Raw genomic sequence first — 57,671 nt, forward strand, 5'->3', positions numbered from 1 at the left:
AAATCACCCATCTTGATGACGAAATGATGGATAAGGTAAATGAAGCCTTACAAGTCAGTTTAGGTCTTATAGAATTTTAGAAAACGCTCAAAAAAGTTGGGGCGTTTTTTTATATGCTTCCTAATCTTAAACAAGTCCATTTATTGTAATGATAGGACTTATTAATATATGTAATACACTTATTGAAACGGGCTTAAACTTTAAATCCCCCAATTTTATATTTGAGATATTATTCTGAACAAAAAGAAATAAAAGGAATTTAATGTTTTAGGTTTGATAATAAGCAAAAAAGGGTACACACTTAATTTGGATATATTGTTAAAGACGTTTCAAATAGAAAGCGTTATAATATAAGGCAATAGATGTAGATTTTTGCTGGATTTTTTACAATCATGTAGATTTTTTTACAATCAATGATAATAAGGAAAAACTAACCAATAGATGTGCTAGTATAGGAGGTAAGGGAAGACAAATGACTTTGAAATATATTCAACACAATAAAGAAGATATTTTTAAAGAATGGTTGAACCGATTAAAAGAGGATTCTGACGAAACAATTACCAATGTCATCCTAGATCAAAACTTCGAGACATATGGAAGAGAGTTAGTGGAGCTCGCTATCTTGAAAATTTCTGGCAAAAAGGACGAGTATGAGCGTCAATCAGAGAATTTTTCAGATAGAATTGTCAGTTTAGGCTGGCCTCTACGTTTTGTCGTAAATGCTCTAGATGTACTGGGCGATGTTGTATTTGATGAAATGGTCAAAGATAAGTATATTCGTCCAGAGAATGAAGCGAAAGTGATGCATGATTTGAATCATTGGTTAAAAGCGATGAATAGTGAAATAATTAATGATTACACTGTTTCTTGGGAAAGAACGATCGCTAATCAAAAGATTGCATTGCAAGAACTATCGGCACCTTTAATTCCTGTATTTGAAGGCATTACAGTTATGCCATTAATTGGGATGATCGATACAGAACGAGCGAAGCAAATTATGGAAAACCTTCTTCAAGGTGTGGTAAAACATCGTTCAGAAGTTGTCTTGATTGATATTACAGGTGTCCCTGTTGTTGATACAATGGTTGCTCACCATATTATCCAAGCAGCAGATGCAGTCCACTTAGTAGGCGCAAAATGCATGCTTGTAGGTATTCGGTCGGAAATTGCGCAAACGATTGTGAGCCTTGGTATCGACTTAAACCGAATTATTACGAAAAATACAATGAAATCTGGCGTAGAAGCAGCATTGGAAATGACTAAACGTAAAATTGTGCCATTGGAGGGGTGACGTTTTGAGAATTCCGATTTTAAAACTACATGATTGTTTACTTGTTTCTATTCAATGGGAACTAGATGACCAGACGGCACTTCAATTTCAAGAAGACTTGTTAAAGAAAATACATGATACGAGTGCAAATGGTGTTGTAATCGATTTAACATCAATAGATTTTATTGATTCTTTTATCGCTAAAGTATTAGGTGATGTGATTGAAATGTCCCATTTAATGGGTGCTAAAGTTGTCATTACAGGCATTCAACCAGCAGTAGCAATTACGTTAACTGAATTAGGAATCGGTCTGAATAATGTATTGACCGCCCTAGATTTAGAAAAAGGTTTGGAGAAATTACAACAGGAATTGGGGGAATAGCCGAATGGACAACCAATCCTGCGTTAAAATAATCAATGAATGGGATATCGTTTCAGCGCGTCAGCTTGGTAGAAATGTTGCAAAAGAGCTGGGCTTTGGGACGGTTGACCAAGCAAGAATTACAACAGCAATAAGTGAACTTGCGAGAAACATATTCTTATATGCAGGTCAAGGTCAAATTTGTATAGAGAAGCTCTATGAGAATGGCAAAACGGGACTAAGACTATTATCGATTGATAGTGGTCCAGGTATTAAAGATTTGCGCCAAGTAATGGAGGATGGATATTCGACATCGGGCGGACTAGGAGCAGGTCTCCCAGGGGTAAAAAGACTGATGGATGATTTTCAAATAGATTCAAGCCCGGGTGAAGGTACAGATATAAGGGCGATTAAATGGCTCCGTTAGGGGGAACTTGAGATGGATTTCAGACAGAAATTGGAGTCCAAATATAGAGAGATATTAACGAATTATTTAGCTGACCGCTCAGAGCAGGCATTATATCAAGGACAAAAGTTAAGTAGGAATGCAATTGAACGGAACATTCCTCCAGAGGAAATTGTCAGCATCCATAGAAATATTATGGCTGAGATGTTTCCAGAAAAATTTAACGATAGAATGCAGGAGTCTTTTGATATACTGCTTGAAGTGATGGTGGCATATGGTTTTGCTTACCGCGAACACCAAAATTTAAAGCATATTCAACAGGAATTAAGAACCGAAATGGAAATCGCGGCTAATGTGCAAAAAACATTGCTTGGGACAGAGATTCCATGTAAAAAAGACATGGATATTGGAGCAATCAGCGTCCCAGCAAAACATATGAATGGTGATTATTTTAATTTTGTTGAGGATGAAAATAATAGTGTGAGCATCGCAATAGCTGATGTTATTGGAAAAGGGCTACCAGCAGCCCTTTGTATGTCTATGATTAAATATGCTATGGACAGTTTACCAGAAAATCGTAAAACGCCTACTCTGGTGTTGGAGAATCTAAATCGTGTTGTGGAACAAAATGTTGATTTAACGATGTTTATTACGATGTTTTATGGCACATATCATATCGATCATCATATCTTTTCCTATGCCTCTGCTGGGCACGAACCAGGCTTGTTTTATCATGCGGAAACACAGACATTTTCTGAGTTGCCTGCAAAGGGTCTATTATTAGGTATTGAAAAGAACACGAAATATAGAAAGTATGAAAAAGAAGTGATGCCTGGGGATATGATTATTTTGATGTCTGATGGCGTAACTGAATCAAGAACAAAAGAAGGCTTTATTGAAAGAGAAGAATTATTAGCCTTAATTGAGAAAAACATACACTTAAAAGCACAAAATATTGTGCAAAACGTATATAAAGAACTTGAAAAATTACAAGATTTCCAATTAAGGGATGATTTTACTTTAATTATATTAAGAAGAAATGTTTAAGCTAAAATTAAAAGGGTAAATGAGGAGTAACCAGCTATTCCTAAAAGGTGGGCAAAATATGAACATTAATATAGATGTAAATCATAATCAAAATATTACTGAGGTAACTGTAGGTGGAGAGATTGATGTATACACTGCACCAGAATTAAAGAAAGAACTTATTCCGCTTTCTGAAAAAGATAATGTGGAGATGATTGTTGATCTTTCGGGTGTATCCTATATGGATAGCACCGGCTTAGGTGTTTTTGTAGGACTTTTCAAAAATGTACGTGCGCACGATGGTCAATTTAAAATCATTGGGCTTTCTAGTCGTTTAAAAAGGCTGTTCGAAATTACTGGTCTTGCTGACATTATTGATATCAGCACCAAAATGGAAGGTGAAAAGAAATGACCGAGTCGTACGACTACATTGAGATGAAAATCCCATCGAAGCCGGAATACGTCGGTATTATTAGATTAACCTTATCTGGTATTGCCAGTAGAATGGGATTTAACTATGACGAAATTGAAGATTTGAAGATTGCAACGAGTGAAGCTTGTACAAATGCAGTTCAGCATGCATACAAAAACAACGAAAATGGTGAAGTGCTTGTAGGATTCGGCCTTTATAAAAATAAATTAGAAGTCATGGTTGCGGATGAAGGTGAGAGCTTGGATTTTCAACAAGCAAGAGACAGTGCAGGTCCTTATCAAGCAAATGATTCTGTTGAATTTTTACGAGAAGGAGGATTAGGCCTTTACCTAATAGAAACATTAATGGATGAAGTGAAAATTCATCATCAAAAAGGTGTAACAGTCTTTATGACTAAGTACCTAGAAGGAGAGCAGGTGGAGAGTGATGCAGAAGCAATCTCAACCTAAACAACGATCAAAAGAAGAGATTAATGATCTCATACAACAATATCAATTACATCAGGACGAATACGCACAGGAACAACTTGTTGAACAGTATTACAAATTGGTTGAATCCATCGCACGAAAATACTCTAAAGGTAGACCTTATCACGAAGATATTGTTCAAGTAGGTGTGATTGGACTACTTGGTGCGATTCGTAGATATGACGCTTCTTTTGGCAAAACGTTTGAAGCATTTGCTATTCCGACAATCATCGGTGAGATTAAACGTTTCTTACGCGACAAAACCTGGAGCGTGCATGTACCGAGACGAATAAAAGAATTAGGGCCAAAGATCAAAGCTACGGCGGAAGAATTAACAACTACTTTGCAACGTTCGCCTAAGGTCGAGGAAATTGCGGATGCTCTAGAAGTAACAGAAGAAGAAGTTTTAGAAGCAATGGAGATGGGCAAAAGTTATCAGGCGTTATCAGTTGACCATTCCATTGAAGCTGATTCCGACGGTGGTACTGTTACGCTCCTGGATATTGTCGGTAATGTGGATGATGGCTATGAAAAAGTCAATCAAATGCTCGTACTTGAAAAAGTGTTGCATGTTTTATCAGATCGAGAGAAACAAGTTATCCAGTTTACATTCCTAGAAAATCTAAGCCAAAAAGAAACAGGGGAAAGACTGGATATTTCTCAAATGCATGTATCAAGGCTGCAAAGAAGAGCAATTAAAAAATTGCAAGAAGCCATCCATGCTGAAAATGAAGGTTCGGAGTATATTCTATGATGAATGATCCACATCAAATGGACGTCATTACCGATCAGCTTGCTAAACGTGGTCAGTCCGTTTGTGGTGATTCTTTTTATTATCACACAACTGATGATTATTTTATTTGTGTATTAGCTGATGGTTTAGGTAGTGGAGAATATGCAAATGAAGCTTCATCTGCTGTTGTCAATACCGTTAGAGAAAATCACGATTTAGATATTTCAACCATTATGGATTTAAGTAATCAGTCACTTTTACATAAAAGAGGCGCTGCGGTAGGTGTGATTAAGATTAATTTTCACACAAAAGAATTAGCCTACTGTTGTACTGGAAATATTCGTTTTTTCTTTTATGGGGATACTGAGAAGCTCATTTACCCACTGCCAACATCGGGTTATTTGTCAGGAAAGCGTCAAGCATTTAAAATTCACCGTTTTGATTATACAAACGGAATTAAATTCTTGATGTTTTCAGATGGATACCCCATTTCTGGTATAAAAAAACTGATGAATAAATATTTACCAATCGAAGCAACTGCGAAGTTAATTAGGGCGCAGAACATGAATCTTATAGACGATGCAACATTTATAATCGGAAGCTTGCAATGATTGTTTCAATCAGCAAGCTTTTTTTTGCTCTTTAAAACACGAATCAAGACGGGGCTATAGCCAAAAATGCTTTACCTTTAAAATTTTGGTAGAATAAAGCAATAGTACAGTTTGCACTCAGGAAGGTGAAGAGACATGGATGATAAGAAAGATATTTTTGGACGAATAGCAAAAGAATTTTCATTATCCACAAAACAAATTGATCGAACCATCGCGTTAATTGAAGAAGGAAATACCGTTCCGTTTATTGCGCGTTATCGAAAAGAAATGACTGGTGCGTTAAATGAAGTACAAATCAAAGATATTGTTGAAAGATGGCAATACATACAAAACGTGAAGCAGAGAAAACAAGAAGTACTTAGGTTAATAGAAGAGCAAGGGAAATTAACCCCGGAATTATCTAATCAAATAGAAAAAGCGGAGAAATTGCAGGAAGTAGAAGATTTATATCGTCCGTACAAACAAAAAAGAAGAACAAAAGCAACCGTAGCGAAAGAAAAAGAGCTAGAACCATTAGCTACTTGGTTATTATCCTATCAAAATGATGATACGCCTGAAGAAAAAGCAACACACTTCCTAAATGAGGAAAAAGGTGTCACAACAGTTGAAGAAGCGCTTCAGGGGGCGCGAGATATTATTGCAGAAATGGTATCTGATGATGCGCAAAGTAGGAAATGGATTCGCGAAAAAACATATAAACAAGGAATTATTGAATCAGCTGTTAAAGATGAAAGCATCGACGAAAAGCATGTGTATGAGATGTATTATGAATATAGTGAAAACGTAGGTAAAATTGTTCCTCACCGTATACTAGCATTAAATCGTGGGGAAAAAGAAGGCGTACTTAAAGTCAGTATTAAGGTGGAACAAGAGCCAATTTTACAGTATTTAAATCGAAAATGGATCACTGTATCAAAACATATCAATGCACCATTTGTGGAAGAAGCGATTGAAGATGGTTATAAACGCTTAATTCAACCATCAATTGAAAGAGAATTAAGGGCTGAACTAACCGAAAAAGGTGAGGAACAGGCGATTAAAATTTTCTCTGAAAATCTTAAGAATCTCCTTTTACAACCACCACTAAAAGGGAAAGTCGTCCTTGCGGTAGATCCAGCTTATCGTACAGGCTGCAAATTAGCGGTCATTGATGAAACAGGTAAGGTATTAAAGATTGATGTTATCTATCCTCATCCGCCTGTTTCTAAATTAGGTGTAGCCAAAGACAAAGTCCTTTCCATGCTCAAAGCATATGAAGTGAAGATGGTGGCTATAGGTAATGGAACGGCATCAAGAGAGACAGAACAGTTTATTGCTGACTTGCTGAAAGAATTGAATGAAGAAATCTATTATTTAATCGTAAATGAAGCGGGGGCAAGTGTCTATTCCGCATCTGATATTGCACGTGAAGAATTCCCTGACTTTCAAGTTGAAGAAAGAAGCGCTGTTTCAATCGGGAGGAGACTACAAGATCCACTTGCTGAACTAGTAAAAATTGACCCTAAATCAGTTGGTGTCGGTCAATACCAACATGATGTCTCTCAAAAAAGGTTAACGGAATCATTAGATTTTGTTGTCGAGACGGCTGTAAACCAAGTTGGAGTGAATGTGAACACAGCCTCTCCGTCACTATTACAACATGTAGCTGGTTTATCGAAGGCTGTCGCAACGAATATTGTTAAGAAAAGAGAAGAAGAAGGCAAATTTACTAATCGGAAACAATTAAAGAAAATTCCTCGCTTAGGCGCGAAGACGTACGAGCAAGCCATTGGATTCTTGCGAATTGTTGATGGAGAGGAAGCATTAGACAGAACATCGATTCACCCTGAAACCTATGGGGAAGTAAGTAAATTGCTTAAAATGTTAAAGATGAATTCTAACCATTTAGGCTCTGCACAATTAATAGAAGCGTTAAGCCAGTTATCTATAAAAGAAACAGCAGAAGAATTAAATATTGGTGAATTAACGCTCAAGGATATAATTGATGCATTAATGAAACCTGGTCGAGACCCTAGGGATGAATTACCTGCTCCGCTATTAAAGAAAGAAGTATTAAAGCTGGATGATTTGAAGGAAGGGATGGAACTTCAAGGGACCGTCCGAAATGTAGTTGATTTCGGAGCTTTTGTAGATATTGGCGTGAAGCAAGATGGTTTAGTCCATATCTCAAAGCTAAGTAATCGGTTTGTGAAACATCCGTTAGATGTCGTATCTGTTGGTGATGTTGTGACTGTATGGGTCGATTCGGTTGATCAACAAAAAGGCAGAGTAGCGTTAACCATGCTCCAACAAGGTCAATAAATAAGCATAAAAAGCCGTGGGATTTTTCCAACGGCTTTTTATGTAAATCATTGTGGGTTTGAGAAGGAGTTTCCTACGTACCAGAACAATGCTTCTTTCTATAAAAGTACCAGCATTGATTCAATAATTTGATTTGATAACGGTCCTTCTCTAAGAAAGCACGTTTCATTTGGTTCTGTAACCAAACAGGCATGGAATAGCCTCCTTTCTCTCACTTTCCACGGTCCTTTATGCTATGCTAATGTATATCAATTGTATGCGCTTATAGGTTGTCACGTGCTAATTTTATCCTTGAAAGGAGTGAAGAAATGAGTGATAAGGAATTACAAAGGTTAGTTGAAGAGGTATCTTTGAGGTGGTTCGATCTTCCTTTTCGTCATACAGCGAAATTCAATAGTAGATTAAGAACAACCGGAGGACGATATATGCTGTCTGATCACCGCATTGAAATTAATCCGACATATTATCAGCATCTAGGAATGGAAGAATTAGTTGGTATTATTAAACATGAACTATGTCATTACCATCTGCATTTGGCTGGGGCAGGCTATCAACATCGAGATAGTGATTTTCGGAGGCTAATGGCTAAAGTAGGTGCACCAAGGCATTGTTCGTCTTTACCTCAGAAAGTTTCTTACATTATGTATAAATGCAACCAGTGCAATCAACTCTATAGAAGGAAACGTCGAATAAACACAAACAAGTATAGATGTGGCCAATGTATGGGCAAATTAGTGTTAATATCTACTGATAAAAATAATTGAAATTCATGCTTGACTTTTTACATGGTGGTAATTATAATTTAAAGAGTCGATAAGGCAGTGCTTGTTGACTACATATTCTCTTTTAACATATTCCGCAGTAGCTCAGTGGTAGAGCATTCGGCTGTTAACCGAACGGTCGTAGGTTCGAATCCTACCTGCGGAGCCATTTTGGAGAAGTACTCAAGTGGCTGAAGAGGCGCCCCTGCTAAGGGTGTAGGTCGGGCAACTGGCGCGAGGGTTCAAATCCCTCCTTCTCCGCCATTCTTATATACATATTTGTTTTTCTTTTTTTATGTTATGGCCCCTTGGTCAAGCGGTTAAGACACCGCCCTTTCACGGCGGTAACACGGGTTCGAATCCCGTAGGGGTCATCTTTTTAAAGGTTAGGTCCGGTAGTTCAGTTGGTTAGAATGCCTGCCTGTCACGCAGGAGGTCGCGGGTTCGAGTCCCGTCCGGACCGCCATATCTTAATAATGGGCTATAGCCAAGCGGTAAGGCAACGGATTTTGATTCCGTCATTCGCAGGTTCGATCCCTGCTAGCCCAGCCATTTTTATGAGCCATTAGCTCAGTTGGTAGAGCATCTGACTTTTAATCAGAGGGTCGAAGGTTCGAGTCCTTCATGGCTCATCTTAAACAATTTATGCGGTCGTGGCGGAATGGCAGACGCGCTAGGTTGAGGGCCTAGTGGGTGAATAACCCGTGGAGGTTCAAGTCCTCTCGGCCGCACCAAAAAGATTTAAAAAAATACTTGACTCATTAAAATTAGTATGATATTATAATAGAGTTGCTTCAAGGCGCCCGTAGCTCAATTGGATAGAGCGTTTGACTACGGATCAAAAGGTTAGGGGTTCGACTCCTCTCGGGCGCGCCATATACTTACGGGAAGTAGCTCAGCTTGGTAGAGCACTTGGTTTGGGACCAAGGGGTCGCAGGTTCGAATCCTGTCTTCCCGACCATGCAAAACCAACAAATTAATTAAATGCGGGTGTAGTTTAGTGGTAAAACCTCAGCCTTCCAAGCTGATGATGAGGGTTCGATTCCCTTCACCCGCTCCATTACCGAAAAGATTGTTCTTTGAAAACTGAACGAACGTAAAACGTCAAGCGTAATTCTAAAAAAAGCTGATTTATCAGCAACAAAGCACCATAGGTGCAAATGAGCTAATCAAACACTTTATTGGAGAGTTTGATCCTGGCTCAGGACGAACGCTGGCGGCGTGCCTAATACATGCAAGTCGAGCGAATCTGAGGGAGCTTGCTCCCAAAGATTAGCGGCGGACGGGTGAGTAACACGTGGGCAACCTGCCTGTAAGACTGGGATAACTCCGGGAAACCGGGGCTAATACCGGATAATATCTATTTATACATATAATTAGATTGAAAGATGGTTCTGCTATCACTTACAGATGGGCCCGCGGCGCATTAGCTAGTTGGTGAGGTAACGGCTCACCAAGGCGACGATGCGTAGCCGACCTGAGAGGGTGATCGGCCACACTGGGACTGAGACACGGCCCAGACTCCTACGGGAGGCAGCAGTAGGGAATCTTCCGCAATGGACGAAAGTCTGACGGAGCAACGCCGCGTGAGTGATGAAGGTTTTCGGATCGTAAAACTCTGTTGTTAGGGAAGAACAAGTACCGGAGTAACTGCCGGTACCTTGACGGTACCTAACCAGAAAGCCACGGCTAACTACGTGCCAGCAGCCGCGGTAATACGTAGGTGGCAAGCGTTGTCCGGAATTATTGGGCGTAAAGCGCGCGCAGGCGGTTCCTTAAGTCTGATGTGAAAGCCCACGGCTCAACCGTGGAGGGTCATTGGAAACTGGGGAACTTGAGTGCAGAAGAGGAAAGTGGAATTCCAAGTGTAGCGGTGAAATGCGTAGAGATTTGGAGGAACACCAGTGGCGAAGGCGACTTTCTGGTCTGTAACTGACGCTGAGGCGCGAAAGCGTGGGGAGCAAACAGGATTAGATACCCTGGTAGTCCACGCCGTAAACGATGAGTGCTAAGTGTTAGAGGGTTTCCGCCCTTTAGTGCTGCAGCAAACGCATTAAGCACTCCGCCTGGGGAGTACGACCGCAAGGTTGAAACTCAAAGGAATTGACGGGGGCCCGCACAAGCGGTGGAGCATGTGGTTTAATTCGAAGCAACGCGAAGAACCTTACCAGGTCTTGACATCCTCTGACAATCCTAGAGATAGGACTTTCCCCTTCGGGGGACAGAGTGACAGGTGGTGCATGGTTGTCGTCAGCTCGTGTCGTGAGATGTTGGGTTAAGTCCCGCAACGAGCGCAACCCTTGATCTTAGTTGCCAGCATTTAGTTGGGCACTCTAAGGTGACTGCCGGTGACAAACCGGAGGAAGGTGGGGATGACGTCAAATCATCATGCCCCTTATGACCTGGGCTACACACGTGCTACAATGGATGGTACAAAGGGCTGCAAGACCGCGAGGTTTAGCCAATCCCATAAAACCATTCTCAGTTCGGATTGTAGGCTGCAACTCGCCTACATGAAGCCGGAATCGCTAGTAATCGCGGATCAGCATGCCGCGGTGAATACGTTCCCGGGCCTTGTACACACCGCCCGTCACACCACGAGAGTTTGTAACACCCGAAGTCGGTGGGGTAACCTTTTGGAGCCAGCCGCCTAAGGTGGGACAGATGATTGGGGTGAAGTCGTAACAAGGTAGCCGTATCGGAAGGTGCGGCTGGATCACCTCCTTTCTAAGGAATATACGGAATTAACTTGATGTTAGACTGTTCGTTCAGTTTTGAGAGTATAATCTCTCATTTCAATCGTTCTTTGAAAACTAGATAATGTAATGAAGAAGATTACCGAGTAATCGCCACCTTAGTTATTTTCTCTCTATATAATAGTAATAGAGTAGAGATACTAAACTTTTTTTAAAAACACACAACCGTGAGGGTTGTGAGAAGCAAGCAGTTCAAGGAAGCGAGCGAGGAAACACCGGAGTGTGCGTCTTGTGCACATGAGGATGTTGACGAGTGAGCTGACGCCGAAATGCGTAGCTTATCGCAAGCCGAACAATGGTTAAGTTAATAAGGGCGCACGGTGAATGCCTTGGCACTAGGAGCCGATGAAGGACGGGACTAACACCGATATGCTTCGGGGAGCTGTAAGTAAGCTTTGATCCGGAGATTTCCGAATGGGGAAACCCCCTATCCGTTATGGGATAGGATCCATACCTGAATACATAGGGTATGGAAGGCAGACCCGGGGAACTGAAACATCTAAGTACCCGGAGGAAGAGAAAGCAAACGCGATTCCCTGAGTAGCGGCGAGCGAAACGGGATTAGCCCAAACCAAGAGGCTTGCCTCTTGGGGTTGTAGGACATTCTATACGGAGTTACAAAGGAACGAGATAGACGAAGAGGTCTGGAAAGGCCCGCCATAGGAGGTAAAAGCCCTGTAGTTGAAACTTCGTTCCCTCCAGAGTGGATCCTGAGTACGGCGGGACACGAGAAATCCCGTCGGAAGCAGGGAGGACCATCTCCCAAGGCTAAATACTCCCTAGTGACCGATAGTGAACCAGTACCGTGAGGGAAAGGTGAAAAGCACCCCGGAAGGGGAGTGAAAGAGATCCTGAAACCGTGTGCCTACAAGTAGTTAGAGCCCGTTAATGGGTGATAGCGTGCCTTTTGTAGAATGAACCGGCGAGTTACGATTACATGCGAGGTTAAGTTGGACAGACGGAGCCGTAGCGAAAGCGAGTCTGAATAGGGCGAATGAGTATGTGGTCGTAGACCCGAAACCAGGTGATCTACCCATGTCCAGGGTGAAGTCCAGGTAACACTGGATGGAGGCCCGAACCCACGTACGTTGAAAAGTGCGGGGATGAGGTGTGGGTAGCGGAGAAATTCCAATCGAACTTGGAGATAGCTGGTTCTCTCCGAAATAGCTTTAGGGCTAGCCTCATGCGTAAGAATCTTGGAGGTAGAGCACTGTTTGGACTAGGGGCCCTCATCGGGTTACCGAATTCAGACAAACTCCGAATGCCAAAGATTTATCCATGGGAGTCAGACTGCGAGTGATAAGATCCGTAGTCAAGAGGGAAACAGCCCAGACCACCAGCTAAGGTCCCAAAGTATACGTTAAGTGGAAAAGGATGTGGAGTTGCTTAGACAACCAGGATGTTGGCTTAGAAGCAGCCACCATTTAAAGAGTGCGTAATAGCTCACTGGTCGAGTGACTCCGCGCCGAAAATGTACCGGGGCTAAACGTATCACCGAAGCTGTGGATTGAACATCGTTGATGTTCAGTGGTAGGAGAGCGTTCTAAGGGCGTTGAAGCTAGACCGTAAGGACTGGTGGAGCGCTTAGAAGTGAGAATGCCGGTATGAGTAGCGAAAGATGGGTGAGAATCCCATCCACCGAATGCCTAAGGTTTCCTGAGGAAGGCTCGTCCGCTCAGGGTTAGTCGGGACCTAAGCCGAGGCTGAAAAGCGTAGGCGATGGACAACAGGTTGATATTCCTGTACCACCGTATTCTGTTTGAGTGATGGGGGGACGCAGGAGGATAGGGTAAGCGCACTATTGGATGTGCGTCTAAGCAGTTAGAGGGACCATGAGGCAAATCCCATGGTCATATACCTTGAGCTGTGATAGCGAGGGAAATTTAGTACCGAAGTTCTTGATTCCACACTGCCAAGAAAAGCCTCTAGCGAGGAATAAGGTGCCCGTACCGCAAACCGACACAGGTAGGCGAGGAGAGAATCCTAAGGTGAGCGAGAGAACTCTCGTTAAGGAACTCGGCAAAATGACCCCGTAACTTCGGGAGAAGGGGTGCTCATTAGGGTGTTAAAGCCTTGATGAGCCGCAGTGAATAGGCCCAGGCGACTGTTTAGCAAAAACACAGGTCTCTGCGAAGCCGCAAGGCGAAGTATAGGGGCTGACGCCTGCCCGGTGCTGGAAGGTTAAGAGGAGAGGTTAGCTCACGCGAAGCTTTGAATCGAAGCCCCAGTAAACGGCGGCCGTAACTATAACGGTCCTAAGGTAGCGAAATTCCTTGTCGGGTAAGTTCCGACCCGCACGAAAGGCGTAACGATCTGGGCACTGTCTCAACGAGAGACTCGGTGAAATTATAGTACCTGTGAAGATGCAGGTTACCCGCGACAGGACGGAAAGACCCCGTGGAGCTTTACTGTAGCCTGATATTGAATTTTGGTACAGCTTGTACAGGATAGGTAGGAGCCTTAGAAGCCGGAGCGCTAGCTTCGGTGGAGGCGTCGGTGGGATACTACCCTGGCTGTATTGAAATTCTAACCCACATCCCTTATCGGGATGGGAGACAGTGTCAGGTGGGCAGTTTGACTGGGGCGGTCGCCTCCTAAAGAGTAACGGAGGCGCCCAAAGGTTCCCTCAGAATGGTTGGAAATCATTCGTAGAGTGTAAAGGCACAAGGGAGCTTGACTGCGAGACCTACAAGTCGAGCAGGGACGAAAGTCGGGCTTAGTGATCCGGTGGTTCCGCATGGAAGGGCCATCGCTCAACGGATAAAAGCTACCCCGGGGATAACAGGCTTATCTCCCCCAAGAGTCCACATCGACGGGGAGGTTTGGCACCTCGATGTCGGCTCATCGCATCCTGGGGCTGTAGTCGGTCCCAAGGGTTGGGCTGTTCGCCCATTAAAGCGGTACGCGAGCTGGGTTCAGAACGTCGTGAGACAGTTCGGTCCCTATCCGTCGTGGGCGCAGGAAATTTGAGAGGAGCTGTCCTTAGTACGAGAGGACCGGGATGGACGCACCGCTGGTGTACCAGTTGTCTTGCCAAAGGCATCGCTGGGTAGCTATGTGCGGAAGGGATAAGTGCTGAAAGCATCTAAGCATGAAGCCCCCCTCGAGATGAGATTTCCCATAGCGCAAGCTAGTAAGATCCCTGAAAGATGATCAGGTTGATAGGTTAGAGGTGGAAGTGTGGCGACACATGTAGCTGACTAATACTAATCGATCGAGGACTTAACCAAACAGGCGATTACTCAATAAATATCTTCTTCAACATTACCTAGTTTTGAGGGAACGATTCCCTTACAATTTCATAGTCCGGTGGCGATAGCGAGAAGGTCACACCCGTTCCCATACCGAACACGGAAGTTAAGCTTCTCAGCGCCGATGGTAGTTAGGGGCTGTCCCCTTGTGAGAGTAGGACGTTGCCGGGCATATGATTTTTATAAAATAATATTATCGCGGGGTGGAGCAGTTCGGTAGCTCGTCGGGCTCATAACCCGAAGGTCGCAGGTTCAAATCCTGCCCCCGCAATCTGGTCCGGTAGTTCAGTTGGTTAGAATGCCTGCCTGTCACGCAGGAGGTCGCGGGTTCGAGTCCCGTCCGGACCGCCAGTTTAATTTTATATGTGAAACGTATCGAAACAGGGAACTTGTTTCGTTTTTTTTTGTGTAGAAAACTTAGGTTCTATAGGTTCAAGTAGAATTGTTTTGTGCCTCGTAAAAAAGTACATCATGACTAATTTGTAAGTCCTTGATAGAGATATAACGCATTATTATTTACAAAAATCCTTACGTTTAATCTATCCCAATAGCTGTAATGATCAGTTTATCCTTCATATTGTATATTACTAGAGAAACTATCACTTTAGCTCGCCATTAGGCGGGTTTTCTTTTTGTCAAAAAACAAATGCAAATTAGGATGCGTAAACCAAAAATATGTTAAGTAACTTCTAAAAATAGCTATTTTTAGTTGCCTCTACGGAAATAACCGTTAAATAGTAGATACAGGCAAAAGATAGTGTTGAAAAGTTTTAGGCGGGAACGTAAGATATGCGAAAAAGAAAAAGAAAAAGAGCCGGGAATTGCGCGCAAAAGGAAGATACGCGCAAAAGAAAAAGAAAGAGAGCAAGGAATTGCGCGTAAAAGGAAGATACGCGCAAAAGAAAAAGAAAAAGAGCCCGGAATTGCGCGCAAAAGGAAGATACGCGCAAAAGAAAGAGAAAAAGAGCCGGGAATTGCGTGTAACAGGAAGATACGCGCAAGAGAAAGAGAAAAAGAGCCGGGAATTGCGCGTAAAAGGAAGATACGCGCAAGAGAAAGAGAAAAAGAGCCCGGAATTGCGCGCAAAAGGAAGATACGCGCAAAAGAAAGAGAAAAAGAGCCGGGAATTGCGTGCATAAGGAAGATACACGCAAGACAAAGAGAAAAAGAGCAAGGAATGCGCGCAAAAGGTTACTGTCCCGACAAATCAAAGTGTTCTTTGATGTCTATGAAAAAATCATGTAAACTACATGTATATGTGTCATTATTATTGTAAATAAATGAAAGACCAAATGTAGGTGATAAAATGGATCAATTCCAGTGGAATACAAAAAATACGGAAGAAACAATGGCATTTGCAAAGAGGTTAGGAGAAAAAGCAGCTGCAGGTGATGTCATTTTATTAGAAGGTGATTTAGGGGCAGGTAAAACAACATTTACGAAAGGGCTTGCGTTAGGCCTTGGTATTGAACGAAATGTGAATAGCCCTACATTCACTATTATAAAGGAATATAATGGTCGTCTACCTTTGTACCATATGGATGTTTACCGGGTGGAGGATGGCGATGAAGATCTTGGGTTTGATGAGTATTTTCATGGGCAAGGTGTGACCGTCGTGGAATGGGCTCATCTAATAGAAGACCAACTGCCAGAAGAAAGGTTAAAAATTGTAATCCATTATACCGGAAATGAAGAACGAAGAATAGCGCTCCATCCAAAAGGAAAACGCTATGTGAAGCTGTGTGAGGAGTTAGTAAAATGAAAATATTAGCTATAGACACGTCAAATTATACACTAGGGATCGCTCTAGTAGATGACGACAAAATTATAGGGGAATATATCACGAATATCAAAAAGAATCACTCAGTTCGTGTAATGCCCGCGATAGAAATGCTTTTAAAGGATTGCGATACGTTGCCACAAGATATAGAAAAGATTGTTGTCGCAGAAGGACCCGGTTCATATACGGGGGTAAGAATTGGTGTAACCATAGCTAAAACATTAGCTTGGACGTTGAATATACCTCTTTCAGGCGTATCGAGTCTAGCTGTTTTGGCAGCAAGTGCAGGTAGTTATTTTAACGGTGTCATTTCACCGTTATTTGATGCGAGAAGAGGTCAGATTTATACTGGTTTATATCAATTTCAAGAGAGTCGGTTATTAGATCTAGCATCGGATCATCTAACGTTGACCGTTAATTGGACGCAACGTTTATTAAATAGAGAAGAACCGGTTTTATTTGTCGGTAATGATTTATCCATACACAAGGAACAAATTAAAGCAGACTTAGGGGATCGGGCATATTTTGCACGTGTAACCGAACAAAATCCTCGTCCTTCTGAATTGGCCATTTTAGGTAGAGATAAGGAAGCTGTTGATATCCATAATTTTGTCCCTAATTATATCCGTCTTGCTGAGGCAGAGGCAAAATGGATTGAAGCTTCGAAAGGGAGCAAGCTCCAATGACCAGTAAATTAACGTTTCGGTTAATGAACGAAGATGATATTGATGAAGTATTAAAAGTAGAACAGGCATCTTTTTCTTCACCTTGGAGTAGAGAGGCCTTTTATAATGAAATGACATTAAACCAATTCTCGGTCTACGTTGTATTAGAAGACGGAGAAGAATTGATAGGATACGGTGGGGCATGGGTGGTTACCGACGAGGCCCATGTAACAAATGTAGCGATACTACCCAGATATAGAGGGAAGAAACTTGGCGAGGCGTTAATGGTCCAGCTGATGGATGTTGTAAAAGAAATGGGTGCCCTTAAAATGACCCTAGAAGTAAGGGTGAGTAACATGATAGCAAGACGGTTGTATAGCAAGCTAGGTTTTCAAGAAGGCGGAATTAGAAAAAATTATTATTCGGATAATCATGAAGATGCTTTAGTAATGTGGGTGAATATAAAATGAAAAAAGATCAATATATATTAGGGATAGAAACAAGCTGTGATGAAACAGCAGTAGCCATCATTAAAAATGGTAGAGAGATCATCGCTAATGTTGTCGCTTCTCAAATTGAAAGTCATAAAAGGTTTGGCGGGGTTGTACCAGAAATCGCTTCAAGGCATCATGTAGAACAAATGACCATTGTGTTAGAAGAAGCGTTAAATAAAGCGAGTATGACGATGAACGATATCGATGCAGTTGCTGTGACAGAAGGTCCAGGGTTAGTGGGTGCCTTACTTGTCGGTGTAAATGCAGCGAAGGCGATTGCCTTTGCTCATCAAAAGCCACTTATTGGGGTGCACCATATAGCAGGGCATATTTATGCCAATCGCTTAATTAAAGAAATGACTTTCCCGGCGCTTGCATTAGTCGTTTCCGGGGGCCATACAGAGCTCGTTTATATGAAAGCACATGGTGATTTTGAAGTTATTGGCGAAACACGTGATGATGCTGCTGGAGAAGCATATGATAAAGTAGCGCGAGTTCTAAATATGCCATATCCAGGTGGGCCACATATTGATCGCCTTGCCCATGAAGGAGAAGCGACAATTAAGCTTCCTCGTGCGTGGCTAGAAGAAGGCTCCTTTGATTTTAGTTTCAGTGGATTGAAGTCTGCCGTTATCAACACAGTGCATAATGCTGAACAACGTGGAGAGACCATCTTACCAGAGGATTTAGCAGCGAGCTTTCAAGAAAGCGTCATTGAGGTATTAGTGACCAAGACCTTAAAAGCAGTAGAGGCATATGATGTGAAACAATTACTATTAGCAGGTGGCGTTGCAGCAAATAAAGGACTTCGTGAAGCATTAACAGAGACCTTTAAGAATAAGGAAGAGATAGACTTAGTCATTCCACCATTACATTTATGCACAGATAATGCAGCGATGATTGCTGCAGTGGGGGCAATTATGTTCGAAAAAGGGATGTTCTCAGATATGAGTATGAATGCAAACCCGGGGTTAGATATACAGTTTCAACAATAATAATGAAGACTAGTGAATCATGATCATCTATTCACTAGTCTTTTATTTTAGTGATGACAGAAAGTTATTCACAATATCAAGTATAGTCTTGGTGGCATATCATATTGTGGATAATATTAAAATTTTCAGAGTTTTTGTTGATAAGTATCATAAAAATTGTGGATAATGTGGAAAAGTGTTGTTTCACCTATTGTTAATCCGTTTGTGCTGTGAATAAAAATGTGGACAATTTACTTGTAGAAAGAAAAGCTGGGGATAATTAAATTATCCCCAGCTACGTTTAATTACATTAAATCTCCCAATTCGCTCCATTCTTCAAGTAACTGCTCGAGTTGTGCTTTTATAGCCTCATTTTTAGTTGTAATCTCGAGGACTTTCTCGTGGTCCTGGAAGATTTCAGGGTCACAGAGTTGTTCATCGTAAGTTTCAATTTGCGCTTCTAACTCTTCGATTAACTGTTCAATTTCTGTCAGCCTTCTTTTTCGTTGTCTTTCTAGTTTCTTCGCTTCTTTATCTTGTTGATAACTTTGCTTTTCTGGTTTAGTGATACTTTCTTGTGGCAGGTCTGCTGATTCAAAAAGCTCTATTTCTTCAATTTCCGCTTTTTTATCCACATAGTAATCATAATCCCCTAAAAATTCCGTTGCTCCACTTGTTGATAACTCAATCACCTTTGTTGCGATCCTATTAATAAAATAGCGGTCATGAGAGACAAAGAGGAGCGTACCTGGAAACTCAATTAGTGCATTTTCAAGAATTTCTTTACTATCAAGGTCTAAATGGTTGGTCGGCTCATCTAGTATGAGGACATTTGCTCTTTGCAACATCAACTTAGCTAGTGCTAATCGTGCTTTTTCTCCACCACTCAATGTAGAGACAATTTTCAGGACATCATCTCCAGAGAAGAGGAAGTTACCTAACACGGTACGGACATCTTTTTCAGGCATGAGGGGGTAATCATCCCAGAGCTCGTTTAATACGGTTTTATTTGAACTCAAATCAGCTTGCTGTTGGTCGTAATAGCCAATGCGGATATTTGAGCCATATTGAAACGTGCCACCTAAAGCAGGTAGCTTGTCTACAAGGGTCTTCAATAAAGTCGACTTTCCTATACCATTGGGACCTACTAAAGCAATGGAATCGCCTCGAGACATGCGAAATGAAATGTGATCACTGATCTTTTCTTCTTGATAGCCAATTGCTAAAGAGTCAGCGGTTAGCACATCATTGCCTGATTGACGATCAATTTGAAAGCCGAATGTCGCTGATTTCTCATCCCCTTGGGGACGATCCATTCGCTCCATCTTCTCAAGCTGCTTGCGCCGGCTTTGTGCACGCTTTGTTGTCGAAGCACGGGCAAGGTTGCGTTGAACAAAGTCTTCTAGTTTCGCAATTTCTTCTTGTTGTTTTTCATACATTTTCAAGTCACGTTCATAATTCGCTGCTTTTTGGTCAAGATATTTGCTGTAGTTACCAACGTATTTTTTAATATGGTTACGTGATAGTTCATATACCTGGTTGACGACTTTATCTAAGAAATAGCGGTCATGTGAGACAATTAAAATAGCACCATCATAACCACTAAGATACTGCTCTAGCCATGACAATGTTTCAATATCTAAATGGTTGGTCGGCTCATCTAAAATCAGTAAATCAGGTTTGGTTAACAATAATTTCGCAAGTGCAAGTCGCGTCCTTTGCCCCCCGCTTAATGCAGAAATTTTTGTATCATAGCTAAACGATTGAAAATTAAGGCCATGTAGTACAGAACGAATGTCTGCCTCGTATTGATAGCCACCTTGTTCTTTAAAGTTGACTTGCATTTGATCATAGGTTTTTAAAATTTTATCGTAAGCTTCACTGTTTTCGATGAGTGTTGCATCGCCCATCTGTGTTTCTAGTAAGCGCAGTTCCTTCTCTTGTTTGCGCAAATAATCAAACACGGTAAGCATTTCGTCCCAAATAGATAGTTCAGATTCTAGTCCTGTATTTTGTGCAAGATAACCGATTTTGGTTTCTTTCGATTGAATAATTTCACCGGAATCATAGGACATATGTCCAGCAATAATTTTTAAAAGAGTTGATTTTCCCGCACCATTACGTCCAACTAATGCAATGCGGTCTCTCGTTTGTACTTCAAGCTTTATATTCATTAATATAGGATCAGCCACAAAACTTTTCGAAAGCTGATTAACCTGTAATAATATCATTATATTTCACCTCTGTTATAGTGATAGTGTACCTTAATCAGGTGAGGTTCGGCAATAAAGTCACTATTTGGATAGAATATATAAAAAACTACATTACACAGATGAATCAAAATAGTGTATCATTTTCATGTGAGGTGTTATGAATGGCTGAATTTACACATTTTAATGAAGAAGGCAGAGCGAAGATGGTGGATGTGAGTGAAAAACCACAAACTGCCCGTACAGCAATTGCTCATAGTAGTATTGAGCTAAATCAAGAAATCTATCAGAAGATTACTGATGGCACGATGAAAAAGGGAGATGTGCTGGCTGTTGCTCAAGTGGCAGGTATTATGGCTGCGAAAAAGACATCTGATATCATCCCGATGTGTCATCCACTCGCCTTAACCGGAATTGATATATCTTTCAATTGGGAAGAGGTAGAGGATCAGTATGTATTACATATTGATTGTACAGTGAAAACAAATGGGCATACCGGAGTAGAAATGGAAGCGTTGACAGCTGCTACAGCTACCGCTTTAACGGTATATGATATGTGCAAAGCAGTAGATAAAGGCATGGTAATAGGACCAACATATTTAGTAGAGAAAACCGGTGGTAAAAACGGTGATTTTAGAAGGGCTTAAGTAAATGGAATGGAGTGGAGCCTATGTCCAATGAATCAACGAAAATCCCTCAAGCAACGGCTAAGCGATTGCCTTTGTATTATCGTTTTTTGAAAAATTTACACGCATCAGGAAAGCAGCGAGTTTCTTCAGCAGAATTAAGTGAAGCGGTGAAAGTAGATTCTGCAACAATTCGACGAGATTTCTCCTATTTCGGTGCTTTAGGGAAAAAAGGTTACGGATATAACGTAAATTACTTATTAGGATTTTTCCGTAAGACACTCGATCAAGATGAAGTGACAAAGGTAGCGTTAATTGGTGTAGGGAATCTAGGTACAGCGTTTTTAAATTATAATTTTTTAAAAAATAATAATACAAAGATTGAAGTGGCATTTGATGTTTCAGAAAGTAGGGTTGGCACGTCTGTAGGAGAGGTACCTGTCCGTCATTTAGATGACCTAGAAAAGTTGATTGATGAGCACCATATTCAAGTTGTCATTTTGACTGTACCGTCTCATGCGGCACAACCAATTACGGATCGAATCGTTAAAAGTCATGTAAAGGGAATCTTGAACTTTACGCCAGCGCGGTTAACGGTTCCTTCCCATATTCGCATCCATCATATTGATTTGGCGGTCGAATTGCAATCATTAGTATACTTCTTAAAACACTATCCATCATAAAAAAGGAGCTGACCCGCATGGAGTCAGCTCTATTTTTTATCCTCTTTCTTTTTCATACGATAATGCATAGCGATTAATTTAATCCCGCCACCAATATCAAAAGTGGCAAAAATCAAAATGAAGATCGTTAAAAATCCCCAACCTCCACCGTTTTGAAGGTTAATAATTGCAAAATAAATAAATACAAATCCAAAAAGAAGGGAGATAATCCCTGTGAACAAAGGTGTTCTCATCTAACATCATCCTAATCTGCTAAAAATCATTTGTACCGTTTCTAATTCTGTCATATATTTTTCTAGCTTATCCATATTCAATTGAATCACAACGACAAAGGTATTCATTGCTACATGAGCAATGATCGGTACGAGAATACGATTGGTTTTTACATATAAAAACGCGAACGTAAAGCCCATCGCTGCATAAAGAAGTAAGTGCTCAATTTCCCCATGCGCGAGAGAGAAAATTAATGAACTAATTAGTGCTGATAAAAAGAAGTTCAATCGTTTATGCAAGGAACCAAAAATGATTTTCCTGAAAATGATCTCTTCTAATATCGGACCAATAATAGAAACGACGAGAATCACAATAGCAGACGTTTCAATTAAAGACATAATTTGCTGTGTATTGTCTGACCCCATCTCAATGCCGAGCATTGATTCAATATTCGCTGCAACGGTTTGAGCAATAAATGCTAGCGGAATACCTGCAATCGCCCACCCGATAGAAGTAGATAATGGTGCTTGATTCCTCATTGGCATCTCTTTGCTTTCTTTCCGTAAAAACCACAAAGTTAAGAGAAGGGTAATTGTAAAACTAATGACAATCCAGAGTGGCGGTGCAATTTTTGCAACCTCATCAAAGCTGTATCCTAACATATTACCTAGAAAAAGAATGGCAGGAACGCCAACGATGGCTGATAATTGCATGGCTATATAAATCATAATGATAAACCAATACTCTTTTTTCAATGGCTAGTCTCCTATTCATAAAGAAGTTACACTAATATTTATTTTACCTGTTAAACACTATTAGTTTCAAATAGTACATCCTTATGAAGTGCATAAAACAAATAGAAGTTGTATAGAATGGAGAGGTTCGCATTTTTTTTTTGCAAAATTGCAAGGTTCTTACTTGCAAAAAAGAGTAGTTTTGATTAATATAATAATTGTGTTAGCACTCAAGACTAACGAGTGCTAATAAAATAATTTTTGAATGAATTGAGGAGGTTGTTTCACTTGTTGAAGCCACTAGGTGATCGAATTATTATCGAGCTTGTTGAAACGGAAGAAAAAACTGCAAGCGGTATCGTACTACCAGATAGCGCGAAAGAAAAGCCTCAAGAAGGTAAAGTCGTAGCAGTTGGTACTGGACGTGTACTAGAAAATGGTGAACGTGTAGCATTAGAAGTTGCAGAAGGCGACCTTATTATCTTCTCAAAATATGCAGGAACAGAAGTGAAATACGAAGGTACAGAATACTTAATTTTACGTGAAAATGACATTCTTGCTGTGATCGGTTAATAAAAAAACAGCTATATACTTATTATAAAGATTTTTAACTATTAGAGGAGGTACTTAATAATGGCTAAAGATATTAAATTTAGTGAAGACGCTCGCCGCGCGATGCTTCGTGGTGTGGATACACTTGCAGATGCAGTAAAAGTAACTCTTGGACCTAAAGGACGTAACGTGGTTCTTGAGAAGAAATTCGGTTCTCCATTAATTACAAATGATGGTGTAACAATTGCTAAAGAAATCGAACTAGAAGATGCATTTGAAAACATGGGTGCGAAACTAGTTGCTGAAGTAGCAAGTAAAACAAACGACGTAGCTGGTGACGGTACAACAACTGCAACGGTTCTAGCGCAAGCAATGATCCGCGAAGGTTTGAAAAACGTAACAGCTGGTGCAAACCCAATGGGTATCCGTAAAGGGATCGAAAAAGCGGTTGCTACAGCAGTTGAAGAGCTACAAGCGATCTCTAAACCAATCGAAGGCAAAGAGTCTATTGCGCAAGTAGCATCCATCTCTGCTGCTGACGAAGAAGTTGGACAATTAATCGCTGAAGCTATGGAGCGTGTAGGTAACGACGGTGTTATTACAATCGAAGAATCTAAAGGATTCACAACAGAAATGGATATCGTTGAAGGTATGCAATTCGACCGTGGATACAGCTCAGCTTACATGGTAACAGATACAGATAAAATGGAAGCAGTATTAGATGATCCTTACATCTTAATCACTGACAAAAAAATCGCAAGCATTCAAGAAGTATTACCAGTACTTGAGCAAGTAGTACAACAAGGTAAACCATTACTTCTTATCGCTGAAGATGTAGAAGGCGAAGCATTATCTACATTAGTAGTGAACAAATTACGTGGAACATTCAATGCAGTAGCTGTTAAAGCGCCTGGATTCGGTGACCGTCGTAAAGCAATGCTTGAAGATATCGCTATCCTAACTGGCGGTGAAGTAATCACTGAAGAGCTAGGTCGTGACCTTAAATCTGCTACAATCGACTCTCTAGGACGCGCTTCTAAAGTCGTTGTAACAAAAGAAAACACAACAATCGTTGAAGGTGCTGGTGCAAGCGACCAAATCGCAGGCCGCGTAAACCAAATCCGTAAACAAATGGACGAAACAACTTCTGAATTCGACCGTGAAAAATTACAAGAACGCCTTGCTAAACTAGCTGGTGGCGTAGCAGTCGTAAAAGTTGGAGCGGCTACAGAAACAGAACTTAAAGAACGTAAACTACGCATTGAAGATGCCCTAAACTCTACACGCGCAGCTGTAGAAGAAGGTATGGTATCTGGTGGTGGTGTTGCCCTTCTTAACGTATACAACAAAGTTGCTGCATTAGAAGAAGAAGGCGATGTTCAAACAGGTATCAACATCGTTCTACGTGCAATGGAAGAGCCAGTACGCACAATCGCTCACAACGCAGGTTTAGAAGGATCTATCATCGTAGATCGCCTAAAACGCGAAGAAGTAGGCACTGGCTTCAACGCTGCAACAGGCGAATGGGTAAACATGATCGACGCTGGTATCGTTGACCCTGCCAAAGTAACACGTTCAGCTCTACAAAACGCTGGTTCAGTTGCTGCCATGTTCCTAACAACAGAAGCAGTCGTAGCTGACAAACCAGAAGAAAACGCACCTGCAATGCCTGATATGGGCGGTATGGGTGGAATGGGCGGCATGATGTAATTTGATCTATAAAACCTTTATATATTAAGGTTTTTAGCTTAGATAATTATATCAGACCACCGATAAAACCACCGATATTAATTAGTGGGATTTTAGAGAGGTCTTTCATTAAGTTAATAAACTTAGTGGAAGCCTTTTTTTACATTTTTGAATAAAACAAACTGTGATAAAATAGTAATGGTGCTGTAGAAGGGGGAATAATGGGAAACCAATGAACACGTCTCTAAAGAGGAAATTAAATTTTAATGAAATGATTGAACATTTGGACGGAAAAAATGTGAAGTTTGATTTGATTTCTAAGGAGAATGCTAAAAAAATACTGCAAACCTCCAATTATTTTTATAAAATCACTGCATACAGAAAAAATTTTGAAAAAAATAATCGTGGTCAGTATATTAAATTGGATTTTAAACTCCTTCAAGATTTAGCAACTATTGATATGCGACTCAGATATCTAGTGTTGCACATGAGTTTAGATATTGAACATTCAATTAAAACTAAGCTTCTTACTGATATAACAAACGATCCTACTGAAGATGGTTATAGTATAGTCACTGACTTTTTAGCTTATGATGGCAGCTCTATCGATGATTATATGCATGCGTTAAAAAAAGAAAGTCATTATAACTATGGTCTTTATGTTAAGCATCATTCAAAACCTCCTATTTGGGTTTTGTTTGAGGTAATGACGTTTGGAAACTTTGTAAAATTCGTGGAGTATTATTATAAAAGGAAAAATCGACCTTCACCATATAAAGAAATTCAACAAGTATTAAAATATGTGAAGAATATAAGAAATACAGCAGCGCATAACAGTCCAATATTAATGGACATAGCTTGCATAAATCAGATTGAAAGGAATAAAATAGTAAAACCTATCACTGAATTTACAAAGACAATACCTGGGTTATCTTCTTCATCGAGGAAAAAACGGTTATCTAATCGCAAAATTCATGACTTAACAACTTTGATTTATGTTCATTATACATATATCGAGAGTGATGGGATAAAAAAGGCTAGGTATGGCGATTTTAAACAACTGTTGGATAGAACAAAAAGAGAGATTAATGCATATGATAAACAAGATGGATTAATAGCTGTTTTTAAATACTTCTCTAAATTACTTGACTTTATTATCTAGATAATGTAACATTCAATTTAAGGAAAAAATCGGTACGCCCGGTTTGTAATGGCGGGGTCTACTTCGCCTAAGTTTATCGTGTTAGCACCTACCTATTTGGTAGGTGCTTTTCATTTTATTTTAGATGTAAGATCCTTCATCAAGCTACTAAATTTATCCGAAGCCTCTTTTTTTATGTTCTTTGTCATATGGGCGTATATGTCCATAGTTGTATTAATATCACTATGCCCTAAGCGTTCTTGTATCTCTTTAATATGGACGTTTGCTTCAATCAGTAGTGATGTGTGAGTATGTCTAAATGAATGGGGTGTAACATGTTTATTTATTTTTGTCTTTTTCAATAAACGCTGCATTCTTATTGCAATGTTTTTAATGGTTTTAGGATACCCTTCATTAGTGGCAAAGATGAAATCTTTATTGTGGTAGAAGGCTTTGTTTTCTTTCTTCACTTTATCTTGTTCTTGTTTGTGTAGCTGGAGTAATTCGATTAAAATTGGATCAATAGATATAGTTCTTATAGATCCCTCAGTTTTAGGGGTCAATAATGTATATTTTTCTTTGTTGTTTGTTGGATTGTAATAAGTTTTTATAACTCTTAAGGTGTGTTTATCGAAATCAATATCGGACCATTTTAATGACATCATTTCACCGATTCTTAAGCCTGTATATGCTAGCATTGTGAAAGAAAGTAAATCACCTTCTAAGCCTTCATTTTTAGCAGTAGTTAAAAATTCCTCTAATTCTTCTTTTTCAAGAAACTTTTCTTGTATGTTGTCTTGTTCCAGATCTGAAACAGTTTTCTTTTTCTTTGGCAATGTAATGTCCTTTGTCGGTGTTTCTTTAAGTAATTTATTTTCCCGACCATATTCAAAAACCATATTTGCAGAGGTATGAATACTTGAAACATAATTATAACTAAACTTATTAGCCAACTTATCTATTGTATCTTGATATGCCTTTTTACTTATTTTTTGTATTGCTACATTACCGAACTCATTTTTAATATGCTTTAAAGCTTTAGTTCTTGCTCTCAAACTACTTTCCTTTGCTTGGGTGATGTAATGTTTCTCCCAGTCATCACATAAAGCATTAAATGTAATTTTTGAAGGCTCTATATATTCATTATTATTGATTTGCCGTTCAACTAATGCAGCAGCAAGTTTAGCGTCTTTTTGTGTTAAAAAACCTTGTTTGTATTTTCTCTTTTCTTTTCCAGTGATTGGATCAGTACCGACATAAACCACATAACCCCATCTAATGCCATTTTTTGTTTTCTTCTTGTATATACGAGCCATTTAATCACCGCCCATCTATTCCAATAATGTTTTAATAATATTTCTTAATTTTTGTTGTGTGTCATCATCAATTAATTCACTATCTTTAAAGAAATAAAAATTACCCTCATTATCCTTATTCAAATAAATCGGAATTGAAATTTCATTTTTATACAATTCTTTAGATTGCTCTATTAGATCCACTTGTTTTTCACCTTCATTGATTTGTGTTTTATATTTATCCTCAATTTCATTTAAATAATCCCACTCAGTATTAAAACCAGCTTTTTCTAATAATATTTTGTACATTGTACCGAATGTCGTTTCAGTATCTAAACTATCTGTTAATCCCGCAGCTATTCTATGAATTACTTTTCTTGATGGTGATTTGGTACCATTTTCAAGTTGAGAAAGATATGGTTGTGAAACCCCAGTTATTCTATGGAGATCACTGATAGAAAGACCATTAACCTCTCGATACTCCCTCAAATATTTCCCAAATGTATTTTCATTATCACTCATGATCAAACCTCCCTTATTAATAACTATAATATTTGGTTTATCAATAGAAAGCAAATATTTTTTAAAAAATATTATTGCTTTCTATTGCTTTTTATTGATATATGTTTTATTATGAAATTAGCAATAGAAAGCAATAGAAAGAAGGTGTAATAAATTGATCAAATATCGCCCGAAAAAAATTAAAATATTAATCGCTATGGCTGAAAAAGGGTTCAACCAAAAATCATTAAGTGAAGCGGCTGGATTAAACCAATCTACTCTTTCCAATTTTTTAAATGGTAGGTATGGAATATCTACACGAAGTGCTAAAAAAATTGCAGATACACTTGATCGTGAATTGGGAGACTTGTTTGAGATAGAAATTAGAGAATTGGCGGTAAGAAACTAAGAAAGGGGTGAATGTAGGTGTTAAGCGTTCAAATTGATGAAAATACAGTTAATACATTACTTGAAAAAGCAATCAATAAACGAGTTGATGAACTAGCAAAACAAAAATATTTCATGTCTTACAAGGAATTAACCGAGTATCTAAATATCAGTAAGCCTATTATTGAGGATCGTTTAATTAAGAACGGTTTGAAATATTACAAGGTAGGAACTAAATACTTGTTCAAGAAAAATGAGGTTGATGAATTTCTTGACGATATGACAGCAAGTATGACAGCTACCAATAATGATATTAAGTTTTTCAATAAATTGAAGGGAGCTACTACAAGATGAAAAAGCTACCAGTAGCAAAACATTTATCAGATGAAGAATACAAGCTTTTATTAGAAACATACGCAAGGCATAATTCAGCATTTGGGCTTGAGAAACGCAAAGATTATACGTTATCCGATATTGTCAAAGTCGAAAGAAATACTTCAGAAAACTGCTTAAACGTGCATTATCGTAATGGTGATTGGTGGCATTATTTGCCTAATAGAACGTGGTATTAAAAAGGGGGGTAATTAATATGCAGGTACCAAAAGTTAATGAATTAAATTTAGATTCAATGCTTGAAAGAGCAGAAATAACAACTGGTATTTTAAGAGTTGTATATGCACTTCAAGAAATTAAAGATTACACGAAGGAAAATGCAGTACAAGAACTAATAGAAGTGTTACATGATAGAGGTTATCTAGATCATGGGCTTGTTTGAAAAATAAAAAAAGGAAGTGGGCATTATGGAAAATAAAACGGTGAGAAACCTTGTACATGATCTTGACTTTGAATTAGGGGAAATCGGTCTTAGAAGTTCGGTATTAGATGATATTCAAACTCTTATGTACCAGCTTGTAACGGATATGAATGATAAAGTCCATTTAGGACAGGAAAGGCATTATTTCCGTGAGTGGCATAGAGAATTAAGGGTATTAAGTGAATTGCTCCATTATACCGTTAATGACCTTAAAGAAGAATATGAATCGACACGCAAGGTATACGGTACCATTTTTGAAAAGGTAGTTAAACAAGGTGAACACTATGAATGAAAAATTCATAGATCGTTTTTATCTAATAGCATTCGTTGGAACATTGATATTTTTACACATTGCACTAATAAACGCATGAAAAGGTGTATAAATCTGGGGAGATCCTACACCTTTTCTAGAAGGGAAATTAATATTCCTTATCTCCCATCATTGTAACAAATTGTGATGGGAGAAACAAGAATTGGGGGAGGTGATTTATTGATTTACATTTCAAAAGGCTTTAAGACAAATAAACTAACTAAGGTAGAAACAGATGACGCCTTAGAGTGGATTGCTAACTTTACCCCAACAATGGTAAATCAGTTTGATGTAAAGGATAAAAGAGCCACAGCGAAAGCAAAAAACAACATTCATTATTTTATTAGTGGAAACATAAAGCCTAATGAAAATGGGGAATTTATCCGAAATGACAGCAATGTTATAAGTAAGGATCTTATTATATTAGATTATGACGATGTCAACATGAATCGTAATGATTTTATAAAGCACATTGAAAATAAAATAAACGGTTATTCATATATCATCTATGAAACTATTAGAAGTAGGCTAGGTAATGAACGATACAGGTTAATACTAGAAGCCGAACGATCCTATAGCAAAGAAGAAAACGAACCGTTAATAAAACAAGTTGCCAATGTTATAGGTTTGCCGTTTGATAATTCTTCAATTACATGGAGCCAGTTACAAGGGCTACCAAGTGTATTTGATAAAGAAACAGATTCATATGTTAAATTCGGTGAAGCTTATCCAGTAAAAGTAGAAATAGAACAAGTTGAGGAACAAAAAAGCGAACCAGTAAAGGTTGGAAAACGTACACCTTTAAGCGCAAGAAGTACCACATTAACTATAAGAAATTACATTGAAAGAGAAAAAGAAAATTTACAGGATTACACTAATTCTCTTTCATGCATTATGGTACTAGCGAAAAGCGTTCAAACTGGTGAAATAACTATTGAAAATGCAAGGAAATACGCAATAATGCTTGCATTAGGTAATAGTGAATGGGAAGAAAATAACCTTTCAAAATTGGAAGCGGAAATTAAAAATAAAGACATTAGAACGGATTATTCATTTAATGAAAAATTCTCTAAAACTATTAAAAGTAATGATAAAATTTCTACTTTTGATTGTGCAAAAATATTAATGAAAAAACATCATTTCGCGGTTATTGGTACAAGCGAGGACGCAAGACTTCATGTTTATATAGAGGACGAAGGTATTTATACTTCAAACATAAATTATATTTACAGGTTGATTTATCCTATAGAACCGCAATTCACTGAAAAACAGGTGAAAGATGTTTATTTCAAAATTAAAATGCAATGCGACATAAAAGAAAGTATTAATTCACCAGATCTAATACCAGTTGGAAATGGTATCTATAATGCAGCAACAAAAAAGCTAGAACCATTTTCACCAAAAAAGGTGTTTACTACAAAAATATCAACAAATTATGTAGAGAATGCACCTAAGCCAAAATGGAATTTTGATTCATGGTTGAATGAAATTGCTTGTAATGATTCAGAAGTTGTTAAGCTACTATGGGAAATTATTAATGAATCGTTAAACGGCAATTATACCAGAGGGAAATATTTCATATTAGTTGGATCTGGTAACAACGGTAAAGGTACATTCCAGCAATTACTAATAAATCTGATAGGTGAAAAAAACGTATCCACTTTAAAAATGCATGAAATAGGTGAGAAGTTTAAACCGTTCCAGATGGTAGGAAAGACATTAAATATTGGTGATGATATTGCTGGTAGTTATATTGAAAATAACTCCAACTTACAAAGTATTGCTACTGGGGATTATATAACCGTAGAGCAAAAAGGACGAGACCCATTCACAGTGCAACTTAAATTGGCAATGTTATTCAGTGCTAATGAGATTCCTAAAATAAGAAACAAGAGTAACGGAACTTATAGACGAATGGTGATACTTCCATTCAATGCGGACTTTAATGGAAAGGTTGAAGATCCATCTATTAAAGAGGTCAAGTTAAAATCAAAAGACGTTTTAGAATATGTACTTTTTAAAGCGTTACAGATGGAATTTAAAAAATTCACCATTCCAGATGTTGTTAAACAACAACTAGAAGAATACAAAGAGTTTAATAATCCAATTGTTGAATTCTATAAAAATGAATTTAAAGACGAAGAAATAGCCGAAGTGGACAAGGTGCCTACAGACTATGTTTATAAAGAATATCAATATTTTTGCCAAAATAACGGATATAAGTTTAAGTCACAAAGGCAGTTTGTTATAGAGTTTCAAGAACTATTAGGCGAAAGATACGAAAAAAGGAGAGCAAGACCAGATAGAGAGTTTCTTGATCTAGTCCATTATAAAGAGCCGTATTTAAAATCAGTTCAGTGCTTTATTTTAAATCAATAATATTGTTCCACTTGTTCCACTTTTGTTCCAGATGTTTTATAGAAGTGGAACAAGGTTTAAATCAATAAGCATAAGGCTTTGATTAGGTTTGTTCCACTTGTTCCACTTTTACTTAACTTAAATATATGAATGTAGTAGTAGTGTAGTACAAATATGACTACTACCACTATATTAAAAGCGAATGTCAAATAGAAGTGGAACATGGAACACAAATAACTCAGTCCATTGATAGAGTAGAGTCGAAGCGTGTTCCACTTTGTCAAAAAAGAAGTGGAACAAATATAAAAAAGAGGTGAAAACTATGAAGGAATATCTATCTAAAATAAAAATAAATGAATTTGATAGTGTAGTTATATTTGCAGAAGGTGAAAACGAAGTGGAAACAATTACACTAAGTTGGGTTAGTGAAAATGATATTTATCCATTTATTACAGTGTATTTTGAAGAAGGAACGGAGCGAACATATTTAGGAAGTAATATTATCTGGTACGAAAAACTGTAAAACTACTAAAGATAAATATTCAAGTATAAGTATGGTGGTGATTTAGCTGTCTGACATTGAATTACAAGAGATAAATAAATCATTAGTAGGTAAGTTGTGTCAGGTGTTTTCCTTTGGAAATGGTGTTACTACATTTGTAGAAAATGAAATTATTGCTGTGGAGATTATAGAAAACGTCAGTGAGATATTGGTTATAAAATTGAAAAATGGTAAAGCCAAAAAAAATGGACCATTAATCAGATTACACGAGCCTTTTACATGGAAAAAAGAAGAAATAAGAGGAACTATAAGTTACAAATTTTATAAAGGCAAACAATTAATTTTACTTTGTGGCTATGTTGGAGATAGATAAAGAAAAGCGAGATAGTGTTTTCTCGAGTTACTTTGGATAAGCCTCCCTATCGAAATAAAAATTTTCTCCTTTCGGGGTGATAGGTAGTAGGGGAGGTAAACGTATCGGTAGGTGATTTTTTTAAAAAATAAAGGGGGTGTAAGCAATACCTGAAAGGGGGTGAGTAAATTTTGACTATGCGATATGAAACAGCTTCAGGAGTTATCGGAGAAAGCAGAGGAAGAGAGGAAGTAATCAAATTAACAGAAAAAAGAGTAAAGCTAATTAAACAAATTGAGCTGGCATTGAGAAAAGCTAAGTAAACCAAAACATAGGGTGTTGCCTACCAGCATCCTATGTAACTATTAACCTAAAGGGAGCTATACTAATGGAACCTCAAGAAATGAAAAATCAAGCGAAATTATATGCAGAAGTATTAGAAATACAGGCAAAAAGACCTCAATTGATTAAAGAAAGTGAACAGAAAATTGCTAAGTTAAGAAAGGAAATCGAGCAATTAGAATCAGATAACGCACAAGAAATGTTGACTAAATTAACCCCCAAAAAATTCTTCTTCAAGAAATCAGAACCTATTGATATTAGTGATCTAGTTCTAAAAAAAGAGCTTGAAATCCGAAAAGAAGAAAAAGAAATTGAAGGATTACAAAATGCAAAAATAACTAATTTAGTAAACCTTGATGAAATAGTAAAGGAAGCCCAAGACATTTTGAATAAACAGAAAAACGTACTCGATAATATAAAAAATGAAATTATCGATACTCAAAATAAATATCATAGTCTATTAGATCAGTACAATAACGAAATTAAAAACTACAATACTTTTTCGAGCAAAGTTAATTCAACCATTATTTCATTCAAAAAAGAAAATTTTACCCCTAGATATGCTGGAGAACAGCCCTCAGGGGATTCAAGGCTTACTACCCTATCAATGGCCAGTGAAATCATTTCAGGGCATAGACAGCGTCCTGATAGAGTAGGGAACATTCATTATTAAGTGTTATGAATAGCTTAGTAATTAGTGGGTATGCACTTTGTTGGAATGAGAAGTCATTCATTGAAAAACAGTGGAATAGGCAATTTTATGAGCAATTCCAACGAGGTGCGTTCTCTGATTCTATAAAAACAAGAAAACAAAGACTTCTATTATTTCATAATGATATTTATGAAATTGTAAATGATAAAGAAGGTCAATTAACCTTTCTGGAGGATGAAAAAGGGTTAGCGTTTAGAATTAACTTACCAAATAACAGCAATGGTCGTTTGGTATATAACTTAGTTCAAAGCGGTACAATAAATCATGTTTCCATTGGTTTCACAAATGGTATTTATAAACCTAATCAAAGGTATCGTCATTTTCCTTTTCACTACGTAAACAGAGCTGATTTGCATGAGATTAGTTTAGTTTCTAATCCAGCCTATAAAACATCAATCGTCCATACGGGGTGCAATAATGTTAGGTTGAATTTAATGTCTAATATTGATCAGTCACTGAAAATTTAAATATATTTTTTAAAAAAATAGGTAGATGCCTCTTCCAATTTAATAATCGGATAATTTAAAGAAAACTTTGTTTAAATGAGCATTTCTCGGTTAGTTTCAACTTCTAAAACATTAGTATCTTCCATAAATGAAGCTGATTTTTTCAGAAGTTGAGCCAAAGTTTATTTAATTTAAGTTTAAATTAATAATTAATTGACAAAAATATAATTATCGAGTCTAAAAGGTTGACGTTTTTTAATAATAATGTAAAATAGTTATATAATTACATTTTGGATGGAGTTGTTGTAGTTGCCTTTTAAACTCAATATTGATGAAGAAAGGATTAAGCAAATTATTAGAAGAGTTCAATTATCTTTAAACAAAGCTAGTAATCGCCTGGAAAATGATTATGGAATCAATAATGGTCATGGGATGGCGAAATGGAGTTTTATATATTCCCATCAAATTGGCGGTCATGCAGATGAGATATTTTCGTTTATAACGAATAGAAGAGGTTGGAAAGTTACAGGGCTTGTTGATATTGAGAATAAAACTTTATTTTTTTTCCTTTCTCAAAAAAACCTTGAGGATAGACAGAATGGAAAAATACAATCTAAGGCGATGTATTATATTTCTGCACTTTCTGGTATTATTAATGAAGATTTTGAAAGCGAGCTAGATGAAAATCAGAGAAGAGCGATACAATTATCATGGGGCTTAGATTTCGATGAAGAGGAAGCACGTCAAATTTATAACGAAATGCTGAGCGCTTGTCCATGTGAAATAGAGCGGTTTTGTGTAATTAGTCTAGATATGGTTCGATATGAACTGAATTCAGTTAAGGCAAATGTTTTAAATGCAAACTTTGATGTTCTATATGATGAAGATTGGAGCAACTATATCACTGTTCCATCAAATGATGATATTGAAGAGGAAAGCAGACAACAAGAGCAACAACAACATGACATGGCAGTTCCTTTAAAAAGAAAGCAAAAAAAAGTATCTGATTAAAGTCGCACTCTTCTCATAGGAAGGGATTTTTTAAGATGATTACATCTCAATTTAATGGAGAAAGATTAAAATTAGCAAGACGTTTTAATGCAATGAGTTTAATTGATTTAGCGGAAAAGTTATCAATATCAAAACAAATGATTTCTAAGTATGAAAAAAATTTAAGTCAACCTAGTGGAGAAGTTATGCTCCAATTAGAAGCGATTCTTGGCTTCCCTAGAAGGTTCTATTTTGAAGAAGACCTTAATAATGTAAAGGTAGGTAATGCCTACTTTAGGGCACTTGCGAAGACTTTAAAGAAGGATTTAGAAGCTCAAAAATTAAGGTTAGACTTTCTTTCAATCATTTATCGTCTTATTGATGAATATATAGAATTACCCCCAAAAAATTTCCCGACATTAGACAGTGATCGTATGGGAATAGAAGAGATGGCAGAAGTAGCCAGAAATTATTGGGGTTTGGGAGAGAAGCCTATAAAAAACATGGTGGAACTTCTAGAAGTGAATGGAATTATTGTTTCAACCTCTAGGATAAATGTTCCAGAAATAGACGCTTACACTCAGACAAGGAAAATAAATGGTTCAGATGTTTATTTTGTTGTATTAGGGAATGATAAAGGAAGTAGATATAGAAGACAATTTGATGCAGCGCATGAATTAGCTCATATATTAATACATGAACCGTATCTAGATTTATCTACTTTATCTAAAGATGAGGAAAGAGAAATGGAGAACCAGGCGAACGACTTTGCTAGTGCATTTCTATTACCAAAAGAACCATTTATAAGAGATGTTAGTATGTTTCCTACTAACTTAGAGCATTATGTCTTTATGAAGAAAAAGTGGCATGTTTCAGTAGGTGTAATGGTTAGAAGGGCATATAATTTGAATGTGATTACTTATAATCAGTATTCATATATGCAAAGACAAATAAGTAAAAATGGTTGGAGAAAAAGAGAACCATTAGATGATCAATCAATACCAACAAGTCCTATTCTAATAAAGAAATCGATTTTAACCTTGTTAGAAAATAATATTTTCAATGGTAATAGCATACAAGAAGAGCTTTCTAATGAGTTCGAGTTGACTCTTGGAGAAGGTATGATTGAAGCACTTACAGGGATTGAGGAAGGTACACTTTCAAAATATAAAAAACCTAAATCTAATGTTGTATTAGAGCTGAAGTCAAGAAAGAACAAGAGAGCAGAATAGGGTATTGAGTAGAACATGGAGACTATTTCCGTGTTCTATTTTATTTAACCCCCCCCATCAAAAAAGAAAAATCCCTCGTTTTGGGAGGATAGGTAGAGTGGGGGCAAGCGTGCACCTCAAAATGGTTTTTTGAAAATTTCTTTGTAGTACTACATTTTTTTAGGAAGTGTACTAATCCATAAAATTATTGATTTAATGCTATTAATTTGAATATAAAATGTCGTATTGTTTGTAGTACCCGACAAAAAAACCTTGAAGGCACTTAGCCATTCAAGGTGGTCATAACTAAATTGCTTTTATTACTTCATCAACAGAACTGCTAAACAAGTTTGGATCTTCATTCTTTATATCGTTTAACAAATTTATTACTACTCTTTTTGTCTCTTCATCAAGTTTAGATAGCACCTTACCATATGAAATTCTAACTTGATCATGATTTAAGATTCTATAATGCAAAACTTCCATCCAATCAGCAGCTCTATCAATTACATTTGGTACAGATATAGCAATAAGGTAGAGTCCTTCTTCAATATTTTCTTTATAAAGTTGCTCTATCCCATGTACTAGGCCGAACATTACTTCATATTGTTCTGTATCATCGTCAAACACCATGCATAATTCGCTAATGATTGATGTATCTCCTAATGTTATTAGATAACTTAATGCTTCTTCAAATTCTGAGATTTCTTTTTGTGATTGCAAAAGTCTATTAGTGTAAACCTTTTTTAATTCTGATTTTACATCCATATTTTCATCACCTTTACTTTTGAAATAAATCAGGATATAGCTCCCTATTTTTCTTAATTGTATTTAAAAGTCCTTCCCTGATTTCGGGTGTATATAAACCGTATTTGATGTATATCCTTCTTGCGTCCAATATATCATGTGCGAGAGCATCACGGTAATTTAAGTTTAGGTATTCTTCTAATTTATTTCCACTTAAACCATAAGTATATGTTTCTCTATGTCTTCCACCTTTTCCTGGATGAGGCTGCTCCATATTCATACTTACCCCGTTGCTTCTTTTTACTCCTGCTTCTTTCATTTTGGCAGCAGAGGGCATATGATGAGGTGTGATATTATCAAATGCTGTACCTTGTTTTGCGAGTTCCTTGAATGTTCCCACCTTACCTTCCTTAGGTAAAAGGGGGTTACTTATATTTTTAGTTCCGTATACCTCTTCTGTTACTTTCTTAATCTGTGTTAATGGGTTATTAATAACATTATACGGGACACGAGGGTGAGACAGACCTCCTGCCATAGCTGGAGTCGGTGTGTTAATATTTGATGGAGCTTTTTTAATCCCTTTAACTGCCGTGTCTACTGTTTTAACAATGTTGCCAGCTTTGCTAATACCTTTATCTCCAAGTAGCCCAATACCTAATGTAGTTAATCCATAAGAGAAGAATGCGGATCGACTTTCTGCATCTCCGTTGACTACATCTCTATTCCAAGCATCTTTAATTCCTGACCATATGTATTTAGGCATATCAATTAGTGGTTGTACGCTGGCTTTAGGGTCTTGAATGATTTGATTGATAAACCTATAATGTTCTAATAGTTTTTCCCCGTTACTCAACCGAATTACATTCTGTAAATGGACCGGATTAGTTATCATGGGGATGTTTCGTACCATCCCAAAGGTTGATTTTAATCCCTCCCATACGTCCGTAACAGCATTGGTAGATCCCTCTATAATCCCTTTAGTAATATCATTCAGCATACTTTGTTCCGTAGTTATATCTGTGTTATTCGATAGTTTATTATAAGTATCCTGCCATGTAAGTATCTCAGGTTTATATTGTGAAAGAGTGATTTCTCCGTTTCTGAACATGGATGTCATTTGCTCAATATATTGATTCATTTTTTGTAGATTCTGTTGTAGAGGTTCAAGAGAATCTGTTCCTCGTTGATCAAATTCTTGAAGCTTATCGATTGTTTTATAACTTATATCCTGCGCATGTCTTGTATCTCTGACAAACAATTCTTCCTCTAGGATTGGGAGGGATACAATATCTTGAACCGATTGCATGATGCTATTTGCTTCACTTGTTAATTCCCTTGTGTTTGTATCAGCCCTTCTTAATCCCTGTATCAGTTCATTTTCTAAAAAGGATTGTTGTATAAAACCTGAAGGAGAAGGTTCCAGAGTTTGGAGTGATTGAGACATCTTGTTTAGAGTAGACTCATAGTCATTAATCCAATCTCCCATAAATACTAAAAAGGGAAGGTGGCATTCTTGGTAAAAAAGTCGAATAGCATGACCACCTTTTCCTTTTAAGGCATCTTCAAGAGAGAAAAGGTGGTTTATATCAAGTTGTATATTATGTAGTTGCCCCTTTAGGAGATTAAGGGCTTTAAGTGTATTTTGAATGTCTATATCTAGATCCTTTTTATCTAGTATTTTCAATAATTATCAGCTCCATTATACTTAACTATGATAATACAATTATAAACAAAATTTCCCAAAAACGGAATAATAACTATAATCTTTGATAATACGTGGTAGAAATAAAAAGCTGGATTATTTTGTAATTAAGGTATCCGAGTATCAATATATCCACATGGGTAACACACATCGGAAGGCTACCAACAAGAGTTGATTCTCCAATCATTGTAGATTATAAAACCACCGAAAATACACCGATAGGATTTAATATTACTATTTTTCATATAGGAGGAATCTATATAAAAGTTGATTTAAAGGGGATTTTAACATGTATTTCTTAGGATTTTTAAGGTTGTAGTATGGGCGGCATGATGTAATTTAGCTGATAAGCCCTTTAGTGTTTAAAGCTAGAGTGAGTCAAAATGCTAACATTTTGCTAACAACATGAATTTAGTCGAGGCTTCTCATTAATTGACGAAATTTCTGAGAAGCCTCTTTTTTCATATCTTAGTTACATGAAGATATACTTTTCTTGTTGTATCATCCTCAGAGTGTCCAAGTCTTTCCATAATATCTTCTAATCCTACCTTAGCGTGAGTATGTCGTAGAGAGTGTGGTGTTAACTCTTCATTCAAGTTTATCATTTTTACTAAGCTACGCATCCTATTCTCTATAGTTTTTTATAAATATAGGTTAACCCAGTTTACGTTTCTTTTTAGCAAAAATAAACCCTTCATTGTATTAAGCATTCCCTAATCTTTTAATTACCTTTTTCTTGCTCTTCTTTATGGCTCTTGGGGGCTTCAATAATATCTTCATCTACGCTAATCGTGCGGATGGAATTAATTGTTTATGGTGGAACAAGTTCAAATTGTGCTGTGTTATTTCGAGGATTATTGTAAGTTTTTGTAATGCCTATTGTATAATCCACAAAATCAATATCCCTCCACTTTAGAGAAACAAGCTCACCAACTCGCATTCCGGTATAAGCTAATGTAAGGAGGATCTAGGAGTCTATTTCTAATCCTTTGTTATCGGCAACTTTAGAAAAAGTGCAAGCTCTTCTTTTTGCATGTACTTTGGGATTTCTGGTAGTTCTAATTCCTCAATGATTTTTCTATCTCTTTTAATATACGCAGTTTTGTTGGGTTCTTTTTTATCTTTTCCGTTTCAACTTCCTTCATAAAAATCATTCTTCCAGTAAGGTGAATCCCATCTACGGTATTGTCCGCGTATCCTTTTTCTTTTAAATCCTTTAAAGCTTCTTGATATTTTTCCCTGTGATATCCTTTAATTTCTTATGGACAAAGTAAGGCATAAATTTCCTAATTTCATGTTTTCTTATTCGGATGGTTCCATGTTTTAGGTTCTTTCGGCACTATATATTGTTATCCATTGTTTAGCGTAGTCTTTGAATAAAATGTTTGATTCCTCTATATATAGTCCATTTTTATATTCATACATTTAAAGCTGTACGGGAGGCCAAGATTTACAGTCGCAAGTTGAAATATTAAAGGAGAGGATGTGAAGTTATTTACAGTAAGAGGATTACGGGTACAAAAACGGATCCCCTGGAATTTCAAAAGGTGCTGGCCAATTTAAAAAAGGAGACATGCTAGTTGTTTCAAATCTGGATTGATTTACTCTTTCAGCAGGTGATGCAATACAAATTGTAAGAGAACTATTTGAGCAAGGTATTAAAATACAAATACTTAACATGGGAATAATTGAAAGCACACTGACGGGGAAGCTTATCTTCACAAACATAAGTGGGTTTTCTGAGTTAGAGAGGGATATGATAGTGGAGCGTACACAGGAGGCTAAAGCGATTGCCAGGCAGTGTTTTAATTTTCGTGAGGGAAGACCAAATAAATTCAACAAAGCAGGGATTCAACACACTTTACAATTACTTGAGACACATTTCTACAAGCAGGTGGAAAAGACAGGTATTTCAAAAAGTACATTAATAAGAGCAAAATGAAAAGAAGAAGCGACTAATACTTAATACTGAGTTTATGATTATTAAAGATTAAGATAGTATTACTACACGACGAAACATGTGTTTAACTACTTAATTAAGCGGTGTTTCAAAAAATTGTTGATATGCCTTTTTTGAGTTTTTATCACTATATTTAAATTCTTTATGATTACCTTGATCACCAGACCTATTTAAATTATAAATTCACCAATTACTGTTTGTGTGTAAGGGTAATAAAGCTCTTAATTTTTAATCTAATAAAGTCAAGCCTTTCATTCGCTTAATCGAGTGGAAGGCTATTAGAGTTATTTAATACACAAGTATAGTAGCAATTATGGCCATATTTGATAAAGAATAGAGTTTCTTAATTCGAAAGGATAATATCAAGAAAATGCTCCGATTATAATAATAAAATTATCATATAAAAAGTAATATTTCTTTAATGTATTGTTTTTTGCTGCATGAACGGCTAACGAGTTTTAGTTTAGTAAGAATCAAAAAACTTAATTCTAAACACCTTGCTAAGGAAAAAGTAATTGGACTTTTGTAACGATTAAATGAGTAAAAAGCAGAGTTTTTTGTTATTATTGTTATTAAAGGATTATATTGGGGGTTGTGGAAATGATTGAAATAGAAAAAATAGTTATAAAAAACTATAGAAAATTCTTTTGTGAGACGATAACTCTGGATAATCAAATTACTGCAATTGCGGGTGCAAATAACTCCGGAAAAACCTCTTTAGTGGAACTAATGTCTAATATTTTTATAAAAGAGAAAAGAAATTCAATAAACATTGAAGATATGAATAGTAAATTACGTTTAGAAGATGAAGCAATATTAGAAAAAATTATTAAAGATGACAGTATGGTTAACGAAGAAAAAATTGAAGAGTTACAAAAAATACATAAAAAACTAAATAAAATAACGATTGGTTTAGTAATTAAGTATGATGATGATGATGATCTTGAAAACTTTTCGAGTTATTTGGCAGATGTGGATATAACAAAAAGAAACTTTTATTTCATAATTGAATATGAATACACACCTGTTAAAGAAAAAGATATTATAGATATTTTAAAAGGCGAGGTAGATTTTAAAGAGATATATTCTTACCTGCAATCTAAGATTTATTATTGCGATGAGCATTTTCAAAACAAGGTACAGATTATAGATAAAGCTGATTTTTATAATTTATTTAATTATCATTGTGTGTATGCTGTAAGAAAGTTAGCAGATACATCGGAAGAGAAACAAAACTTTTTAAGCAAACATTTACTTAAAACGGTTAAAAATAATCACAATTGGAAAGAAAATTTAAAAACCTTAATCAAAAGCATTAATACATTATTGAATCAGCAAAATTTATCAAAAGAGATTGATACAATAACACTCCAACATGTAAAATCAACTCTTGTCAGCTTTTCAAAAACAAATGGGGGTAACACTGGAAAGCTAGGAATTGATTTTAGATTGGAAAATAAAGACATAGAAAAGGTATTACTTGATTTTATACATATTTACTTTGAACAAGACGAAGGGGTAAGAATAAAAGAACAAAAACAAGGTCTTGGATACAGTAATCTAATTTATTTATTATTAGAAGGACAGATTTTTAGTGAGAAAATAGATGCTAAAAAAGTGAATTTATTGGTATTTGAAGAACCTGAAGCACATCTTCACCCTCAAATGGAAAATATTTTTATTAGGTATGTAAGTGTTATTAATAAAACAGCAGAAATAGTAGCGGAAGTGGTGGAAGCAGCAGCAGAAGTAATGGAAGCAGCAGCAGCAGAAGCAGCAGCAACAGTAGAAGTAGAAGTAACAGAAGCAAAAGTAATGGAAGAGAACAGTGTTCCTTTCCAAATGTTAATTACAACTCATTCAAGTGAGATGACGAAAATAATTGGTTTAAATAATATACGTGTTTTAAGATCAAACGGACATGCTGAATCAAAAGTATATGACTTGCACAGTTTTATGAATTCGCCTGGTATAGACAGGAATTTTTATGAAAAATTCTTCCAGTTCAATATGGTTGAAATGGTCTTTGCTGATAAATTAATTTTATTTGAAGGAGATGCGGAAAGATTATTGTTTAAATATCTTATCTCTAATATGAAAGAGTATGAAAATCTTTCTTCGCAATATATATCGTATATCCAGGTAGGGGGAGCATATGCACATAAGTATTTGGAGCTGATAAATTTTTTAGAGATTAAAACATTAATATTTACTGATATAGACTATGAATATAATAAAGAAGATATTCAGAAGGAAACAGACTTAGTCCTTGAAGAAGTTATAAAGCGAGAGACGTCTAATGAAACAATAAAAAAAATTGTAGGAGAATTCATTATTTCTGAAATTTTTAAAAAATCCAAGGAAAAAAAGGGGGAATTTTTGTCAAATAATAAAGTCTGTTTAAAATTTCAAACAGATACTGATGGTTATGCACGTACTTTAGAAGATGCATTATTACATAAACTTTTAGATTTCGAAACAGTGTTTTCAAAGATTACTAAAAAAGACTTCCAATTAATAATTGAAGATAAGCAGTTATTATTATCTAATACTAATAAAGCAGAAACATCTTTAAGGGACAGGATTGATAAATTAAACAATAAAACGGATTCTATGTACGCCTTAATTGAATCCGGAAATATAAACAATGCAATCCCAAATTATATTGAGGAGGGATTAGATTGGCTGAAGGATTAAATATTACTGAACAGTTTACTTTAGTTAATGCACCTGCTGGAAGTGGGAAAACTACTGCAGTATCCAAAAGTATAAGAAAACTCCTAATGACTCCTAGCAAAAAAATATTATGTATAACATACACTAATAGAGCAGCTAAACAGTTAAGTGAGAAAATTATAAGTGAACGAGTAGAAATAAGTACTATACATTCATTTATTGGAAATTTCATGAAGGCTTTTTTTAAGCTAAAGCCCATAATAGAGTACTTTGTTGAATTTTTCGAAGAGAATATATGTACAATTCTAGAAAGTAAGGATGAAAAAGAAGTAGTTAAGTTAAAAAGATACAAAGAAAAAAATAACTTAGAAGAGAACTTTACAATCACAAAACAAACAATTATAGAAAATATTAATTATATAGAGTATGGAGAGACACAATTTACTTCTTTTCTCTATGGTAAGTTGTCCCATGATGATTTATTAATATTTTCGAAGGCAGTATTCGAAAAGTTTCCTAAATTAAATAAATCTATTTCTCAAAGATTTTCATATATTTTTATTGATGAATATCAAGATACACATTCAGAAGTTTTGGAGTTGTTTTACAATTCATGTTTAGATAGTGAAACAAAATTAGTTATATTAGGAGATGAAATGCAACAAATCTATAAAGATCGGGTTGAAGATTTTCAAGAAATAATTAATCATAGTTTCGTGAGAGAATATTCTTTGAAAAATAATTGGCGCTCGCAAGGAAATATTGTCAGGGTACTAAATAATATATATTATGATTCTTTATACCAGCAAAACCCTCAAAAAGTTGCAGAAGGGAAACCTAAGATACACATAGTAGAAGATTTAAGTAATATAAGAATACATCAGGATGCCTTGCAGCTAGTTTTGTATAATAGTGATCTATTTAAAGCAATAGGGGCATATAATTTATATCGTGCATACAATGAACGATATAAATTACACGATAAATATAATTCTAAAGAGATTTTGTTAAATTTGACGATGGATAATCCTGATGATTTAATGGTTCTTTTAAATTTTATTATGGAAGTAAGTGATTTATTCGATAATCAACAATTTGGACCATTAATCCAAAAAATAACAAACTTTAAGTTTGCAAATAAAGAACTATGGAATATTAAAAATCATTCAGACAAAATAAAAGTTGCATACCATCTGAGTGAATTGAGTAAAGAAACTAAAAGAGATATAACCTTGGAAAAATTATTAAGTTTTATGCGTGAAAATGAAATTATTGATACTTTGCATATTGATATGGTTATTAGTCATATTGATGAAGATTTAGAATTTAAAAATAAAATTTATTCGGTAAAGTTCAATGAGTTTGTAAATTGTTATAAAGAAATGAAAAATCCTAAATTTTCAACTCAACACGCAGTTAAAGGGGAAGGTTATGATTATGTTGCTTTAAAGGTTTCTGATGGTACAAGTAATCCAAATGTCAAAATGTATTTTTTCTTAGAGTTATTTTCTAAAAATTTGTTTAATTATCAAGAATTAACATTTATAAATAAAGAAATAAGAAGGCATATCAAATCCTTTAGTTATTCTACAGGAAAAAAAGTTTCAGAATTAAAAGCTGCTGATTATAAACAGTATGAGCAACAATGTACGTCATGTTTTTTTAATATGAAAAGTTCTCTTATGCAAAATAAGCGATTATATGAAGAGTTTTTTGGCAAGGAGTTTTCCGCGTTTGAGGATAAATCAAACGTTACAAACTTTATAAAATGTATTAGAACAGTAAACAGAGTTGATGGAGCGTTATTGGCATATAAACTATTTTATGTTGGATGTTCTCGAGCGAAAAAACAACTAGATGTATATGTTACACACAAAAGTATTCATGGTTTTAAAGAAGAATTTATTTCTACAATGGAAAATATATTTTTTGAGGTTGAATTTGTTGATAACGGAAGTAATGTATAAATTGGATATTATTTTTTATGATTAATCAGCTGAATTTGAAGTAACCTTCAAAAATATACATTATAAAAAGGACGAAAGCAAGGTCATTCTTCTCATTTTTTCTTGTAGCTTTTTCAAAGTTATTTAACTTATTTAAAAACACATTACACTGCAGCAATTGATATATCTGTTATTAAAGAGTACTTCATTAACTTATTTAATCCATTTAAATACTTAAAAATAACTCAACAATTTTGAAGGATAGAGTTCGTGGGTTCTAACCCAGTAGGAATCATACCAGTACAGAAGTCTGACTGCCCTGTTTTTCAAGGAAGTCAGGCTTTTTTACTTGATGATACGTATTCGTTAAAGATATTACACTTATTAGCTCCCTTAAGCCTGCTGTAACACCAATTCATGAGATGCTGTTAAAGATGTTAAGCATAAAACGTTATGGGCGGTATGGTATGATATAACGAATCCCTTAGTATATTAGGGATTGATGGATGATTTAAATATTAAAGTCCGGAAAAAGTGACCGAAACCTTATTAAAAGGAAGCTTTCATTAGAATTTTCTTAATGGAAGCTTCTTTTTGATTTAAACAAAATCAGTGGTATTGGTCTACTTACAGTACTATAATCGATATTGTAAACTAATAATAAAAAATTAATTTTTCTTTAACCTTTGTTAAAGCACCAATAAGTTTAAGTGGGGTGCGGAAACGATTCGAGGAATGATTGACTTTGAAAGGGAAAGAGGTGTACATATGTCAATCAAAGACAAGGTAATAGTGGAGAACCCGGTGCTATGGGACAACTTTAAAAAATGTACAGCTGACATAACTGAAGCAATATTGGAAGAAAATATTGGTGGAAAAATGTATTCGTATAAAGTTAAGCATCTTAGTGTTGAATATATAGAACCTTATATGATTTTTATTATTTTTTGTAAATTAAAGGGATTTGACTATAGTTATAAAGAAAGCGATAAAACCCTATATGACATTTCGTTTAGATATCAGAATTATTATTGTGTATTCTCATACGAAAAACTTGGACTTATTTTAACCACTGAGATACAAGAAGAGAATGTAATTGATGAATTGTTTAAAAAACTAAGTAGTGCAGGTAGAATAACCAATTTATTACTAAAATCAGTAATTGAGGAAGCCATTAATGATGGTAATTTCACATTAGAAAACAATTCAGGTTTATTACGACAGAGATATTTATATTTTAGAGAAAAGGTAAAAGAACTAAAACCTATTAGCCATGAACTAATGAGTCTACGTGATATAGAGAAACATAAAGAAGTAATTTTCAATACCCAATCTATGTTAGATGCCTATTTTAGCTTCCATGAAAACATTTTAATTTTATTACTACCCTTTAAAAAGTTTAATAAGAGTTTAGAAAAAATTACTGATTTACATTCAGCTAACTGGACAAAAAAATATAATCGTATATTTAATCCACATGATAATCCTGTATATATGCATTGGTTTGATAAATTAAAATATTTGAAGGAATTAAGAAATAAATATGCTCATGGAGGGTTTGAAAAGAAAAAAGGTTCTTTTTATCCCCATATTGAGGGTGTTGGAGTAATTCCTGTTCAACCTTCAGAAAGTGATAGAGGGATATACTCTATACTACCAGTTAATGATATTGACTTTGATGAGATATGTAAAATAATAGATGAATATGAAAGTTTTCTATTTGGGTCAGATTGGAAACGGCCATTAGCTATTTTAAAAAGCGGGCTAGACATTAGATATGACGATGAATATATTAAACGTCTTACAGAAGCTATAAAATCAGAGGAAAACCTTGAACTTTTCTTAACATATGAATTTAAATTGTTTGATCATGAAGTAAACATGGATTGGTGAATTCTTGAATAAAACAGTAATAACGAATAATAGTGGGACACAATATCAAGAAAATTGGCGTATCTTCATTTAGTGTTACTTCGAAATTTTAAAAAACCAAAAAAATATTTGAGAGTTATTTAAAGTTACACATTTAAAGAAGTTCTCTAAGGTTAGAGACTTCTAGTACGTATAAGCTTGAGCAATATATCTAAAAAATTTCAAAAGGTATAGGCATTCATTATTTAATTTAAGCGAATGGTTTGAGTGTGATGAATTTGCAATCAATTATTTAAAAAAGAGGCTGTATAAGAGAGACTTAAAATTTACAGAGTTCTTTCAGTACAGTATTGATGAAAAAAATTCAGAGAATAGTAATGAATAAATATTATTATTTGGTATCCGAAAAGCGACCGAGTTGGTAATGTTTTGAGTAAACCTATTTATATTTTTTATTGTTATTAAGATAATAAGGATTTTAACTGAAATTAGAAGGTATTTTAAATGTTAATAAATTAACAGCATGATGTAATTTTCCCGCTTCCCCCCTTTTTATATAAGTATTTGTAATTAGATTATGTTGCAACGATAACTTTAAAAATCGAGGCTTCTCAAAAGTTCATGAACTTTTAGAGGCTTCTTTTTTTTTCTTGTTGATCTTTTAACCTTTGTATCCCCTTTTTTTAGCAACAATAATTTTCCTAAGTTTTTAGCGATTATTAACAACAGGTTAAGCTAATCTTTTTCAAGTTATTTTAAATTTCTTTCCTTAAGTACCCTTCTTAATGATGTAACACTCCATTGGTTTTCTCCGGGCAATCCCGTGAAGAAAAATTGGTATTTTCGTTATTTAATAATCGTTATATCCATAATTCGATAAAGTGCAAAACTAACCTCTGCAAGAAGTGAGGTATGCTTATGGCGTAAAAGCTGAGTTGCGATCTTTATACTAAGGTTCGTTTTTATAGAATAATGTAAAAACTGTAAATTTTATTAATGAAATGCTGATAAGTAATATAAAGGCTTCTGAATATGCAGCTTAATATGTACAAAATAATAAATTGAGTGCAAAAATGCCAATAAATACATGGATAATCTAAAAGTGGATATTAGTATAATAGAATAGCATTATTGCATTAGTTATTAGAGAGAGATAGGGGGAAATATTTATGAAAAAATTAAGCTGTTTACTTGTACTATTGGTGATTTTCCTTGTTGCCTGTTCGAATGAATCAGCAGAAGGTGAAAAATCAACAGATCAAAAGCAAGAAGAAAAAGAAGGAGCAGTAAACGTCGATAAAGGTCTCTTAAATGTGGAATTAACACTACCAGCTTCTTTTTTTGAAGGAGAAGATATAGACACAGTTATTGCTGAAGCTAAAAAAGAGGGAGTAAGTGAAGTCACAAAAAATGAAGATGGATCTCTCACTTATAAAATGCCTAAATCTGAACACAAAAAAATGATGACAGAAATGGGAACATCTATCACAGATTCAATAGAAGAGATGAAAAGTAGCGAAGATTATGTCTCAATCAAGGATGTTACTCATAATAAATCATTCACAGAGTTTACTTTATTGGTAGATAAAGAATCTTATGAAAATAGCATGGATGGATTTGCTATATTTGGTTTAGGTTTACAAGGTTCTATGTATCAAATGTTTAATGGAGCGAATCCAGAAGATTATAAGGTAACGGTATCTGTGAAAGATGAAGTAACAGAAGAGGTTTTCGATGAAGTTATTTATCCTGATGCTTTAGAAGAAATGGGAGAAACAGAAGAAGGAACAGAGTAGAACCCTGGCCTTAAGTCAGGTTCGTTTTTTATGTTTTATGGAATAGGGTGTGGAATAGGGTGTTTTTCATTCAAGAGGAGGAAGAAATTTGAACAACAGTTTCAAACTACTTATTTTAGGATTAATAATGGTCGTTTTTCTCGCGGCCTGTGGGCAGGATACAAAAGGTACAGAAGTGAACGAAGAGAATCAACAAGGTGAAACTGCACAACCAGAAGAAGTAGAGAAAGAAGAAGAGTCAAAATCAAAACTTGGTTCACGAACAAATCCTGTACCTTTCCAGAAAACGGCTACAGTAGATGATGAGTTGTATGATGATGAAGGTAATACGTACGCAATTAAATTTGATTTAACAGTAAAAGATGTTATTCGCGGGGATGAAGCCTACCAAAAATTAAAATCCATGAATGAGTACAATGAAGAGGCTCCAGAAGGATATGAATGGGTATTAGCCGAAACGAAAGTGAAATTTGTTGAATCTGAAACAGAAGACTTATCCTTCTATATTGATGGGATCATGAACTTTGAAATGGTAAGTGAGAGCGGAGATATTTATAGTGGGGATGTTTATGGAACAACGGAACCGGATTTTAGCTTCGAGATGTATGTGGGGAACGAAAAAGAAGGTTATATATCTGGTTTAGTGAAAACAGGAGAAAATGCGCAACTTCGCTATGAAGAAATGTTAGGCGGACAGGTTTTCTTTAATTTACAGTAACTTAAAGTAGGGAAAATTGGATAAATAATTAGAGGTTATCGGGCGTTGTACAAACAGCTTGGAGACCTCTTTTTATTTTACAAGGTATAATTTATTTCCACAGGTAAACTAGGATTAAATATATTCGGTGCTATTGAGAAGGGCTTTTGTTAATGTGGAAGATAAGGTTTTAGGGGGGCAGTTTTAAATTTAAATTAAATCGTCCTTGTTAAAACACAGAAGCATCCTTTTTAATCTCTAGGAGGCTTCTGAAGTAGTAATAATTATTTTTGTTTTCTTTGTAATCCAAGTACAACTAAATATCCTGTTACGACAATAATAATACCTCGCAGGAAATTACCTAAAATAAGTCCTATTGAACCACTGTCTTGGTTTTCTACAAATCTACTTAGATAGTAAAATACTATGGTTGCAATAATAAAGTAAATTAAATACCCTAAATATCTCATTTTGTTATATCAATCCATCCGTTATTTTTATACCAATCTCTTCCATCAATAAATGTAGCTATTGCTGTCCCAGGATCGCCATAGTTTAATGCAAATCCAATAGCAGAACCGATTACTGTTGCAATAGCAACTCCTCTTATTGATTTAATCTTAAGTTTTTTAGCCTGGGCTGTAGCAACTCTAGAAAGCCCTTCTTTAGCTTTCTTCATACCCTTCTTTTTAATGTAATTTTAAGTGCTGATATACCTCCGCCAACCTACCCCAGCTATTGCTAAGTTAAAGGCTGCCCCCGTAACATATATACCAACAGCAACTTTTCCTTTTTCTTTTTTGCTCATAAACAGTATCTGCACCAAAAAGGACATTTTTCACTGTAGAGACAAAATCAATTTTTTCACCTTCTAATACTTCTGCATAATTCTCTTCTAACTGGATTTGAGTCGCTTCTAAATCATTAAATGTTTCAGAATTTCCATCAAAGAGACCTATTAGTGCCTCTTCTAATAGGTCTACTTCTTCTGTTCCAGAAATGGCTGCTGTTTCTTTAGCGAGTACTATGAATTTGTTTTTTTCATTCGCGTCCATTTTGGATATATCTAATTCATCAACAGTTGCTTCAAAATCAAAATTATCATTTAAAATCTCTTCATTAAATTTTTCTGAACCTTCTCCTGTATACAGTACTAAAACTTCAAGTTCATTATCACTTAACTTATCTAAATCTTCAAATGTTATATTTCAAGCGTTCCCTTATTAGAGAAAAAATCATCTTCAAAATTTCTTGATGGGTTGGTACGGCGTAAGATAGAAGTGGTTCTGAAACGGTTGAAAAGAAAAGAATAAGAATTTAGGTAATATTAATTTAATATTAATCCCTTTTTTAGTATTTAATTACATGTAAATATACATATTCCAACTATGGATCTGACAATAAAAATTTGAATATTATTCCAAATTAAAAGTTTTCATAATATGTAGAACTTAATTTACTGTACTTTTAATAGATTTATATGTGAGTATTTTGTAGTCTTTCAATATTTTTAATTTTATTCCCTCCTTAAAGCAATATATTGCTACTTCATTTTTAATGGCTTTGATATTCCTAGGAATTTCTTTTACCCTCGAGATTATGTTTGATATTTCGATAAGCTTCCACATCAATATTTGAGATGAACTTCTCTTATCACATACATAAAAAAATGGTGCTTTTAATAATAACCCTTTATAATCCTACAACAACTCTTCGTTATATATCATCAAATGGGATTTTCTGTATAAAATTATATACAAAACATTCAGAAAACACAGTCATAAAAAGCAATTGTTGTTGTATTTTTTCGTTGGAAAAGATTTTAAACTTAGTTTAAGAAAGCGATTTCATTTAGGAGTTTAATGGAAAGGGTGGTTCTAGTTTATGAGTTTTAATAATGGAAATTGGACATCAGAATCGATTCATTCACTAGTGGATGCAGAGCAGGGGAAAATCGATCCACGTATTTATACGGATCAGGAGTTATATGAGTTGGAATTGGAGCGGGTTTTTGGTCGCTCGTGGTTGCTTCTTGGTCATGAGAGTCATGTGCCTAAGAAGGGAGATTATTTAACTACTTATATGGGAGAAGATCCTGTTGTGATGGTACGTCAGAGGGATGGCAGTATTAAGGTGTTTCATAATCAGTGTCGACATCGGGGGATGAGGATTTGCCGGGCTGATTGTGGGAATGCGAAGGCGTTCACTTGTACGTATCATGGTTGGGCATATGACACAGCTGGCAAATTAGTGAATGTGCCATTTGAAGAAGAGGCGTTTCCTTCTGATTTTAAGAAAGAAGATTGGGGGCCGTTGCAGGCGCGTGTGGAGATATATAAAGGATTAGTATTTGCCAATTGGGACCCAGAGGCACCGGATTTGTTGACATATTTAAGTGATGCCACACCATATATGGATACGATGCTGGACCGCTCTGAGGCAGGTACAGAGGTTATTGGTACGATGCAAAAGTGGGTGATTCCTTGTAATTGGAAGTTTGCGGCAGAGCAATTTGCAGGTGATATGTACCATGCGGCTACAACTTCTCATTTGGCAGCAGTAGTAGCAGGGTTGCCGGAAGATCAAGATTTGTCTGTTTTTCAACCACATATGAAAGGTCACCAGTTTCTTTCTGAATGGGGCGGTCATGGTTGTGGATTCTATCTTGATACAGCAAGAGGTTCGGTGCGTGTCGGTCCATTAGTAGATAAGTATTATAGTGAAGGTCCGGCATTTGAAAAGGCAAAAGAGCGATTAGAATCTAAAATGCCTTATCACAGAATGGGTGCAAGTCATATGACAATCTTCCCGAACTGTTCATTCCTTCCTTATGGAATGAATACTGTCCGCACATGGCATCCAAAAGGTCCGAATCAAATTGAAGTCTGGGCATTTGTCATTGTTGATAAAGATGCACCGCAGGAAATTAAGGATGAACTGGCTAGACAAAATGTCCGCACATTCAGTGCCGGTGGTGTATATGAGCAAGATGATGGAGAGAACTGGGTGGAGATTCAAAACGCTCTTCGTGGCTATAAGTCAAAAACAGCTCCACTAGCTATGCAAATGGGGTTAAATGTACAAGGGAAAAATAATCCGGAATTTCCTGGTCAAACATCCTATGTATTTTCAGAAGATGTGGCGAGAGGGTTTTATTCTCATTGGGTCCGTATGATGTCTGAGTCAAGTTGGGATACATTGAGACCGCAGCCGGCCACAACCGCAACTGTTAAGTGAGTAGTGTTTAGTCAAACAAAGGAGGGTGAAAGAGGATGGAAGTAAAAGAGCTGGTTAAGCCGTTTAAATGGGCAGACAGTAGCCCAAGTTTGGAACTGCAGCATGAAATTGAACAGTTTTATTACAAGGAAGCACAGCTACTAGACCATTCGGAGTTTGAGGCGTGGTTAGGGTTAATGGATAAAGATATTCATTATTGGATGCCGATTCGCATGAACCGTTTAGGTAGAGAAATGGCTCAGGAGTATACGGCTATAGGACAAGGTGGGCATTACGACGATACTTATGAAACGATGCGCGGACGTATTCGGGCAAGAGTATCTGGGGTGAACTGGGCAGAGAATCCAGTATCGCGCACAAGGCATCTCATTTCGAATGTGATGATTAATGAGACGGAGGAGCCGAACACGTATGAAGTCGTGTCATCCTTTATCGTGTTTCGTAATCGTTCTGAAAATCAGGCAGATATATTTCCAGGAGAGCGCAGGGATGTGCTGAGACGTTCAGAGGGAGGATTGGGTTTTAAAATAGCCCGCCGCACGATTTTAATCGATCAGAGTACACTTTTGTCAAATAACTTATCTGTCTTTTTTTGACATATAAGAAAGTGTAAAATTTTTTAGTGGGTTTTCAGATCTAGCTCCAGGCGCCATCGGCTCTATGGCCTAAGCCAATCCGCAGGAAAGGTTAAGGAACAACCTTTCCGCCGACTCATCTTATGCTTGTCGGCGATTACGGGCGCCTTGCGCTTTTCTAAAAACATGATTAACAAGGAAAGGGGATGTATGGAATGAAATATACAAAGGTTTGCACCTTGTCTGATTTACCAGATGATGAGGGATTAAAAGTAGTGGAAGGGGATACGGCAGTAGCAGTGTTTAATGTGAATGGTAAAGTACTTGCCACACAGGATCGCTGTTCTCATGCCAAATGGTCACTGTCCGAGGGTGGTTATTTAGATGGAGATGTCATCGTTTGTTCACTGCATATGGGGAAGTTTTGCGCTCATACGGGGGCAGTAAAGATGGCTCCACCTTGGAAACCTTTGAAGAAATATCCGGTAAAGGTTGAGGGGGAGGATGTATTTGTGGCATTTGAGGATGGTTACTTTGAAGCAGAACAAAGTAAGAGCAAAGTAATGGATGGTTGACTTATTTTCACGAGTGGGGAGCTACAATGATGAAATTGACAAATGAAGTGGCCTTTATCACAGGCGGAGCGTCCGGTGTTGGCCGGGCGATTGTAGAACGTTTCGTGTCTGAAGGTGCGAAGGTAGCAATATTTGATAAGTCAGTGGATCGTCTAAAAGAGCTTGAGCAGACATTTGGGAATGATGTCATGGGCATTGTTGGAGATGTTCGACAGCTGAGTGATTTGAAGTCAGCGGTCAATCAGTGTAGCGAACATTTTGGCAAAATTGACACCCTCATTGCAAATGTAGGCATTTGGGATTACAATATGGCACTTGTCGATCTTCCAGAAGATAAATTAGATCAAGCATTTGATGAATTATTTCATGTCAATGTGAAGGGATATTTATTAGCAGCTAAAGCCTGTCTTCCACAACTGGCTGAAACTAGAGGGAATATGATCTTTACTGTTTCCAATGCTGGGTTTTATACAAATGGTGGAGGACCGCTTTACACTTCCACAAAACATGCGGTGGTTGGGTTAATCCGCCAGTTGGCCTTTGAGTTGGCTCCTTATGTTCGTGTGAATGGAATTGCGATTGGCGGTGCCATGACAGATTTAAGAGGACCTGCTTCATTAGAAATGGATAGCCGCTCTGTCACAAGCATGTATAAGGAATGGTATGAGGACGAAGATTTGGAAGCAGGTAAAGAGAATATCGCAGCAGCATCTCCAGTCGGCCGTATTTTGCAAGGAGAAGATTATGCAGGTTCTTATGTGTTTTTTGCCTCTCGAGATGACAATATTCCCGCTACAGGCACTGTATTGAATTTTGATGGGGGTTGGGGAATACGCGGGATTCGTAGAAAAACAGGTAGTGAGGGTCTGTTGGAGAAATTAAAGGTTAAAGCTTTTGAAGGATTATAAATGAACGTTCGAGTAAGCGGATCATTGGTGGGCTCAGAGCAATAGAAACCCCAACTTAGCTAAGTTATTTGACTATAGTGTTTTACCTGTTTTGCTTAGGCTCACTAGTCATTAATCGACAGATACTTCCAAAAGAAGTAGAATAATTGTAAAATACTAATTTTTCGGGTAACTAATTCAACTAGTAACTTTCTTAAGTGGGTGAGTATATTGCAAAATAAGGTTCATTATCCTGAAGCTTTAGAGGCATTTGTACAAATGTCTTCAAATTTTGGCAACTTTAACTACACGGAGAAGGAATTCGAATCAGGATTGCCACAAATGCTTTTGAATTGCTTAGATAGAGTGTTAACAGAAAAAAATCATTTACAAGCTGCTGTAGATTTTAATAATGAAGCCATTGGACACTTCCTAAATGGTGTTGGCGAAGCACGATTGGCTGATGTATGTTATCAACTTACCAATAATCCTATTATTCTTGAAGATTTAGGATTTAATTACCTATATTCAGTCGGGTTAGATGCAGAACTGGCTAAACAATATAGTAATCAATTAAAGACCATTGTGAAAAACAATCAGAATAAAGCTATGCAGACGAAATTGAATGAACTGATAGACAATCAGCAAGTAGTCGAAATGGAGCAATCTAATCAACATAAGAGATTAATAGCACCGATGATTTCAAAGGGGAAGGTGGTAGGATATTGCTCCTTTATTAAGCCTTCTTTTACTGAACTCGATTGGTTGAAAATGAAACAAATGCATTTGGTTGGGTCAGTAAGTAACTACAATAAGGAGTCCATTTTAGATACAGAGCTTAGGTTAAACATTAAAGGTGGACTGTTAGAAGACATGATTCATAATCGTCTAAATCCTGTCGTGTTGTTCAAAAGGGCAAGACATATTGGCGTAGATTTAGGGAAAGAGTATCAATTTCTCGTTTTAAAAGTGGATGCAGATTTTTATCCGAGTGAAAAGGAACCAATTGGTGCAATGAATCTGATTGAAGTTTTCTCAAGATATTTTATGGAACGTAATCTGAATATTCTCATATCAGAGGGTGCACAAAACATTGCCGCTTTGTTACCTATAGATATGTTCTCGAAGCATTTTATAAACGTCGATGAATTTATACGGAAATTACTTCATTTTCTTAAAGAGAAATATCCTCAAAATCCTTTTAAAATAGGCATAAGTTCAAAAGCAACATCGCTTGAAGATATTCCTATTCTATACAATGAAGCACTCATTTCATTGAATGTGAATAATCAACAAAAAGACATCATGTACTTCGATGATTTGGGTGCTGTAGGAATATTATTTCGTACAGGCAAAAATGAAGATATCCGACATTTCTGTAACAAGATGTTGTCAAAGTTAGTTGAGTACGATCGCGGGAAAGAATCAGAACTTACCAAAACATTATACATCTATATTAAAAATGGACAAAATATGTGTAAAACAGCAAAAATCATGAATTTATCACTAGGTGGTTTACGTTATCGTATACAAAAAATCGGAAAAATTTTAGAAGCAGATATTAATGATCTCCAAACAAGTAGTCAGCTTTTCTTAGCATTGCAGGCAAGCATTATTTTAGGAGATCTACATTTTGAATAATCATTGGCGGGTTGATATGTGCCTGCCGTGATATGAACAGTAAAACATAAGAGGTGGGAGTTATGGCTGAAATAGTAGCAGGAGTAGCAATGTCACATAGCCCAATGATCATGACAAATGAAGCTGGCGGTGGTGAAAAAGGACAACGCTTTCTAAATACCGTTACTGAGATGAAACAATGGCTTAAGGATATGGGGACAGATGTGATTGTGCTTATATCTGATGATCACTTTAATAGTTACTTTTATGATCACATGCCCTCCTTCACGATTGGAGTTGATCGCTGTGAAGGATGGGGAGATTGGGAAATTCCTGAATATCAAATTCCAGTCGAGAAAGAGTTAGCGAAGCATGTACTTGATACAGGATTGGGTAATAATGTAGACTTTGCTTTTTCCATGAGAATGAAAGTGGATCATGGTCATACGCAAGCAGTCCACTTTTTAAACGATGATTTAAATATTCCAGTTGTGCCGATTGCGGTGAATACAGCTGCCCCTCCACTTCCGACAATGGATCGGTGCTTCCAAGTCGGAGAAGTGGTTCGTAAGGCAATTGAAACATGGGAAAGTGATAAAAAAGTAGCGATTGTGGCATCAGGCGGCATTTCTCATTGGGTGCCGATTCCGAAGATTGATAGTGAAAAACCTGAGGATCAAGAGCTAATTAAAGTTCTGACAAATGGTCGTCAGCAGATTGAAGAGCTGGATGAATATTTAAACACGCGTAAAACACGTGTGACAAGTTTGAAATCTGGACCGGTCAATGAAGAGTGGGATCGTAAATTTTTACGAAACATTAGAGAGAAAGATTATCAGGCACTTAGACAATGGTCTCCAGATTATATAGAAGAAAATGGGGGAAATGGCGGCCAGGAGATACATAATTGGCTTGTGCTGCTTGGAATTTTGCAAGAGTTTGAACCAGAGGTTGCCTGTTATGAACCCATCCCTGAGTGGGTGACAGGAATGGGTGTTGTTAAGTTCCATAAAGTATAAAGGAG

At 36.4% G+C, this 57,671-nt stretch carries 58 protein-coding genes, 12 tRNA genes, 3 rRNA genes and 1 pseudogene (1 of these 74 cut by a window edge); 61 read left to right on the forward strand and 13 right to left on the reverse strand.

Annotated elements, in window-relative coordinates:
- The 10 genes from MKX83_RS02695 to MKX83_RS02740 all read left to right on the forward strand — a co-directional run.
- Nucleotides 1-80, forward strand: the 3' end of a protein-coding gene (locus tag MKX83_RS02695) for a type II toxin-antitoxin system PemK/MazF family toxin (RefSeq protein ID WP_095370824.1). Its footprint begins 271 nt before the window's first position; the window shows 80 of its 351 coding nt (coding positions 272-351); its start codon lies beyond the left edge, outside the window; its stop codon occupies nt 78-80.
- Nucleotides 81-472: 392 nt separating this feature from the next.
- The gene (locus MKX83_RS02700) at nt 473-1,291 is read left to right on the forward strand and encodes an STAS domain-containing protein (protein WP_095370823.1); all 819 of its coding nucleotides are present in this window, start codon (nt 473-475) and stop codon (nt 1,289-1,291) included.
- A 4-nt stretch (nt 1,292-1,295) separates the two neighbouring features.
- On the forward strand, nt 1,296-1,652 hold the full coding sequence (locus tag MKX83_RS02705) for an STAS domain-containing protein (protein ID WP_066192954.1): 357 nt from the start codon (nt 1,296-1,298) through the stop codon (nt 1,650-1,652).
- 4 nt (nt 1,653-1,656) lie between these two features.
- Nucleotides 1,657-2,058, forward strand: a complete 402-nt coding sequence (locus MKX83_RS02710; protein ID WP_095370822.1) for an anti-sigma regulatory factor — start codon at nt 1,657-1,659, stop codon at nt 2,056-2,058.
- Between the two features lie 12 nt (nt 2,059-2,070).
- Nucleotides 2,071-3,084: a PP2C family protein-serine/threonine phosphatase gene (locus tag MKX83_RS02715; RefSeq protein WP_095370821.1), complete on the forward strand. Its 1,014-nt coding sequence runs from the start codon at nt 2,071-2,073 to the stop codon at nt 3,082-3,084.
- A gap of 58 nt (nt 3,085-3,142) precedes the next feature.
- Nucleotides 3,143-3,475: an anti-sigma factor antagonist gene (locus MKX83_RS02720; protein ID WP_095370820.1), complete on the forward strand. Its 333-nt coding sequence runs from the start codon at nt 3,143-3,145 to the stop codon at nt 3,473-3,475.
- Entirely contained in the window at nt 3,472-3,945 is a 474-nt protein-coding gene (gene rsbW, locus MKX83_RS02725) for an anti-sigma B factor RsbW (protein ID WP_095370819.1), read from the forward strand. Before MKX83_RS02720 ends, rsbW begins: the two co-directional genes overlap by 4 nt.
- Nucleotides 3,923-4,717 (forward strand): RNA polymerase sigma factor SigB, encoded by a 795-nt coding sequence (gene sigB, locus MKX83_RS02730; protein ID WP_095370818.1) that lies wholly within the window; start codon nt 3,923-3,925, stop codon nt 4,715-4,717. Before rsbW ends, sigB begins: the two co-directional genes overlap by 23 nt.
- Complete coding sequence (locus MKX83_RS02735) at nt 4,714-5,307, forward strand: PP2C family serine/threonine-protein phosphatase (protein ID WP_224938125.1); 594 nt, start codon at nt 4,714-4,716, stop codon at nt 5,305-5,307. Before sigB ends, MKX83_RS02735 begins: the two co-directional genes overlap by 4 nt.
- Before the next feature lie 135 nt (nt 5,308-5,442).
- The gene (locus tag MKX83_RS02740; protein WP_095370817.1) at nt 5,443-7,608 is read left to right on the forward strand and encodes a Tex family protein; all 2,166 of its coding nucleotides are present in this window, start codon (nt 5,443-5,445) and stop codon (nt 7,606-7,608) included.
- A gap of 73 nt (nt 7,609-7,681) precedes the next feature.
- Here the strand turns inward: MKX83_RS02740 and cmpA are convergent, their stop codons facing one another.
- Complete coding sequence (cmpA, locus tag MKX83_RS02745) at nt 7,682-7,801, reverse strand: cortex morphogenetic protein CmpA (RefSeq protein WP_095370816.1); 120 nt, start codon at nt 7,799-7,801, stop codon at nt 7,682-7,684.
- A gap of 115 nt (nt 7,802-7,916) precedes the next feature.
- Between cmpA and MKX83_RS02750 the strand changes: the two genes are divergently transcribed.
- From MKX83_RS02750 to tsaD, 21 genes are all read left to right on the forward strand, one after another.
- Complete coding sequence (locus tag MKX83_RS02750; RefSeq protein WP_095370815.1) at nt 7,917-8,372, forward strand: SprT family protein; 456 nt, start codon at nt 7,917-7,919, stop codon at nt 8,370-8,372.
- Nucleotides 8,373-8,463: 91 nt separating this feature from the next.
- A tRNA-Asn gene (locus MKX83_RS02755) sits at nt 8,464-8,538 on the forward strand.
- A gap of 4 nt (nt 8,539-8,542) precedes the next feature.
- Nucleotides 8,543-8,633 (forward strand) — tRNA-Ser (locus MKX83_RS02760).
- Between the two features lie 38 nt (nt 8,634-8,671).
- Nucleotides 8,672-8,743, forward strand: a tRNA-Glu gene (locus tag MKX83_RS02765).
- Between the two features lie 15 nt (nt 8,744-8,758).
- A tRNA-Asp gene (locus MKX83_RS02770) sits at nt 8,759-8,835 on the forward strand.
- An 11-nt stretch (nt 8,836-8,846) separates the two neighbouring features.
- Nucleotides 8,847-8,921 (forward strand) — tRNA-Gln (locus MKX83_RS02775).
- Between the two features lie 7 nt (nt 8,922-8,928).
- Nucleotides 8,929-9,001, forward strand: a tRNA-Lys gene (locus MKX83_RS02780).
- Nucleotides 9,002-9,016: 15 nt separating this feature from the next.
- Nucleotides 9,017-9,103, forward strand: a tRNA-Leu gene (locus MKX83_RS02785).
- A gap of 65 nt (nt 9,104-9,168) precedes the next feature.
- Nucleotides 9,169-9,245: transfer RNA gene (locus tag MKX83_RS02790), tRNA-Arg, on the forward strand.
- A gap of 8 nt (nt 9,246-9,253) precedes the next feature.
- Nucleotides 9,254-9,330 (forward strand) — tRNA-Pro (locus MKX83_RS02795).
- Nucleotides 9,331-9,355: 25 nt separating this feature from the next.
- Nucleotides 9,356-9,429 (forward strand) — tRNA-Gly (locus MKX83_RS02800).
- 118 nt (nt 9,430-9,547) lie between these two features.
- A 16S ribosomal RNA gene (locus MKX83_RS02805) occupies nt 9,548-11,096 on the forward strand.
- 326 nt (nt 11,097-11,422) lie between these two features.
- A 23S ribosomal RNA gene (locus tag MKX83_RS02810) occupies nt 11,423-14,355 on the forward strand.
- A 75-nt stretch (nt 14,356-14,430) separates the two neighbouring features.
- Nucleotides 14,431-14,547 (forward strand): 5S ribosomal RNA (gene rrf / locus MKX83_RS02815).
- Together the 16S, 23S and 5S rRNA genes with 12 tRNA genes alongside form the textbook arrangement of a ribosomal RNA operon.
- 26 nt (nt 14,548-14,573) lie before the next feature.
- Nucleotides 14,574-14,647, forward strand: a tRNA-Met gene (locus tag MKX83_RS02820).
- A gap of 3 nt (nt 14,648-14,650) precedes the next feature.
- A tRNA-Asp gene (locus tag MKX83_RS02825) sits at nt 14,651-14,727 on the forward strand.
- Between the two features lie 470 nt (nt 14,728-15,197).
- Nucleotides 15,198-15,515, forward strand: a complete 318-nt coding sequence (locus tag MKX83_RS02830; RefSeq protein WP_341053908.1) for a hypothetical protein — start codon at nt 15,198-15,200, stop codon at nt 15,513-15,515.
- A 167-nt stretch (nt 15,516-15,682) separates the two neighbouring features.
- On the forward strand, nt 15,683-16,138 hold the full coding sequence (gene tsaE / locus MKX83_RS02835) for a tRNA (adenosine(37)-N6)-threonylcarbamoyltransferase complex ATPase subunit type 1 TsaE (protein ID WP_322910582.1): 456 nt from the start codon (nt 15,683-15,685) through the stop codon (nt 16,136-16,138).
- Complete coding sequence (tsaB, locus tag MKX83_RS02840) at nt 16,135-16,842, forward strand: tRNA (adenosine(37)-N6)-threonylcarbamoyltransferase complex dimerization subunit type 1 TsaB (protein WP_341053911.1); 708 nt, start codon at nt 16,135-16,137, stop codon at nt 16,840-16,842. The genes tsaE and tsaB overlap by 4 nt, the downstream gene beginning before the upstream one ends.
- A complete protein-coding gene (gene rimI, locus MKX83_RS02845; protein WP_095370811.1) occupies nt 16,839-17,291 on the forward strand; it encodes a ribosomal protein S18-alanine N-acetyltransferase in 453 nt (150 codons plus the stop codon). The genes tsaB and rimI overlap by 4 nt, the downstream gene beginning before the upstream one ends.
- Nucleotides 17,288-18,310, forward strand: coding sequence for a tRNA (adenosine(37)-N6)-threonylcarbamoyltransferase complex transferase subunit TsaD (gene tsaD, locus MKX83_RS02850; RefSeq protein ID WP_095370810.1), 1,023 nt, complete (start codon nt 17,288-17,290; stop codon nt 18,308-18,310). The genes rimI and tsaD overlap by 4 nt, the downstream gene beginning before the upstream one ends.
- A gap of 284 nt (nt 18,311-18,594) precedes the next feature.
- Here tsaD and MKX83_RS02855 read toward each other — a convergent pair whose 3' ends face one another.
- Entirely contained in the window at nt 18,595-20,520 is a 1,926-nt protein-coding gene (locus MKX83_RS02855) for an ABC-F family ATP-binding cassette domain-containing protein (protein WP_341053914.1), read from the reverse strand.
- A gap of 143 nt (nt 20,521-20,663) precedes the next feature.
- Here MKX83_RS02855 and moaC point away from each other — a divergent pair, with 143 nt between their 5' ends.
- On the forward strand, nt 20,664-21,146 hold the full coding sequence (gene moaC / locus MKX83_RS02860) for a cyclic pyranopterin monophosphate synthase MoaC (protein ID WP_095370808.1): 483 nt from the start codon (nt 20,664-20,666) through the stop codon (nt 21,144-21,146).
- A 23-nt stretch (nt 21,147-21,169) separates the two neighbouring features.
- Complete coding sequence (locus tag MKX83_RS02865; protein ID WP_095370807.1) at nt 21,170-21,808, forward strand: redox-sensing transcriptional repressor Rex; 639 nt, start codon at nt 21,170-21,172, stop codon at nt 21,806-21,808.
- Between the two features lie 29 nt (nt 21,809-21,837).
- On the opposite strand, the gene MKX83_RS02870 is transcribed toward MKX83_RS02865, so the two are convergent.
- Together MKX83_RS02870 and MKX83_RS02875 are read right to left on the reverse strand one after the other, a co-directional pair.
- Entirely contained in the window at nt 21,838-22,041 is a 204-nt protein-coding gene (locus MKX83_RS02870) for a DUF4305 domain-containing protein (protein WP_095370806.1), read from the reverse strand.
- Between the two features lie 6 nt (nt 22,042-22,047).
- Complete coding sequence (locus tag MKX83_RS02875; protein WP_341053916.1) at nt 22,048-22,776, reverse strand: CPBP family intramembrane glutamic endopeptidase; 729 nt, start codon at nt 22,774-22,776, stop codon at nt 22,048-22,050.
- A gap of 267 nt (nt 22,777-23,043) precedes the next feature.
- Here MKX83_RS02875 and groES point away from each other — a divergent pair, with 267 nt between their 5' ends.
- The 3 genes from groES to MKX83_RS02890 all read left to right on the forward strand — a co-directional run bounded on the left by groES (nt 23,044) and on the right by MKX83_RS02890 (nt 26,158).
- Nucleotides 23,044-23,328 (forward strand): co-chaperone GroES, encoded by a 285-nt coding sequence (gene groES / locus MKX83_RS02880; RefSeq protein WP_095370804.1) that lies wholly within the window; start codon nt 23,044-23,046, stop codon nt 23,326-23,328.
- 60 nt (nt 23,329-23,388) lie between these two features.
- The gene (gene groL, locus MKX83_RS02885) at nt 23,389-25,017 is read left to right on the forward strand and encodes a chaperonin GroEL (RefSeq protein WP_095370803.1); all 1,629 of its coding nucleotides are present in this window, start codon (nt 23,389-23,391) and stop codon (nt 25,015-25,017) included.
- 211 nt (nt 25,018-25,228) lie between these two features.
- Nucleotides 25,229-26,158, forward strand: coding sequence for an Abi family protein (locus tag MKX83_RS02890; RefSeq protein ID WP_341053920.1), 930 nt, complete (start codon nt 25,229-25,231; stop codon nt 26,156-26,158).
- Nucleotides 26,159-26,268: 110 nt separating this feature from the next.
- Here MKX83_RS02890 and MKX83_RS02895 read toward each other — a convergent pair whose 3' ends face one another.
- Complete coding sequence (locus MKX83_RS02895; protein ID WP_341053922.1) at nt 26,269-27,453, reverse strand: site-specific integrase; 1,185 nt, start codon at nt 27,451-27,453, stop codon at nt 26,269-26,271.
- Nucleotides 27,454-27,468: 15 nt separating this feature from the next.
- The gene (locus MKX83_RS02900; protein WP_341053924.1) at nt 27,469-27,954 is read right to left on the reverse strand and encodes a helix-turn-helix domain-containing protein; all 486 of its coding nucleotides are present in this window, start codon (nt 27,952-27,954) and stop codon (nt 27,469-27,471) included.
- Between the two features lie 154 nt (nt 27,955-28,108).
- Between MKX83_RS02900 and MKX83_RS02905 the strand changes: the two genes are divergently transcribed.
- The 13 genes from MKX83_RS02905 to MKX83_RS02965 all read left to right on the forward strand — a co-directional run bounded on the left by MKX83_RS02905 (nt 28,109) and on the right by MKX83_RS02965 (nt 36,378).
- Entirely contained in the window at nt 28,109-28,342 is a 234-nt protein-coding gene (locus MKX83_RS02905; RefSeq protein WP_341053926.1) for a helix-turn-helix domain-containing protein, read from the forward strand.
- Nucleotides 28,343-28,359: 17 nt separating this feature from the next.
- Nucleotides 28,360-28,674, forward strand: coding sequence for an excisionase family DNA-binding protein (locus tag MKX83_RS02910; RefSeq protein ID WP_341053928.1), 315 nt, complete (start codon nt 28,360-28,362; stop codon nt 28,672-28,674).
- Nucleotides 28,671-28,892 (forward strand): hypothetical protein, encoded by a 222-nt coding sequence (locus MKX83_RS02915; protein ID WP_341053929.1) that lies wholly within the window; start codon nt 28,671-28,673, stop codon nt 28,890-28,892. The genes MKX83_RS02910 and MKX83_RS02915 overlap by 4 nt, the downstream gene beginning before the upstream one ends.
- Nucleotides 28,893-28,909: 17 nt before the next feature.
- Nucleotides 28,910-29,095 (forward strand): hypothetical protein, encoded by a 186-nt coding sequence (locus MKX83_RS02920; protein ID WP_341053931.1) that lies wholly within the window; start codon nt 28,910-28,912, stop codon nt 29,093-29,095.
- Nucleotides 29,096-29,120: 25 nt separating this feature from the next.
- Complete coding sequence (locus tag MKX83_RS02925; protein WP_341053935.1) at nt 29,121-29,426, forward strand: hypothetical protein; 306 nt, start codon at nt 29,121-29,123, stop codon at nt 29,424-29,426.
- 198 nt (nt 29,427-29,624) lie between these two features.
- Nucleotides 29,625-31,823, forward strand: coding sequence for a DNA primase family protein (locus MKX83_RS02930; RefSeq protein WP_341053940.1), 2,199 nt, complete (start codon nt 29,625-29,627; stop codon nt 31,821-31,823).
- Between the two features lie 301 nt (nt 31,824-32,124).
- Nucleotides 32,125-32,325, forward strand: coding sequence for a hypothetical protein (locus MKX83_RS02935; protein ID WP_341053943.1), 201 nt, complete (start codon nt 32,125-32,127; stop codon nt 32,323-32,325).
- A 103-nt stretch (nt 32,326-32,428) separates the two neighbouring features.
- Nucleotides 32,429-32,677: a hypothetical protein gene (locus MKX83_RS02940; RefSeq protein WP_341053946.1), complete on the forward strand. Its 249-nt coding sequence runs from the start codon at nt 32,429-32,431 to the stop codon at nt 32,675-32,677.
- Nucleotides 32,678-32,847: 170 nt separating this feature from the next.
- Complete coding sequence (locus tag MKX83_RS02945; protein ID WP_341053948.1) at nt 32,848-32,979, forward strand: hypothetical protein; 132 nt, start codon at nt 32,848-32,850, stop codon at nt 32,977-32,979.
- Nucleotides 32,980-33,044: 65 nt separating this feature from the next.
- A complete protein-coding gene (locus tag MKX83_RS02950; protein WP_341053950.1) occupies nt 33,045-33,671 on the forward strand; it encodes a hypothetical protein in 627 nt (208 codons plus the stop codon).
- Between the two features lie 5 nt (nt 33,672-33,676).
- Nucleotides 33,677-34,177, forward strand: a complete 501-nt coding sequence (locus MKX83_RS02955) for an HK97 family phage prohead protease (protein WP_341053952.1) — start codon at nt 33,677-33,679, stop codon at nt 34,175-34,177.
- A 288-nt stretch (nt 34,178-34,465) separates the two neighbouring features.
- Nucleotides 34,466-35,167: a DUF5986 family protein gene (locus MKX83_RS02960; protein ID WP_341053954.1), complete on the forward strand. Its 702-nt coding sequence runs from the start codon at nt 34,466-34,468 to the stop codon at nt 35,165-35,167.
- Nucleotides 35,168-35,202: 35 nt separating this feature from the next.
- Nucleotides 35,203-36,378 (forward strand): helix-turn-helix domain-containing protein, encoded by a 1,176-nt coding sequence (locus MKX83_RS02965; RefSeq protein ID WP_341053956.1) that lies wholly within the window; start codon nt 35,203-35,205, stop codon nt 36,376-36,378.
- Between the two features lie 285 nt (nt 36,379-36,663).
- Here MKX83_RS02965 and MKX83_RS02970 read toward each other — a convergent pair whose 3' ends face one another.
- The 5 genes from MKX83_RS02970 to MKX83_RS24585 form a co-directional block, all read right to left on the reverse strand.
- Complete coding sequence (locus tag MKX83_RS02970) at nt 36,664-37,125, reverse strand: Imm30 family immunity protein (RefSeq protein ID WP_341053958.1); 462 nt, start codon at nt 37,123-37,125, stop codon at nt 36,664-36,666.
- Nucleotides 37,126-37,138: 13 nt separating this feature from the next.
- Complete coding sequence (locus MKX83_RS02975; protein ID WP_341053960.1) at nt 37,139-38,788, reverse strand: ribonuclease YeeF family protein; 1,650 nt, start codon at nt 38,786-38,788, stop codon at nt 37,139-37,141.
- Nucleotides 38,789-39,267: 479 nt separating this feature from the next.
- Nucleotides 39,268-39,429 carry a tyrosine-type recombinase/integrase gene (locus MKX83_RS02980; protein ID WP_341053962.1) on the reverse strand — a complete coding sequence of 54 codons (162 nt, stop codon included), beginning with the start codon at nt 39,427-39,429 and terminating at the stop codon, nt 39,268-39,270.
- A 188-nt stretch (nt 39,430-39,617) separates the two neighbouring features.
- Entirely contained in the window at nt 39,618-39,746 is a 129-nt protein-coding gene (locus MKX83_RS24580; protein WP_445293148.1) for a hypothetical protein, read from the reverse strand.
- A 276-nt stretch (nt 39,747-40,022) separates the two neighbouring features.
- A complete protein-coding gene (locus tag MKX83_RS24585; RefSeq protein ID WP_445293175.1) occupies nt 40,023-40,118 on the reverse strand; it encodes a hypothetical protein in 96 nt (31 codons plus the stop codon).
- A gap of 156 nt (nt 40,119-40,274) precedes the next feature.
- Between MKX83_RS24585 and MKX83_RS02985 the strand changes: the two are divergent.
- From MKX83_RS02985 to MKX83_RS03010, 6 genes and pseudogenes are all read left to right on the forward strand, one after another.
- Nucleotides 40,275-40,748, forward strand: a pseudogene (locus MKX83_RS02985) (recombinase family protein).
- Nucleotides 40,749-41,366: 618 nt separating this feature from the next.
- Entirely contained in the window at nt 41,367-43,463 is a 2,097-nt protein-coding gene (locus MKX83_RS02990; RefSeq protein ID WP_341053964.1) for an AAA family ATPase, read from the forward strand.
- Nucleotides 43,448-45,409, forward strand: a complete 1,962-nt coding sequence (locus MKX83_RS02995; RefSeq protein ID WP_341053966.1) for a UvrD-helicase domain-containing protein — start codon at nt 43,448-43,450, stop codon at nt 45,407-45,409. Before MKX83_RS02990 ends, MKX83_RS02995 begins: the two co-directional genes overlap by 16 nt.
- A 747-nt stretch (nt 45,410-46,156) precedes the next feature.
- Nucleotides 46,157-47,281, forward strand: a complete 1,125-nt coding sequence (locus MKX83_RS03000; RefSeq protein ID WP_341053968.1) for a hypothetical protein — start codon at nt 46,157-46,159, stop codon at nt 47,279-47,281.
- 1,148 nt (nt 47,282-48,429) lie between these two features.
- The gene (locus tag MKX83_RS03005) at nt 48,430-49,056 is read left to right on the forward strand and encodes a hypothetical protein (RefSeq protein ID WP_322910517.1); all 627 of its coding nucleotides are present in this window, start codon (nt 48,430-48,432) and stop codon (nt 49,054-49,056) included.
- An 88-nt stretch (nt 49,057-49,144) separates the two neighbouring features.
- The gene (locus tag MKX83_RS03010) at nt 49,145-49,774 is read left to right on the forward strand and encodes a hypothetical protein (protein WP_341053970.1); all 630 of its coding nucleotides are present in this window, start codon (nt 49,145-49,147) and stop codon (nt 49,772-49,774) included.
- A 445-nt stretch (nt 49,775-50,219) separates the two neighbouring features.
- Here the strand turns inward: MKX83_RS03010 and MKX83_RS03015 are convergent, their stop codons facing one another.
- Nucleotides 50,220-50,432 (reverse strand): hypothetical protein, encoded by a 213-nt coding sequence (locus MKX83_RS03015; RefSeq protein ID WP_341053971.1) that lies wholly within the window; start codon nt 50,430-50,432, stop codon nt 50,220-50,222.
- 67 nt (nt 50,433-50,499) lie between these two features.
- Nucleotides 50,500-50,808 carry a hypothetical protein gene (locus MKX83_RS03020; protein WP_341053973.1) on the reverse strand — a complete coding sequence of 103 codons (309 nt, stop codon included), beginning with the start codon at nt 50,806-50,808 and terminating at the stop codon, nt 50,500-50,502.
- An 829-nt stretch (nt 50,809-51,637) separates the two neighbouring features.
- On the opposite strand from MKX83_RS03020, the gene MKX83_RS03025 reads away from it, so the two are divergent.
- The 6 genes from MKX83_RS03025 to MKX83_RS03050 all read left to right on the forward strand — a co-directional run bounded on the left by MKX83_RS03025 (nt 51,638) and on the right by MKX83_RS03050 (nt 57,666).
- Complete coding sequence (locus tag MKX83_RS03025; protein WP_289432755.1) at nt 51,638-52,990, forward strand: aromatic ring-hydroxylating dioxygenase subunit alpha; 1,353 nt, start codon at nt 51,638-51,640, stop codon at nt 52,988-52,990.
- A gap of 89 nt (nt 52,991-53,079) precedes the next feature.
- The gene (locus MKX83_RS03030) at nt 53,080-53,586 is read left to right on the forward strand and encodes an aromatic-ring-hydroxylating dioxygenase subunit beta (protein ID WP_341053975.1); all 507 of its coding nucleotides are present in this window, start codon (nt 53,080-53,082) and stop codon (nt 53,584-53,586) included.
- A gap of 194 nt (nt 53,587-53,780) precedes the next feature.
- Nucleotides 53,781-54,140 carry a non-heme iron oxygenase ferredoxin subunit gene (locus tag MKX83_RS03035; RefSeq protein ID WP_095370776.1) on the forward strand — a complete coding sequence of 120 codons (360 nt, stop codon included), beginning with the start codon at nt 53,781-53,783 and terminating at the stop codon, nt 54,138-54,140.
- Nucleotides 54,141-54,166: 26 nt separating this feature from the next.
- Nucleotides 54,167-55,048: a 3-(cis-5,6-dihydroxycyclohexa-1,3-dien-1-yl)propanoate dehydrogenase gene (gene hcaB / locus MKX83_RS03040; protein ID WP_341053977.1), complete on the forward strand. Its 882-nt coding sequence runs from the start codon at nt 54,167-54,169 to the stop codon at nt 55,046-55,048.
- 210 nt (nt 55,049-55,258) lie between these two features.
- Nucleotides 55,259-56,668, forward strand: a complete 1,410-nt coding sequence (locus MKX83_RS03045; protein ID WP_340977639.1) for a PucR family transcriptional regulator — start codon at nt 55,259-55,261, stop codon at nt 56,666-56,668.
- 62 nt (nt 56,669-56,730) lie between these two features.
- Entirely contained in the window at nt 56,731-57,666 is a 936-nt protein-coding gene (locus MKX83_RS03050) for a DODA-type extradiol aromatic ring-opening family dioxygenase (RefSeq protein WP_095370774.1), read from the forward strand.
- Nucleotides 57,667-57,671: the final 5 nt, after the last annotated feature.

The organism is Cytobacillus sp. FSL M8-0252, assembly GCF_038007345.1.
In the GTDB taxonomy this organism is placed as follows: Bacteria; Bacillota; Bacilli; order Bacillales; family Cytobacillaceae; genus Cytobacillus; species Cytobacillus kochii.

Bases quoted from the DNA above. Each gene is read 5' to 3' on its own strand.
- rsbW (WP_095370819.1), top strand. From the start codon at position 3,472: ATGACCGAGTCGTACGACTACATTGAGATGAAAATCCCATCGAAGCCG.
- MKX83_RS24580 (WP_445293148.1), bottom strand. From the start codon at position 39,746: ATGCGAGTTGGTGAGCTTGTTTCTCTAAAGTGGAGGGATATTGATTTT.
- MKX83_RS02720 (WP_095370820.1), top strand. From the start codon at position 3,143: ATGAACATTAATATAGATGTAAATCATAATCAAAATATTACTGAGGTA.
- rimI (WP_095370811.1), top strand. From the start codon at position 16,839: ATGACCAGTAAATTAACGTTTCGGTTAATGAACGAAGATGATATTGAT.
- MKX83_RS03020 (WP_341053973.1), bottom strand. From the start codon at position 50,808: ATGGACGCGAATGAAAAAAACAAATTCATAGTACTCGCTAAAGAAACA.
- MKX83_RS02920 (WP_341053931.1), top strand. From the start codon at position 28,910: ATGCAGGTACCAAAAGTTAATGAATTAAATTTAGATTCAATGCTTGAA.
- MKX83_RS02935 (WP_341053943.1), top strand. From the start codon at position 32,125: ATGAAGGAATATCTATCTAAAATAAAAATAAATGAATTTGATAGTGTA.
- MKX83_RS02855 (WP_341053914.1), bottom strand. From the start codon at position 20,520: ATGATATTATTACAGGTTAATCAGCTTTCGAAAAGTTTTGTGGCTGAT.
- MKX83_RS03050 (WP_095370774.1), top strand. From the start codon at position 56,731: ATGGCTGAAATAGTAGCAGGAGTAGCAATGTCACATAGCCCAATGATC.
- MKX83_RS02965 (WP_341053956.1), top strand. From the start codon at position 35,203: ATGATTACATCTCAATTTAATGGAGAAAGATTAAAATTAGCAAGACGT.
- cmpA (WP_095370816.1), bottom strand. From the start codon at position 7,801: ATGCCTGTTTGGTTACAGAACCAAATGAAACGTGCTTTCTTAGAGAAG.
- moaC (WP_095370808.1), top strand. From the start codon at position 20,664: ATGGCTGAATTTACACATTTTAATGAAGAAGGCAGAGCGAAGATGGTG.
- MKX83_RS02950 (WP_341053950.1), top strand. From the start codon at position 33,045: ATGGAACCTCAAGAAATGAAAAATCAAGCGAAATTATATGCAGAAGTA.
- MKX83_RS02915 (WP_341053929.1), top strand. From the start codon at position 28,671: ATGAAAAAGCTACCAGTAGCAAAACATTTATCAGATGAAGAATACAAG.
- tsaE (WP_322910582.1), top strand. From the start codon at position 15,683: ATGGATCAATTCCAGTGGAATACAAAAAATACGGAAGAAACAATGGCA.
- sigB (WP_095370818.1), top strand. From the start codon at position 3,923: ATGCAGAAGCAATCTCAACCTAAACAACGATCAAAAGAAGAGATTAAT.
- MKX83_RS02740 (WP_095370817.1), top strand. From the start codon at position 5,443: ATGGATGATAAGAAAGATATTTTTGGACGAATAGCAAAAGAATTTTCA.
- MKX83_RS02735 (WP_224938125.1), top strand. From the start codon at position 4,714: ATGATGAATGATCCACATCAAATGGACGTCATTACCGATCAGCTTGCT.
- MKX83_RS02890 (WP_341053920.1), top strand. From the start codon at position 25,229: ATGAACACGTCTCTAAAGAGGAAATTAAATTTTAATGAAATGATTGAA.
- MKX83_RS03035 (WP_095370776.1), top strand. From the start codon at position 53,781: ATGAAATATACAAAGGTTTGCACCTTGTCTGATTTACCAGATGATGAG.
- MKX83_RS03000 (WP_341053968.1), top strand. From the start codon at position 46,157: ATGTCAATCAAAGACAAGGTAATAGTGGAGAACCCGGTGCTATGGGAC.
- MKX83_RS02865 (WP_095370807.1), top strand. From the start codon at position 21,170: ATGTCCAATGAATCAACGAAAATCCCTCAAGCAACGGCTAAGCGATTG.
- MKX83_RS02715 (WP_095370821.1), top strand. From the start codon at position 2,071: ATGGATTTCAGACAGAAATTGGAGTCCAAATATAGAGAGATATTAACG.
- MKX83_RS02970 (WP_341053958.1), bottom strand. From the start codon at position 37,125: ATGGATGTAAAATCAGAATTAAAAAAGGTTTACACTAATAGACTTTTG.
- MKX83_RS03005 (WP_322910517.1), top strand. From the start codon at position 48,430: ATGAAAAAATTAAGCTGTTTACTTGTACTATTGGTGATTTTCCTTGTT.
- hcaB (WP_341053977.1), top strand. From the start codon at position 54,167: ATGATGAAATTGACAAATGAAGTGGCCTTTATCACAGGCGGAGCGTCC.
- MKX83_RS03025 (WP_289432755.1), top strand. From the start codon at position 51,638: ATGAGTTTTAATAATGGAAATTGGACATCAGAATCGATTCATTCACTA.
- tsaD (WP_095370810.1), top strand. From the start codon at position 17,288: ATGAAAAAAGATCAATATATATTAGGGATAGAAACAAGCTGTGATGAA.
- MKX83_RS03015 (WP_341053971.1), bottom strand. From the start codon at position 50,432: ATGAAGAAAGCTAAAGAAGGGCTTTCTAGAGTTGCTACAGCCCAGGCT.
- MKX83_RS02710 (WP_095370822.1), top strand. From the start codon at position 1,657: ATGGACAACCAATCCTGCGTTAAAATAATCAATGAATGGGATATCGTT.
- MKX83_RS02955 (WP_341053952.1), top strand. From the start codon at position 33,677: ATGAATAGCTTAGTAATTAGTGGGTATGCACTTTGTTGGAATGAGAAG.
- MKX83_RS02870 (WP_095370806.1), bottom strand. From the start codon at position 22,041: ATGAGAACACCTTTGTTCACAGGGATTATCTCCCTTCTTTTTGGATTT.
- MKX83_RS02895 (WP_341053922.1), bottom strand. From the start codon at position 27,453: ATGGCTCGTATATACAAGAAGAAAACAAAAAATGGCATTAGATGGGGT.
- tsaB (WP_341053911.1), top strand. From the start codon at position 16,135: ATGAAAATATTAGCTATAGACACGTCAAATTATACACTAGGGATCGCT.
- MKX83_RS02980 (WP_341053962.1), bottom strand. From the start codon at position 39,429: ATGCGTAGCTTAGTAAAAATGATAAACTTGAATGAAGAGTTAACACCA.
- MKX83_RS02700 (WP_095370823.1), top strand. From the start codon at position 473: ATGACTTTGAAATATATTCAACACAATAAAGAAGATATTTTTAAAGAA.
- MKX83_RS02750 (WP_095370815.1), top strand. From the start codon at position 7,917: ATGAGTGATAAGGAATTACAAAGGTTAGTTGAAGAGGTATCTTTGAGG.
- MKX83_RS02925 (WP_341053935.1), top strand. From the start codon at position 29,121: ATGGAAAATAAAACGGTGAGAAACCTTGTACATGATCTTGACTTTGAA.
- MKX83_RS02990 (WP_341053964.1), top strand. From the start codon at position 41,367: ATGATTGAAATAGAAAAAATAGTTATAAAAAACTATAGAAAATTCTTT.
- groL (WP_095370803.1), top strand. From the start codon at position 23,389: ATGGCTAAAGATATTAAATTTAGTGAAGACGCTCGCCGCGCGATGCTT.
- MKX83_RS02900 (WP_341053924.1), bottom strand. From the start codon at position 27,954: ATGAGTGATAATGAAAATACATTTGGGAAATATTTGAGGGAGTATCGA.